The organism is Frigoribacterium sp. CFBP 13729, assembly GCF_014841875.1.
GTDB lineage: Bacteria > Actinomycetota > Actinomycetes > Actinomycetales > Microbacteriaceae > Frigoribacterium.
In genome coordinates this window covers 1-56,964 of the sequence record NZ_JACYUR010000008.1, presented here as the reverse complement: position 1 = coordinate 56,964, position 56,964 = coordinate 1, and the positions used below count along the sequence as shown (strand labels likewise).

Here is a 56,964-nt window from a genome sequence, read left to right as displayed (position 1 = left end):
GAAGGTGAACGACCACCAGGTGAGTGAGAACGGGAGCCCCTGGCGGATGGTGCGGCGGGTGATGGCCGATGCCAGTGCCGCCCACATCAGGGCGAATCCCAGAGTGGGCACACCGTAGACGAGCCCGAAGACGAACAGGGCGTGCGAGGTTCCCTGGTCGACGGCGAGGTGGGCGTTGCCACCGAGCAGGTTGGCCGCGGTGATCGACTGCCCCAGGGGACCGAGGACGATCCAGAGGGTCGGGACCATGCCGGCCGGGCCGATCTTGTGCTGGGCCAGGCGTGACCAGATCAGCGTGATGATCACGATCGACGCCAGCAACGACAACCCGAACATCGCGTAGCACCCCCAGAGCATGTTCTGCCTGGCCTGCCCCGCGGGCAGGAAGGGCAGCAGCAGCGCACCGGTCGAGGCAGACACCATCGGGGGAACCACGGGCATGAGCCAGCCGCCGAACGCACTGTCGGGGGCCGTGTCGTGCCGGGTGAACGTCAGGTACGGGACCGCGATCGCGCTGACGAGGCCGAGCACCGTACCGATGGTCCACAACACCCAGTCGATGCCGACCGCCAGGGGCGTACCGAGGACGTCTCTGCCCAAGAGCAGGGTGCCCGCGCCGACGGTCAGCAGCGCCATGGGCGGTGCCCCGTAGAAGTGCGCCATCACCGGATTGAGTCGATGCCCCCGCGCGGTGGCTCGGTAACGCACCCAGTGCATGACGGTCGCCGTGCTGAGAGCGACCAACAACACGCTGGCCAGTGCCCAGACGATGGTCGCGGCAGGGCGCAGCCCCGGGAACTGCAACGGCAGGGTCGCCGCGGCGTTGGCGACGATGCCGGTCCCCATGATCGACGCGAACCAGTTCGGGGTCAGGTTCGACACGATCTGCCCGCGGTGCTCGAGCTGGCGGAACAGACCGTGCGTGCGGGGAGGGGCGACAGTCGGTGTGATCGCGGCAGGCATGCCTCGATCTTCGTACGTGCGTCCGGCTGCCGATACGGGCGGATGCTTGTGGTGTCACAATCGATCCTTGTGACCGGACTCCCTGTTGATCTCGAGACGCTCCGACTGCTGGAGGCGATCTCGAGATCGGGCAGTCTGGGCCGGGCCGCGACATCGGTGGGCATCAGCCAGCAGGCGGCGTCGTCTCGCATCACGGGCGCCGAGCGGCGGCTGGGTCGTACGTTGCTCGTCCGCTCTCGGGCGGGCTCGGCGCTGACCGAGCACGGACTCCTGGTGTGCGAGTGGGGCCGACCCCTGCTCGAGGCGGCGACCACCTTCGAACGATCGCTGCACACCCTGATGACCGGCGCCTCCGACGCTCTCCTCGTCGCGGCGAGTCAGACGGTGTCAGAGGCGCTGATGCCACGCTGGATGACAGCGGCAGCGGATCGTGTCCGGGTACGCCTGGAATCGGGCAACAGCGACTGGGTCGTCGACGAGGTCCGTTCGGGGCGCGCGCACCTCGGGTTCACGGAGACCCCTGATGAGGCCGACGGGCTCGCCACGACCGTCCTGGGTGTCGACGAACTGCTCGTCGTCGTCTCGCCGAGGCACGCATGGGCATCGAAGTCCGAACCCGTGACGGCAGCGGATCTCGCATCCACACCGCTCGTGTCTCGGGAGTCGGGCTCGGGCACCCGCCGGACCCTCGAGCTCGCCCTGGGGATCGACCCTGCCCTGATGGCAGAACCCGCTGCGCAGTTGTCGTCGACGGGCGCCATCCGGGCGGCCATCGCCGGCGGTGTGGGTCCGGGAGTCATCAGCTCGTTGCTGGTCGAGGACGACCTCCGTGCCGGGCGCCTCGTCACCGTCCCGGCAGCCGTCGACCTGAGGCGCCCGTTCCGCGCCGTGTGGTCGGCCGGTCTGAGCGCCGGGGCGCAGGATCTCCTGGCCGTGATCGCCGCGTCGCAGCACAGCCCCGACTCCTCGCCGAGATGATCAGAGAAGCGAAGCGTGCCGTAGGGCCGTGACGGCCCGCAGGTGCTTCTCGCCGGCGCGGGTGGCGTTCGCCGGCGACAGATGGGGTGCCGCGAGCACGGGCACGACCCTCGCACGCGGTTCCAGGGTGAAGTACCTCATCACGCCCGTCAGGGCCGGAGTGCCGAAGGTCACGATCGCCCGCAGCTGCGGCAGAGAAACGAGCAGCTGAGCCAGGGCAGGGCGTGCCTCGTCGAGATCGGTGACGGTCGGCGCCCGACCAAGGGCCCACGGGACGATGTTCCATCGCAGGTAGACGTTCCTGCCCAGACCCGACTCGATCCGTGCTCGCCTGAACGCAGACGCCGTCGGCCCCGGGTTGTCCTCACTGCTGATCGCGTCCTCGCCCTGCTTGATCGTGGCAGGACCGGGTGATTCCATCAGCACGAGAACTGTCGCCGCTGCTCCTCCACCTGATGGGTCGAAGCCCGGCACGAAGCGCGCACGTCCTGGTCCGGAGCTCCGCCATTCCGATACGAGCTGATCGAGGCCCCTGGGCTGCTGCATCCCTAGACGCTACGACGTTAGGGACCGTTTCCGCCCACGCTCACCGACGACACGGAACGACCACGACGGCGTCCTCTCCGAGTGCGCTCGCCCCACAGCAAGTGATCCAGTGGGGGATCCCCTACTGAGACGATGCGTACAGCATCTCTGCGTGCTCTCGCGGCATGAACTCCTGGGCGAAGTCGCGTTCATTCGGAGCCCAGACGTCGGTCCACAACGCCTCGTGGCGTCGGCCTAGTTCCCTGTCGCGGGCCATGCCGCGGCTGACGGCGACGTCGAGCTCGACATCGCACCAGACCGTGACGTCGAGGGAAGGCAGGGCCTCAGGGTGGAAAAGGCCGATGAGATCGACGACGAGGATCTCGGCGCGAGGAACCGGCTCCGGAGCGCCGAGGGCCCCTACCGCCCAGTCATACCGTCGGAACTCGCCCTGCAGCTCGCCGCGGAAGGGCTCCAAGACACTCGAAACAAGACGTTGCCGATCCACTCCGTCCCAGTCTGCAGAGCGAAGGTGAGAGCGTGCGGGATCGAGAAAGTCGTCACCGCGCATCCTCACTGCGCCAGGCAGAGCCTCGACCATCCGGCGCGCAAGCGTGGACTTCCCCGACCCGCAGAAGCCCGAGATACCGACCACAACCGGGCGGCCTGCCGACCGGGCCCTAAGCGCGACATGCTCGACAACTTCGCCCTGATCCATGCAACGACCCTACGAGGTCGCCCCCGGTGGCCGATGGGCTAATGGACCAGTGTTGGGTCCTACAGGCCGTCGAACACGAAGCGTAGGAAGCGTTCAAAGAACCGCAGGACGGGCCGGACAAACCACCTCCACAGCCACAATGACGATCGAGGCCACCAGGCAGGAGCTCCACTGTTGGCGCGAGCCCGTCGCCACTCGTCTCGTTCAGCGCGTGTCCGCGGTGGCGCTGGACGGCGGCGGCCGTTCCTCAGCCGCTCTCGGCGGGGCGGTTCCGTTCTTCCGGGTGCCATCTAGGCCTGCTCTGCTCTTTGGATCGCTCGATAGACCGTCGACCGGGCAACGCCGAACAACTCGGCAATGTCGCTCGTGGTGTGCGCACCGGTGCGGTGCAGCTGCACGAGGTGCTTCTCCTGCGAGGCGGTGAGCTTGGGCTTGCGACCACGGAGCTTGCCGGCGGCCTTGGCGATCGCCATGCCCTCGCGGGTGCGGGCGCGGATGAGGTCGGCTTCGAACTCGGCCACCATGCCGAGGACGTTGAACAGGAGCCGACCGACGGGGTCGGTGGGGTCATAGACCGCTCCCCCGAGGTTCAGGGCGACGCCTTTTTTCGTCAGCTCGTCCGCAATGTCCGTCGCGTCGCGCAGCGACCGGGCAAGTCGATCAAGCTTGGTGACGACCAAGACGTCGCCGGCACGGCATGCCGCCAGCGCTTCCCGGAGGCCCGGGCGGGCTCGAGTTGTTCCCGACAGCCCGTGGTCCACATGCACGTGTTGATCGTCAACACCCAGTGCTGCAAGACCGTCACGTTGTGCTGCGAGATCTTGTCCCGAGGTCGACACACGCGCGTATCCGATGAGCATTCAAGGACTGTAGCGTTTGTACCCCCTTCACCGGGCATTTTTGCGGGACAGGCATACGCGAATCCGCAGGCCAGGCACCACTTGGCCTCAGCCGGCCGAACATGGTCGCGCAAAGTGTCCCGATGAACGACCGGCTGCCGGGCACTCCGGGCAGCGTCATGCCCCGGCAGGCCAGCGCACCGGGACGGGGAGGCGACGCTGTGCGCGCTCCGTGCCCGCGCCTCCTCGGCCGTCGACCAGGTCGAGCAGCAGGCCCGTCGCGACGCGGCCCAGCTCGTCGCCGTCGACGTCGATCGCCGGGACCCCGACGAGGCCGAGCGAGTCGACGACCATGCGCTCCGAGCTGACGACGACCCGGGAGGAGGCGGGCCGGTCTCCCAGCGCGAACATCAGCCCCAGCCCGATCGCGGTCGCGTAGGGCACGACGGCCGTCGCTCGCGCCTCGAGCACCGCGGGCAGCACCGAGACCCCCGCCGCGAACGTGGAGGGGAACGGCCCGAGCCGCACGAGCGACGCGCGTCCGTGCGCGGCACGGGTGACGGCCTCGGTGCGCTGGGCGTCCTGCCACGAGCCCTCCGGTCCGCCGACGTAGACGATGCGATCGTGGCCGTCGTCGATCAGGCGCGTGACGAGCGAGCCGAACGCCGCGGCGGTGTCGGCCACGACCGACGAGAGCCCGGCGACCTCGCGGTCGACGAGCACGGTCGGCTTCGAGGAGGCGGCGGCCGCGACGACCTCGTCGGGCCCGCGGGGCGCCACCACGATGAACCCGTCGACCTGGGCCGAGAGCCGCTCGAACGCGACGAGCTCGTCCGGGTGCGCCAGCGGGTGCACGGCGACGGTCAGCTGCACGTCGTGCTCGCCGGCCAGCGCCTGCGCGCCCGCGATCACGGGCGTGAAGTACGAGTTCTCGAGCGTCGGCACGACCAGGGCGATCAGCCCGCTGCGACCCCGGGCGAGCTGGCGCGCAGCGCGGTTCGCGACGAAGCCGAGCTGCTCGGCGGCGGCGAGCACACGGCCCGCGGTCTCGGGCAGCACCAGCTCGGGACGGCTGAGGGCGCGGGAGGCGGTCGCCTTGGAGACCCCCGCGAGCGCGGCGACGTCGGCCAGTGTCGACATGCGCGTCCCCTCCGTCTTCGTGCCTGCAGCGAGCCTAGGGGCACGGCCAGACCACGTTTCACATGATCGTTACACGCGGTGGTCGTGCTGCCCCCAGGGGGACCCTATGGTTGATGAGACCGGTTGCACAACCGGTTGCACCGCCTCCTCGACTCCCCTGTCGCCGCCCCCCTCGGCGACCTGGGCGCCGACGAGGCGGCCCCGTACGAACGTCGTACCCCGACCGCCACGAAAGGCTCGTCGTGACCACTCGCAAGACCGCCCTGCTGCTGTTGCTGCCCGGGCTCGCCTTCCTGCTCGTCGGATTCCTCGTCCCGTCGCTGGCGATGCTCGTCGCCCCTCCCGGCGTGGGCACGGGCGAGGTGCTGGGCCGCGTCGGCCAGATGCTCACCGACCCGTACGACCTGAGGATCATCGGCCGCACCGTCGGCCTCGGGCTGATCGTCACCGTGGTCTGCGTCGTGCTCGGGTTCCCGATCGCGTACCTGCTGGCCCGCTCCACGTCGCGCTGGTCGAGCGTGCTGCTCGCCCTCGCGATCTTCCCGCTGCTGCTCAGCAACGTCGTCCGCACCTTCGGGTGGCTCGTCGTGCTCGGCTCCCAGGGCGCGATCGGCCAGCTGCTCGTCGGGCTCGGCCTCGTCGACCGCGCCCCTCAGCTGCTCTACACCGAGCTCGCGATCGTCCTCGGCCTCACGCAGCTGTTCCTGCCGCTCGCGATCATCTCGTGCTACTCGGCCGTCGCCCAGGTCGACGCCGGCCTCGACGACGCCGCCCGCGGCCTCGGCGCCAGCCGGTCGCGGACCTTCTGGGGCATCGTCGTCCCGCTCTCGAGCCCGGGCATCGTCGTCGCGGCGACGCTCGTCTTCGCCGGCTCGGTCACCGCGTACACGACCCCCTACCTGCTCGGCGGGTCGAGCCAGCGCATGCTCAGCACCCAGCTCTTCTCGTACTCGAGCGTCACGATCGACTGGGCAGGCGCCTCCGCCACAGCCCTGATCATGACCGTGCTCGTCTTCGTCGTCTCGGGCCTCTCGTCGCTCGTCGCTCGCAAGGGAGCCACCCAGTGACCCGCACCAGCACGCCCCGCACCAGCACGACCGCCGACAGCAGCGCGACCGTCGGCGCCGATGCCGTCCGCGACAGCAAGCCGGCCCGCAGCAGCAAGACCCCGGGCACCGGCCGTCCCGTCGCCGGCACCCTCGCCGTCGCGGGCTACGTCGTCATGATCGTGCCCATCCTGTTCGTCGTCGCGACGGCCTTCACGGGCGGCCGGACCCTGACGTTCCCGCCGCAGGGCTTCTCGCTGCAGTGGTTCGAGAAGGCCGTCACGTACGCGCCCTTCACCGGCGCCCTCGTCTCGAGCCTGCAGCTCGCCGTGCTCGCCACGGTCATCGCGCTGGCGGTCGGCGTGCCGGTCACCCTCGCGATCCACCGCGGACGCCTGCCCGGCAAGGGCCTGATCGAGGGCATGTTCCTCTCGCCGCTGATCGTGCCCGAGCTCGTGGTCGGCCTCGCGCTCTACCAGCAGCTGATGATCGGCTTCGGGCTCGCGAACTTCCCCACGCTGCTGATCGGCCACACCGCGCTGATGATGCCGTACGCGGTCCGGGTGACGGGCGCCTCCCTCGCCCTCGCCGACCCGTCGCTCGAGGAGGCGGCCCGCGGACTCGGCGCCAGCCCGGTCCGCGCCTTCTTCACCGTGACGCTGCCGCTGCTGCGGCCCGGCATCTTCTCGGCGGCGCTGCTCAGCTTCGTCACCTCGTTCAACAACGTCCCCCTGTCGCTGCTGCTGCAGAGCCGCGACTTCCGCACCCTGCCGGTCACGATGCTCGACTACGTGCAGCAGAGCTACGACCCCATGGTCGCGGCGATGGCCACGCTGATCCTCGCGGCCACCGTCGTCGTCGCCGTGGTCGCCGAGCGCACCGTCGGCTTCGCCAAGATCTTCGGAGGCATCAACAAGTGAGCACCCCAGACCCCGCCGGCACCCGCCCCGTCACCGAGCACGCCAGCGCCGAGCACGCCGCCGCCGAGCGCCCCGCCGCCGAGCTGCGCGGCGTCAGCCAGGTCTTCGGCGACTTCACCGCCGTCGACGGCATCGACCTCTCGATCCGCCGCGGAGCCCTGACGACCCTGCTCGGCCCCTCGGGCTGCGGCAAGACGACGACGCTGCGCATGCTCGCGGGCTACTCGGCCCCGACGAACGGCACGATCCTGATCGACGGCGACGACATGACCCGCACGCCGCCCGAGAAGCGCGGGCTCGGCATGGTGTTCCAGTCGTACGCGCTGTTCCCGCACCTCTCGGTCGCCGAGAACGTCGGCTACGGCCTGAAGCTGCGCCGGGTGCCCGCCGACGAGCGCACCCGTCGGGTCGCCGAGACCCTCGACCTCGTCGGCCTCGGGCACCTCGCGGCGAGCAAGCCGAAGAAGCTCTCCGGCGGCCAGCAGCAGCGCGTCGCCCTGGCCCGGGCCATCGCGATCCGGCCGAAGCTGCTGCTGCTCGACGAGCCGCTCTCGAACCTCGACGCCCGCCTCCGGGTCCAGATGCGCGCCGAGATCCGCCGCATCCAGGGCGAGACCGGGCTCACCGTCGTCCTCGTCACGCACGACCAGGACGAGGCCCTCGAGATGAGCGACGACATGGTCCTCATGCGCGCCGGACGCATCATGCAGCAGGGCGCCCCGCAGAGCGTGTTCCCTGCCCCCGCGAACCGCTTCGTCGCCGACTTCCTCGGCTACGAGAACTTCGTCGCCGCCGCCGACGGCACCTCGCTGACGGTGCGGCCCGAGCACCTGGTGGTCGAGCCGACCGCAGGAGGCGCGGGTCGGGCGGCGGCACCGGCCGCGGCCGGCCTGCACCTCCCCGGCACCGTCACCGACGTCGCGTACCGCGGCGTCGACCTGCTCGTCACCGTCGCCGCGATCGACGCCTCGGGCGCTCGCGTGCGGCTCGTCTCCGACGTCCGGGCCACAGGAACGTCGTCGCTCGCGCCCGGCGACGACGTCGTCGTGACCGCGCCGGTGTCCCGGCTCGTCGCGCTGGCCGACTGAGCCGGCCCGCGCCTCCTTCACCTGGCCCCTCCGCTCCGCCCCTCTCCCCTGGACCGCTCCCGCGCCTCCGGCCCTCCGCGCCTCCCGCACCTCCTCTGCCCTTCCTCGAAAGGACCACCATGACCCGCACCTCCCGCACACGGCCCCTGGCCCTCGCCGCCGGCCTCGCCGTCTCCGCCGTCGTGCTCGCCGGCTGCTCGTCGGGCGACGCCTCGTCGTCGGACGCCGAGAGCATCGTCGTCAGCACGTTCCCGTTCGGCGTCGAGGAGTTCCAGGAGGCGGTGGTCGACCCGTTCACCGAGGCCACCGGCATCGAGGTCGAGATCGAGACCGGCTCGAACGCCGACCGGCTGTCGAAGCTGCAGCTCGCCGACGGCGACCCCGGCATCGACGTCATGCTGATCAGCGACTACTACGCGGCCCTCGGCCAGGAGGACGACCTGTTCCAGCAGGTCGAGGCGGCCGACGTGCCGAACCTGGAGGCCATCGCCGACTTCGCCACCGAGGACGCCTACGTCGGCCCCGCCTACAGCTACCAGCTCAACGGCACCCTCTACTCGACCGACGAGCTCGACGCCGACGAGGCCGCCGACTGGTCGCTGTACGGCGACTCCGACCTCGAGGGCCGCGTGGCCCTGCCCGACATCTCGGTGACCGCCGGCCAGCTGATGGTCTCGGGCGTCGCCTCCGAGTTCGGCGACGGCCCCTACGACATCGACGCCGCGCTCGAGCAGCTCGGCGAGTGGTCGCCCAACGTGCTGCAGTTCTACAGCTCGTCGACCGAGGTCACGAACCTGCTGACGCAGGGCGAGATCGTCGCCGCCGACGCGCTGAGCGGCTTCGCCACCGACCTGGTCGCCTCGGGCGAGCCCGTCGCCTGGACGCCGCCCGCGACCGGCAAGTACATGGCCACCAACCGCGCCATGATCCCGACGGGCGCCGAGAACGTCGACGGCGCCTCGCAGTTCATCGACTACCTGCTGTCGGCCGAGGCGCAGTCGTCGTCCGCCGAGATCGTCGGCGACCTGCCCGTGAACCCCGACGCGACCGTCCCCTCGACCATCCAGGACGTCGTGGGCGACATCGCCGCCGACCCGATCGCCGCCGGCTACGCCACGCTCGACCCGACCGAGCTCGTCCCGACGCGCGCCGAGTGGGTCGACCGCTTCGCTCGTGAGGTGACGTCGCGCTGATGGGTGCCGACGCACGCCTCCTGACCTCCGACCCGGTGCCCTCCGGCTCGCGGACCGCTGGTTCGCCTGCCGCCGGCTCGCCGACCGCTGGCTCCTCGACCGCCTCCTCGCTGCCGGGGTGGTACCTCGACCGGATGCCGAAGACCGACCTGCACTGCCACCTGATCGGCACCGTGCGGGCGTCCACCTTCGCCGAGCTCGCCCGGCGGGAGGGCCTCGCGCTGCCCGCCGAGCCCGAGCGGATCTTCGCCGACATCAACTCCCTGCCGCCCGACCCGGCGCTCTACCGCGACACGCGGATCCCCGTGCCGCAGGGCCGCAGCGAGGGCGAGCCCGACGTGTCGTACTCGCTGTTCCAGGCGTCGGAGTGGGTCGTCGAGGTGCTCCGCGACGCGGACGACCTGACGCGCATCACGTACGAGGCCTTCGAGGAGGCGCACCGCAGCAGCGGGACCCGTCACCTCGAGCTGTTCTTCGACGCCGTGCCGCCGCACCTCGAGTCGCTCGGCTACGCCGGCTCCGTCGAGGCGTACGCGGAGGGCATCCGCATGGCGGAGCGCGACTTCGGGATGACGGGCCGGATGATCCAGGGCATCGACCGCAGCCAGTCGGGCGAGCACGCGCTCGCCCTCGTGCAGCAGGTGGTGGACCACCCGCACGAGTACGTCGCCGGCATCGGGCTCGACAACCTCGAGACCGCAGGCCCGCCCGAGCGCTTCGTCGACGCCTACCGACTCGCCGGGGAGGCCGGCCTCGGCCGCACCGCGCACTCGTCGGAGCACTCGCCGACCGCGGTGAACACGATCACCTGCCTCGACCAGCTCGGCTGCGACCGCATCGACCACGGGTACTACGTGCTCGAGGACGACGACGTCGTGGCGCGGATGCGCGACGAGCAGGTCGCCTTCACGGTCGTGTCGACGACGTCGCGTCGCTCGTGGCGGCCGTGGCGCCGCGCGTCGATCGCCGCGATGCTCGACGCCGGGCTGAACGTCGTCCCGGCGTCGGACGACCCGGGCATGTTCCCTACCTCGCTCGCCCAGGAGTACCGCATCGTCGCGGAGCAGATCGGCGCGAGCGCCGACCAGGTGCGCGGCATGGCCCTCGCCGGCGTCGACGCGTCGTGGCTGCCCGCGGCGGAGAAGGCGGCGCTGCGCGAGCGGTTCGTCGCCGAGCTCGCGGCGCTCGACTCGCAGCTGGGGTCGGAGCTCGGCGCCAGCGCTCGCTGAACGTCGGCGGCCGGGGCCTCGGTAGCGTCGGGGGATGTTCCTGCTCTTCGGCACCTCCGTCCGCCAGGCCCTGCTGACCGTCGTCGTCTTCGCCTGCCGGTTCTGCGGACGCACCGTCGACCAGCAGGTCGCCCGCCGCTCGACGCGCTTCACGCTGTTCTTCGTGCCGCTGTTCACGGTGTCGAAGCGGTACCACGTGCAGTGCACGAACTGCGGCGGCGTCGCCGACCTCACGCGGGAGCAGGCCGAGCACTCGCAGGAGTGGGCGGCGCGGCAGGGCTGACGGGCACCTCCTCGGGGGCTCGCGCCGCGCCTCCCCGGGGCCCGCGTCGCGCCTCTTCCTGGCCTGGCCGGCGCATTCCGTGCCGTCTGCGGGACCGCCGCGTGGCACCCGGGTTGGGGGCGCGGAGGGGGTGGTCGGGACCGGCTGCCTGCTCCAAGCTGGGGACACGGACGACAGGCGGGGACTCACCCACCCGCCGCGGCCGCCAGCCACCGAGGAGACCGCGTGAGCACCATCACCGCGCACCACGAACCGAGCGCGTTCGAGACGAGCGTCGCGGACCGCAAGCGCATCGTCGCCGCCACCGTCGAGACGCTCGACGCCGTCGGCTGGGACGCGACCGACGTCTCCGCCGTGGCCCGGACCGCGGGCATGTCGCCTGCCTGCGTCGAGCGGCACTTCCCGTCGTGGGAGGGGCTCGTGCTCGCCGCCGTCGACCGGTGGAACCTCGACCGCTTCGAGCAGGTCGCCCGCGAGACGGCGGGCGCGGCGACGCTCGGCTTCGTGCGCGGACTCGTCGCGCACAGCAACGTGCACCGCGGGCTGTCGCGCTCGCTCATGACGCTCTCGATCGGCTCGGCCGACGCGGGCGACCTCTCGGGACGGTTCGTCCGCGACAGCTACCGCGACTTCCACGCGATGGTGTTCCAGGGGCTCGCGTTCGACCTCAGCCAGGGCGAGGTGCCCGCGGGCACCGACGTCGCCGCGCTGTCGACGAGCGTCGTCGCGCTGTACATGGGGCTGCAGCTGCAGATGCTGCTCCAGCCCGACCACGACGTCGTCGTCGCGTTCGACCTCGGGCTCGAGGGGCTCACCCGCGGCTGGTGACCGCCGGCTGCCCCACGGTTCTCTCCTCATTCAGGAAGATCTGTCCTGCGTTGCGCGGCGGGGGGAGCGTGGGTCCTGAGTCGTGCACGGATCAGGAGTCCGCGATGCCCGCCTCCTGAGTTGCGCTGCGGCGCGGCCGACGCGGCGTGCGCGACCGACGTGTCGAGGACTCAGGCGTGCCTGTCGTCGAGACGCCGCCGGCCCGGCAGCGAGCACGCGTCACGACGCCGACACCTGATCCTCGACACGAGGAGGCGCGGGCGAGCGCCGAGACCTGCGGACGTGACAGGCTCGGTGCATGCGCATCGACGAATGGTGGTCCGAGCTCGTCCCCTCGACCCGACAGTGGCTGATCGACAACGCGGGCGAGGTCGTCCCCGCCTGGGTGCTCGAGCAGATCACCGCCGTCACGGGCGAGCCGACGGCCGACGACGACTGGGCCTCCGACGTGGACGCCGACGAGTTCTACCTCTCGGACGACGCGACCGACTGGGTCGAAGCGGCCGGCAACGACGAGCTCGACGACACGGACGAGAGCGAGCTCGTCACGGACGACGAGGAGGCGGCGGGCACGTCCGCAAGCTGACTCGCGACCGCGACCGCGTCGGCGACCGCGTCGGCGACCGCGTCGCCGAGAGCTCAGAGGGCGGGGACCTGCGCGTCGTCGTCCGCCGAGTCGAGCAGCACGCGCGGGGCGGCGCTGACGCCGAGCGCCTCGCCGAGGTGGTCCGCCGTGCGGCGGGCGAACGAGCGACGGGCCGAGGCGGCCAGGGCGCGCCGCTCGGCAGCTGCCTCCCACACGCCGGGGTCGGTCACGTCGTCGACGAACAGCGGTCGGCGTGGTCGCTGCTCGGTCATCGTGGCCTCCTCGGGGTCGCATCGGGTCTGCACGATGTTCGCAGCCCGAGGCCCCGGAGAGGGAATCGAGGACGCCCCCAGTTCTGGTGGTTCGTTCGACGGCCAGGCAGCCGTTCGGAGTCGAGGCACGGCTAGGTGCGGCGCGAGCCAGGCAGCCGGAGGAGGCGCGGCGCGAGCCGAGCGGGACGCGACCGGTCAGGGGGTCGTGCGCGCCGCCTCCTGCGCGACCACCTCGTCGAGGTCGTCGAGCCGGCGGAGACCCTGGAGCGGACGCATCATGCGGGGGTTGCCCTGCAGCGCCGGCTCGACCCGGTCGAGGAACGCCCAGTAGCCCGCCGTGAACGGACACGCCTTCGGCCCGACCCGGACGGTCGGCGAGAACGGGCACGAGCCGCAGTGGTCGCTCATCGAGTGGATGTAGCGGCCCCCGGCGGCGTAGGGCTTGGTCGCCACCACTCCCCCGTCGGCGTGCTGGGACATGCCGACGATGTTCGCCGGCATCACCCACTCGGTACCGTCGACGAAGACGTCCGTGAACCAGTCGGTGAGCTCGGCCGGCCGGTAGCCGCGCTGCAGCGCCCAGTTGCCGAGGATCATCAGCCGCTGGATGTGGTGCGTCCAGCCGTGCTGGTGCACCGTCTCGAGGGTGCTGCGCAGGCACTCGGCCTGGACCTCGGTCGCGTCGACCTCCCGCCACCACCGGGGCAGCGGCTCGGTCGCGCCGAGGGCGTTGTTGTCGGTCGTGTACGACTCGCCCAGGTGCCAGTACAGGTGCCAGACGTAGTCGCGCCAGCCGGCGATCTGCCGGACGAAGCCCTCGACGCTCGCCAGGGGCGCGCCTCCTGAGGCATGGGCCTCGAGCACGCGCTCGATCACGTTGCGGGGGTCGAGCACGCCGAGGTTCATCGGCACGCTGAGCAGGGAGTGCGACATCGTCCAGTCGTTCGAGAGCATCGCGTCCTCGAAGGGGCCGAAGTCGCCGAGGCGGGTCTCGACGAAGTCGTCGAGGGCGGCCTCGGCCTCGGCCGGCGTGACCGCGAACCGGCGCCGGTCGTCGGCCCCGACGAACACGACGCTGCCGTCGGCTGCCCACGCGTCGAGGTCGGCGCGGACCGCGTCGTCGATCTCGTCCTCGTCGGGCCAGACCGGGTCGGGCAGGCCGAGCGTCGTCGCGCCCTTCGGCGGCGGGTTGCGGTTCTGCGCGTCGAGGCTGAACTTGCCGCCTGCCGGCCCGTCGCCCTCGATCAGCCAGTCCTCTCGACGACGGACGGTCTCGTAGTGGTTCTCCATCAGGAGGCGCCCCTTGCGGGAGGCCGCCCAGGTCGCGAACTCCTCCTCGCTCGTCACGAACCCGCGGCTCGGCAGCACGCGGACGTCGCGGCCCTCTCGGCGGACGGCCGCGCGGAGCTGGCGGTCGGGCGGGTCGACGACCTCGAACGGGCCGAGCCCGGCAGCGTCGTCGAGCACCTCGTCGAGGGTCTCGACCTGCACGTGGGTCGCCCGGTCGCCGAGCGCGGCGACCCGGTGCCGCAGCGCGGAGAGCCAGAGGTGCGCCTTCGCGCGGTGCATCGGCCGACGGGTGAAGGCGTCGCGCGCCTCGACCACGACGACGGGGCCGCCGTCGTCGAACTCGTCGCCGTACTGCCCGGGCAGGATCAGCCGTGCGCGGGCGGGGACGTCGGCAGCAGGCGTCTCGGACATGCTCGGAACCTACGCCCCGCCTCCGACAACGCCCCCGGCTGTGCGTCGTCTGACGCCGCCGCCTCGCCGGGTGGTCAGGAACTGTCGTCCAGACGGCCGACAGGGCCCGATGCGGACCACTCGCCAGCCGCCGCCGGGCGTCTCGACGCCCAGCCCGGCCGAGTGGTCAGGAATGGTCGTCCAGACCACCAGCAGGGCCGAATTCGGACCACTCGGTGGTGACAGGGGCGGGAGGAGCGACGGGAGGGGGAAGAGGAGGCCTGGTGGCAGGAGGCGCGGCGGCAGGAGGGAGGGCACGGCGGCGGCAGGAGGGACAGGGGCTAGCGCTGGCGGGCGGCGCGGCCGCGCCAGAGGAGCCAGACGAAGTACGGCGTCCCGATCAGCGCCGTGAGCAGCCCCGCGCCGAGCTGGGCCGGGGCGATGACGGTGCGGCCGAGGACGTCCGCGAGGCCGACGAGCGCCGCGCCGAGCACGACGGCGACGGGCAGCACGCGGGCGTGTCGGGCTCCCACGAGCGAGCGGGCGGCGTGCGGGGCGACGAGCCCGACGAACCCGACCACCCCGACGGCGGCGACCGCGGCGGCGGTCAGCAGCACCGCGAGCGACAGGAAGAGCAGGCGTGACCTCGACAGCGAGACGCCGAGCAGCCGGGGGGTGTCGTCGTCGAGGGCGACGAGGTCGAGGGCCCGGTGGCTCGTCCCCGCGACGACGAGGCCGACGACCAGCGCGAGGGCGACCGGCACCGAGTCGGTGAACGAGCGACCGTAGGTCGACCCCGACAGCCAGGTCAGGGCCTTCGCGCCGTTGAAGGGGTCGGTCAGGACGATCAGCAGGCTGATGGCGGCGGCGGTCGCGGCGGCCACCCCGACGCCGATCAGCACGAGCCTGTTCTGCGGGAACCCGCCGCGTGCGGCCAGGCCGAAGACGACCACCGCCGCGACGACGGCCCCGGCGAACGCGGCCCCGGCGACGCCCCAGCCCGAGATCGCGGGCACGCTCGTCACCGCGACGACGGCGCCGAGCCCGGCTCCCCCGGAGACGCCGAGGATGCTCGGCTCCGCCAGCGGGTTCCGCGTCACCGACTGCACGAGCCCCCCGGCGAGGGCCAGCGCCGCGCCGGCCAGCAGGGCGGCGACGACCCGCGGCACCCGGGTGTCCAGCACGTAGCCGACGACCGGCCCGGCGCGCCCGGTCGCCCAGTTGGCGACGTCGCCGAGCAGCAGCACGGCGTCGCCGAGCAGCACGCCCGCGACGGCCACGCCGACCAGCACGACCACGAGCGCGGCGAGCACGAGCGCGAAGCGGCGCCGCGAGACAACACGGTGCTGCTCGGTCGGGGTCGACCCGCCGTGGTCCGCCGCCCGGAAGGCCAGCACGACGAGCACGAGCGCGCCGACGATCGACGTGACGATGCCGGTCGGCACCTGGACCGACGCCTCCGCCCCCACCACGGCGCGCAGCAGCACGTCCGAGGCGAGCACCACGACGGCGCCGGCGAGCCCGGCGAGCGACACGAAGACCCAGGTGCGGCGGACGCTCGGCACGAGCCGCCGCAGCGGCCGCACGAACGCAGGGGCGCAGAGCCCGACGAAGCCGATCGGCCCGGCGACGGTGACCGCCCCGGCCGAGAGCAGCACCGACGCGACGACGGTGACGACGCGGGTGGTGCGCACGTCGACCCCGACGCTGCGGGCCGCGTCGTCGCCGAGGCCGAGAGCGTCCAGCCGGCGCGTCATGAGCAGCACGACGACGAGGCCGACGAGCACGACCGGGGCCATCTGGGCGACCGACGAGAAGCCGTTCTGCCCGACGCTGCCCTGTCCCCACTGGTAGAGCCCCGCGGTCTCGCGCGGGAAGAGCAGCAGCAGCGCGCTCGTCACGCTGGCGAGCCCCAGCGCGAGGGCGCTGCCCGCGAGCACGAGCCGGACCGACCCCGAGCCGAGGCCCGACAGGGCGAGGACGACGCCCGCGGCGAGCAGCCCGCCGACGAACGCGATGCCCGAGGAGGCGACCAGCGGCAGCGAGAGACCGGTCACCGACGCGACCGCGAGGGCCGCGTACGCGCCGGCGTTCACCGCGAGCGTGTCCGGCGACGCCAGGACGTTGCGGCTGACGGTCTGCAACGCCGCACCCGCGGCGCCGAGGGCCACGCCGACGAGGATCGCCGCCGCCATCCGCGGCAGGCGCGACGCCACGACGACGGAGGCGTCGCCCGCGGTCGCGGAGCCGGTCAGGGCCCGCCACACCTCGCGCGACCCGACCGCCGCGGTGCCCTGCGTGACGTCGACGAGGGCGAGGAGCACGACGACCGCCGCCAGCACGACGACGACCGCCACGGCGCCGAGGCCGGCACGGGGCGGGGTCGTGACCCGCACCTCCTGCCGGTCCGCAGCGACGGGTGCCGCGTCGGCGACGGGCGCCGGCTCCGTGACGGTCACCGGATCAGGCCGTCAGCGTCTCGACGAGCGCGTTCACGTAGGCCGTCATCGAGGCAGGTCCGCCGAAGACCCAGACGCCGTCGGGAAGGCGGTGCACGTCGCCCGACTGCACGAACGGCAGCGACTGCCATACGGCGTTCGACGAGAGCGTGTCGGCGAACGGGTCGCCGTCCACGGCGTTCGAGAAGTAGAGGAACTGCGTGTCGGCGGGCAGCTGCGTCAGCCCCTCGACGTCGGTCGAGGCGAGGCCGTAGGCCGGGTCGCCCTCGAGCGTCCAGGCGTTGAGCAGCCCGAGAGTGGTCGTGACCTCGCTGATGAGCGAGCCCGGCGCGTAGGGACGGATGCTCACCTGGCCGGCGTCGACGTAGCCGTCCGCGAACGCGAAGCTCGTCCCCGCGAAGCCGGCGTCGGCCAGGGCCCGCTCGCCGTCGAGCACCGCCTTCGTGTAGGCGTCGAGCACCTGGTCGGCCCGTTCTCCGGTGCCGGTCGCCGTGGCGATCATCCCGAAGTTCGTCTCCATCTGGCCGATCTGGTCGGAGGCGTCGGCCGAGACGACCTGCAGCACCGGCGCGATGTCGCGCAGCTGCTCGACGGCGTCCGCGGGCAGGTCGGTGGTCGCGACGATCAGGTCGGGAGCCAGGGAGGCGACGGTCTCGACGCTGGGCTCGCCGCGGGTCCCGATGTCGGTCGGGTCCCCGGTGAGCGGCACGGCCGACGACCACGCCTCGTAGCCCTCGACGTCGGCGACGCCCACGGGCTCGACGCCGAGCGAGACGAGGTCGCCGACGACGTTCCACTCGGTGCCGACGACCTTCGTCGCCGGGCCGTCGAGCGTGATCTCGGTGCCGGTGCCGTCGGTGAGCGTGATCTGCTCGCCCGAGCCCGAGCCGGTGGTCGAGCCGTCGGCCGCCTCCTCGGTGGTGCCGCAGCCGGCGAGCGCGAGGGCGGCCGAGGCGGCGAGGGCGGTGACGGCGAGGACGCGTCGTCTGCTGGTCATGGGTGGAGCCTCTCGGTTCTGGTGTGGTGACGGGCGACCGCACGGGTGCGGAGCCGGCCGGTGGAGGGATCGGTGTCGACCTCGATGTCGATGCCCCAGACCTCGGAGAGGAGGTCGGGGGTCAGCACATCGGCGGGCGTGCCCGTGGCTCGGACGCGGCCCTCGTGCAGCAGCACGACCGTGTCGGCGAGCGCCGCGGCCTGGTCGAGGTCGTGCAGCACGACGCCGACGGCGATCTGCGACTCGTCGGCGAGGTCGCGCACCAGGTCGAGCAGCTCGACCTGGTAGCGCAGGTCGAGGTAGGTGGTGGGCTCGTCGAGCAGCAGCACCCCGGTCTGCTGCGCGAGGCAGCTGGCGAGCCAGACCCGCTGCAGCTGCCCGCCGGAGAGCTGGTCGACGCCGCGCTCGGCCAGGTCGGCCACGCCGGTGAGCTGCAGGGCACGGTCGACGGCCGCCGCGCCTCCCGGGTCGGCCCTGCCCCAGCGCCCGCGGTGCGGGTAGCGGCCGAACTGGACGACGTCGCGCACGCTGAGGCCGCTCGGCACCGGGCGTCCCTGCGTGAGGAGGGCCACGTGCCGGGCGAAGTCGCGGACCGAGAGCGCCAAGCCATCGGTGGACGCGGCGGCGTCGGGCTGAGTCGTCTCGAGCGACAGCGTCACCGCCCGCGCCCGCTGCAGCCGGGCGGCGGTGCGGAGCAGCGTGGACTTGCCGCTGCCGTTGGGACCGACGAGCGCGGTGACCCGGCCGGGACGCAGCTCGAGCCGGGCGTCGTGCACCACGTCGGAGGCGCCGTACGAGACCGAGACGCCGTCGGCNGACGGGGCCGAGGAGGCGGGCGGCACGAGGGCCGTGTCGGGTGAGGTCACGAAGACTGAGGTTAGCCTACCCTTAGCAACGCACCGCAACCCGGTGCCTCGACGCCGAGACAGCCGGTCGTCAGCCAGGGTCGGCCTGCAGCGCGACCACCATGCTGCGCAGCAGGCGGCGAGCCTCGGGCCGGTCGGCCTCGCTCATCCCCGAGAGCATCCGCAGCTCGACGCCGCGCACCGCCGCGGTCGCCGCCGCGAGGCGTCGCCGCCCCGCGGCAGTCAGGCGGGCGGGCAGCGCCTTGCCGACCGGCGCCTCCGACGGCCGGGTCACCGACCCGTCGCGCTCGAGCGCCTGGAGCAGCACGTTCATCGACTGCCGCGTGACGAAGGCCCCGCGGGCGAGGTCGGAGTTCGACAGTCCTGGACGCTGCGCCAGCAGCTCCAGGCACGAGTAGTGCGTGACCGTCATCCCGAGCGGCCGCAGCACCTCCTCCATCGCCGCCCGCAGTGCGCTCGACGCCTCCTTGAGGAGGTAGCCCAGCGACGTCTCGAGGTCGATCCCTTGCCTCATGTCAGCATTCTGACATAGATTGATCCGTGTCAGCAGACTGACACGCACTCGACACTGCACCTCGACCTCGCCACACGACACCATCAGGAGCGCCCATGCCCGTCACCGGCCCCGACTTCGTCTCCCTCCAGGTCCGCGACCTCGACGCCTCCCGGGCGTTCTACGAGACCCACCTCGGACTCGTCCGCTCGCCCGCCGGCCCGCCGCACGCCGTCGTCTTCACGACGACGCCGATCGCCTTCGCCCTGCGGGGCCTCCTGCCCGGCACCGACCTCGACGCCGTCGCCCAGCCCGGCCTCGGCGTCGCGCTCTGGCTGCACGCCACCGACGTGCAGGCGATCCACGACGCCCTCGTCGAGGCCGGCGTGACCGTCGTCGCCGAGCCGATCGACGGCCCGTTCGGCCGCACCTTCACCTTCGCCGACCCCGACGGCTACCACGTGACCCTGCACGACCGGGCCTGACGCGCCCCTCGCGGTCAACGCACGACCCGGCACCAGGCCGAGCCGAGGAGGCGCGCCCCGCGACGTGCAGAGCGTGCACCTCGCGCACGTTCGAGGTGATCTCCCGGCCTGCGTCGCCAGACTTCCCGCATGGACACGGACACCCTGCTCAACATCGGCCTCGTCGTTCTCTTCGTGCTGATCGGCGGGGTGTTCGCGGGCACCGAGATGGCGATCGTCACCCTGCGCGACAGCCAGGTCAGGGCGATCGAGGCCAGCGGCGACCGCGGCCGCAAGATCGGCCAGCTCGTCCGCAACCCGAACACGTTCCTCTCGGCCGTGCAGATCGGCGTCACGCTCGCCGGCTTCTTCTCGTCGGCCTACGGCGCCTCGACGATCGCGCCCGACCTCGTGCCGGGGCTGACGGCCCTCGGGCTGACCGAGAGCGTGGCGTCGACCGTCGCGCTGATCGGCATGACGCTCGTGGTCGCGTACCTCTCCCTCGTGTTCGGCGAGCTGGTGCCGAAACGGCTCGCGATGCAGAAGTCCGTCGCGTTCACGAAGGCGCTCGCACCGCCGCTCAACGCCCTCGCCCGGCTGATGCGGCCGGTCATCTGGCTGCTGTCGGTGTCCACCAACGCCGTGGGGCGCCTCCTCGGGCTCGACCCCGACCAGAAGGAGGACGAGGTCTCGGCCGACGAGGTCCGCGACATCATCTCGAACACGAGCGAGATCGACCGCGACAGCCGCAGCATCCTCGCCGACGTCCTCGACGCCGACGACCGCCGGGTGGCCGAGGTGATGAGGCCGCGCCCGGACGTGTCGTTCCTCGGCGGCGACTCGTCCGTCAGCGACGGCTACCGCGCCGTGCTGGCTCTGCCGCACTCGCGCTACCCCGTGGTCGGTGTCAGCCGCGACGACGTTCTCGGCTTCGTGCACGTGCGAGACCTGATGGCGTCGGTGCCCGCGGCGGGCGGCGACCAGGCGACGACCGTCGCCGACATCACCCGGCCGATCCTCGCCCTGCCCGGCACGACCAAGGTGCTGGCGGCGCTGAGCACGATGCGCGACGACGGCCACCAGATCGCGGTGGTCATCGACGAGTACGGCGGCACCGACGGCATCGTCACCCTGGAGGACCTGCTCGAGGAGCTCGTCGGCGAGATCTACGACGAGTACGACACCGGCGACCGCGGCGAGGGCACGCTGGAGGCAGGCGAGAGCCGCGAGGTCGAGGGCGGCCTGATCGTCGAGGAGCTCGAGGAGCAGACCGGCGTCTCGCTGCCCGACGGCCCGTACGAGACGGTCGGCGGCTGGGTCTTCGACGCTCTCGGACGACTGGCGGTCGTCGGCGACACCCTCGCCGTCGACGGCGCCACGCTGGAGGTGGTCCGCATGGAGGGCTACCGGATCGCGACGGTGCGCGTGACGCCCCTGGAGCACCACGCCGAGCCGCCTGCCGAGCCGGCCACGACGGCGGGGCCGGCCGCCCCGACGGGCCCGTAGGCCGGCCGCCCCGACGGGCCCGTAGGCGCCGCGTCGAGGTCTCTCGTCGTCGAGCCATGTCCGTTCTGCGAACTCTCTCGCCCATCTAGTTAGATCGACTAGCGAGTCTGTGTAACCATTCGTACGTACCGATTCACGGCGGTACAAGGCCGAGGAACAGGGCCTCACGAACACATGCACCTCGAGGTCAGCGCAGGGCTGGCAGGAACGAGCAGGACATGACCACCACGCACCACTCCCCCTTCTCCGAGATCCGGGACGCCGACCGGCAGCTGACGCTCTTCGTCGTCGCGACCTCGGCCCTCGCCGCCTGCGGCACGCTGATCGCCGGCATGCTGTTCGCGATGGGCGCTGGCGCATGAGCGCGTCGACCTCCGCGACCGCAGCCGTGACGGACGCCGGCCACCACCTCCTGGCCGAGACCCAGCCGCTCGACCTCGCCGAGCTCTTCGACTCGGAGGCGCTCCGATGAGCGTCGACCTCCGTCGCCTCACGCACGAGGGCCTCGTCGCCGCCGTCAGCGGTCGAGTGGGCGCTGCCGTGCGCCCCACGGCGACCGAACTCGACAGCTTCTACGTGCGCGAGCGGTCGGTCCCCGCGGCCCGCATCGAGACCTACCCGCGTCGCCGCCGCGTCCGCGACGTCGTGGCCTCGATGGCCGAGTCGGTCGAGACCGGCGCCCGCTCCCTCGACGCCGTTCGGCCCCTCGAAGTCAGCTACGCCAGCTTCTTCGTCGACCCCGAGGCCGTGTCGGCCCGCGACGACCGCGAGATGGCTGTCGCCTCGTGACCTTCGCCGACCGCATCCTCGGCTCCGCGCCGGACGACCACGTCGCCTACTTCGACACCTCGATCGACGACGACGACCTCGACTGACCGCGACGACAGCCTCTTCCTGCCCCTCCTGACCCCGACGACCTGACCACTCAGAGGACACGACCCCCGCATGCCGCACAAGATCCAGGCAGCCCGCCTGCACGCCGCCCTCGAGGCCTGGCGCATCACCGAGCAGCGACTCGACCGCCGTGGCTCGGCGGGTGCGCTGCCACGGACCGAGCGTGACGCACTGGCCCTGGTGCTGGCAGCGGAGCAGACCGACGAGCCGATGACGCCCAGCACGCTGGCCGCGACCCTGGGGTTCTCGACGCCTGCGGTCTCGAACCTGCTGCACCGCCTCCAGGACGCCGAGCTGATCACCTGCACCCCCGACCCTGCCGACGGCCGCCGCAAGATCGTGACGACCACCGAGACCGGGCGCGACGCCTGCGACACGGTGACGAGTGCGCCCCACGTGCGGAAATTCCTGATGGGCGTGCCCGCCGAGCAGGCGGAGGCGGTCAGCGCGTTCCTGGACGAGCTCAGCTCGGTCATCGCCCAGCAGCAGACCACGGCTCCCGTCTCGGCCCGCTAGGCGCCGCTCGCCGGTCTGGCTGCGGCCCGGCCCCGTCGTCGACGTCGGGCACCTGTCCCGTCCCGCCGGGTAGCCTCGGGGTCATGGACGACCGGGACGACGACGCGACCGCGGACGACCGGGACGCACCGCGCCTCCTCGCCGGCCGCTACCTCCTCGGCGACGTCCTCGGGCGAGGCGGCATGTCGACGGTGCACCGCGCCGACGACCAGCTGCTCGGGCGGACCATCGCCGTCAAGCTGCTCAGCGCGCAGGGCTCCGACCCGGCCGACGCCCAGCGGGCCCAGAACGAGGTCGCCGTGCTCGCCTCGCTCAGCCACCACGCCCTCGTCACCTTGTACGACGCCGACGTCGCGCCGACGAGCGGCCCGGGCTGGCTCGCGATGGAGCTCGTCGACGGCCCGTCGCTCTCGTCGCGCCTGGCCGAGGGCCCGCTCGACACCACCGACGCGGCGCAGCTGCTGGTCGACCTCGCGGGCGCGCTGCACGTCGCGCAGACGGCCGGCATCGTGCACCGGGACGTCAAGCCGAGCAACGTGCTGCTCGCGCCCTCCCCCGTGCCCGGTCGCCGCTGGTCGCCCAAGCTCGCCGACTTCGGCATCGCCTCGCTCGTCGACTCGACGCGCGTGACCGCGACCGGCGCCGTGCTGGGGACGGCCGCGTACCTCAGCCCCGAGCAGGCCCTGGGAACGCGGGTCGGGCCGGCCTCCGACGTCTACTCGCTCGGACTCGTGGTGCTCGAGGCGCTGACCGGGGAGCGGGCGTTCCCCGGCTCGATGATGGAGTCGCTGACCGGGCGCCTGCACCGTGACCCCGTCGTCCCCGACGCGCTCGGCCCGGAGTGGGCCTCGCTGCTGCGCGCGATGACCGCGCGCGAGGCGGAGGCACGGCCGACCGCCCTCGAGGTGCACGCCCGGGCGGACGCACTGGTCGCGGGAGGGTCACGCGCCGACGACGCCCGGACCGGCGCCGCCACGGCACTGATGCCGAGCGCGGACGGGGACGCCGCGACGAGGCGCCTGCCGGCGGGTGCGGCAGCCGGGCTCGGAGCCGCCGGCCTCGGAGCCGGTGCCGCGGGCGCCCTCGCAGGGTCGGGCGCCGCCGACGCCGCCACCGAGCGCTTCGGCGCCGTGGACGGCGGCACGGGACGCCCCGCGGGGTCCGGTGCCGGCGCCGCCGCTGGTGCCGGCACGGGAACGAGCCCCGACGGCTCCGCGGCCGCGCCCGAGCGACGCAGCCGTCGCGGTGCGGTGATCGCCGGCCTCGTCGCGCTCGCCCTCGGCGCCGCCGCCCTGATCGGCTTCGCCGTCACCCAGGGCGACGACGAGCCCGTCGCCCCGGCGACCAGCGACTCGCCTGCTCCGTCCGAGACGACTCCGGCCGAGACCGAGACCGAGCCTGCCGACACGCCCTCGCCCTCCACCGAGGACGAGGAGCCGGCACCCGAGCCGTCGACGGCCGAGCCGACCGACGAGACGAGCTCGGAGGCCCCCGCGCCCGAGCCCAGCACCCCGGTCGAGGAGCCTGCACCCAGCCAGCCGAGCCAGCCGACCGCGCCGGGCAACAGCGGGAACAACGGCAACGGCAACGGCAACGGCAACGGCAACAGTGGACCGGGGGCGAACAACGGCACCGGCAACGGCGCCGGGGTCGGGACCGGCAACGGCAGAGGCCTCGGCGGCACGGCCGTCGACCTGGGCGGCGTCGGAGGACCCGCCGCCCCCTGACCACCCGGGGCGGCTCGCCGGACGGTCTCCGGCCGTCCGTCGACCGCCCGTCCTCCCGACCGTCCGCTGGCCGCTGAGCGAAGCGCCCCGGACGGGGTGGGTGCGCGGACGCCACGACAGGTCCATGCTGGGCGCGCCCGGGACGATCCGGGCCTGACCGGAGGGAGCCCCCGTGACGTACCCCGAACCGCACCGCTCCTCCTCCGTCCGGCCCGTCGGCGACCGTGAGCGGCGGGTGACGCTGCTCGTCATCGTCGGCTCGGCCCTCGCGGCGGGCGCGACGGCCACGGCGGGCCTGCTCACGGTGCTCGGCCTCCTCTAGCCGCCCGAGACCCGATTGCCGCCGGAGGCCCACGGCACCGGCACGCGATCGTGAGACGAGGACGGCCGCCCCGAACTGGGGAGTCCTCATTTCTGTGGACATCGATAGCGTTGCATCGACCGGTGGGGGATCAGTCGTCACCGTCGTGCGGCGCCGCTGGGAATCGGCTCGTCACGACCGCGCCGGTCGCGACCGTGACCGACCGACCCGACCGAAAGACCGATCACATGGCCTCCTCGTCCCACCGCGCCCGCGCGCGCCTCCGCACCACACCCCTCGCCGTCGTCACCGGCCTCGTCGCCGCCGTGCTGATGGCCCTGACGATGTCGGGGACGCTCTCCGCGTTCACCGCGAGCATCGCGAACGCGAACAACACCGCCACCACGGGCACGCTCCTCATGCGGGAGGTCGGCACGCCCGGCGCCACCTGCTACAGCAACGGCGCCGACAAGGCCTCGGCGTCGACCGGCGGCAACTCCGCCACCTGCACGTCGAACAACAAGTTCGGCGGCGGCACGCTCAGGCCGGGCACGGCGCGCAACGTGAACGTCAGCGTCTTCAACGACGGCACCCTGGAGGCGAGCACCTTCACCCTCGCGAGCACCGGCGCCTGCGTGGCGGGCAAGACCGGGGACACGAGCGGCACGGCCACCGACATCTGCAGCAAGGTCTCGCTCGTGCTCACCCAGGGCACCACGACGGTGTTCACGGGCACGCTCGCGGATCTCGGCGCCCGTACGACGCCCTTCACGCTGCCCGTGGTCCCCGCCGGTCAGAAGGCGGACTTCGTCTTCGCCGTCACGCTCGACGGTGCCGCCGGCAACGACTACCAGGGCCTCACGGCCACGGTGCCGCTCAAGTGGACCTTCACCGCCTGAGCCGGTCGACGACCGCGTCCGAGCCGACCACGGCCGCGACGCCGTCGTCGGCCCGGCGCCCGGCCCGCCGACGTGACGTGCTGCTCGCCGTCGGCGTCGCCCTGGCCCTCGGCCTGCTCGTCGCGCTGGCCGTGCTGCACCTGGCCGGCGCCCGCACGTTCGTCGTGCGCACCGCCTCGATGGGCACGGCCGCGCCCGTCGGCACGCTCGTGGTGACGACGCCCGTCACGGTCGACGAGCTCCGGGCGGGCGACGTCGTCACCTTCACCCCGCCCGGACGCACCGGCACGACGTTCACCCACCGGGTCGTCGACGTCAGCTCGACAGGCGTCGCGACCCGCGGCGACGCGAGCCAGGCCGACGACCCGTGGCGGCTGACCGACGCCGACCTCGTGGGCCGCGCCTCGGTGCTGCTGCCCGGCGTCGGCTGGCTCGCCCGGGCCCTGCCGTGGCTCGTCGCCGGCGGCGTCGCCCTGCGGGCGGTCACCCTCCTCGTGCCCTCGCGGACGCACCGCTCCGCCCTGCGGGTCGTCGGGTCGACCGTCGTCGTCGCGGCGGTCTCGGCCGTCCTCCGCCCCTTCACCGCCGCGACGGTGCTCTGGACCACCGCCTCCGACGACGGGCTCGGCGGCACGGCGACCGTCGCCTCGACGGGCATGCTGCCGTCGCGGCTCGCGACCGAGCACGGCTCGGCGGTCGTGCTCGCGTCGGGCGAGCTGGGCACCCTCGACCTGCCCGCGCTCTCGGCCGACGCCCCCGCCGGCGGCGGGGTCCTCGTCTCGATCGCGCCGCACCTGCCGCCCCTCGGCTGGCTCGTGTTCGGGCTTGTCTGCTGCCTCCCGCTGCTCTGGTGCCTCGTCGTCGGGCTCGCCCCGCAGACCGTCGGCCGACGATCGGGCGCCTCGTGAGGGGCCGGGTCGTGCGCGGTCCGGTCACGGGCCGGCGCCTCCTCGTCGTCGTCCTGCTGCTCGCCGCCCTCGTGGCCGGGCTCTGCACCGCCAGCCCCACCTCCGGCGCCTGGACGGCCGCGGTGCGCGACACGGGGAACACCGCGACGACGGCCTCGTCGTTCGCGCGCACCACGAACGCCCTGCCGTACCGGTCGAGCTTCGCGGGCGGCGCCTCGGACTGGACCACCTACGGCGGCTGCTGGCAGACGATGACGCCGAACGACTTCGGCATGTACTACGAGACCTGCGGGAACGACCAGGCAGGCGCCGCCCCCAAGGCCGTCACCGGCAGCGCCGACTGGACGAACTACACCGTGCAGGCCGACGTCAAGCTCGACAGCGGCAAGCAGGTCGGCCTGCTGGCGCGGGTGAGCTCGCCGTCGGCGGGGCTCGACGAGCACAACGGGTACTGGGCCTACGTCAGCTCGACGGGCAAGCTCGAGCTCGGGCGCATGACGAAGGGGTCGTACGAGTTCCTCCGCACCGTCGACGTGCCGGGCGGCATCGCGTACAACACCTGGTACCACCTCGTCGTGCAGGTGCGAGGGTGCAACGTCACGGTCTCGCAGAGCACCGTCGGGGCGACCGGTCCCGGCGCCGTCACCGCGTTCCGCCACTTCGACTCGGGCTGCGGCACGGTGCACCAGAAGGGCATGGTCGGGCTGCGCACGTTCGAGGCGACGGGGGCCTGGCGCTTCGTGACGGTGACCGAGGGATCGCTCGCCGTGTCGCCTCCTCCCGCCACATGGAACGCCCCGTGGAAGACCGGCAGCGCGCCCTCGTTCACGACCTACGGAGGCAGCTGGGCCGCCGACGCGACGACGGAGACCTACTCGAACAGGCAGTCGGGCAAGGGCGACAAGTCGGTCGACACGTCGCAGAGCTGGGGGGACCTCTCGCTGACCGGCGAGGTGCGTTTCGACGCCCAGTCGGCGACCTACCTCGACGCGGGCTTCAACGTCCGGGTGCGGGACCCGGGCACGGGCACCGACCAGCTCGACGGCTACTACGGCGGCATCTCGAGCACGTCGCTGATCGTCGGCAAGCACGTCGGAGGCACCTGGCGGCAGTTCGCCCGCACCCCCCTCGCTGCCACGGTGCCGCAGGGCCAGTGGCAGCACCTCACCGTCGAGATGGTCGGCTGCACGATCACGGTGACGGCCCAGGCGTCGTCGGGCGGGCCGCAGACCACCGTGTCGCACACCGACACGGGCTGCGACACGACCCCGGGCAACGTCGGGGTCCGCACGCTCGCGATCCCGGCGTCGTTCCGCAGCACGGCGGTCACGCCGCGCTAGGCGGGCCCCGAGGAGGCGCGGGCCGGCCGGGCGAGTACGCTGCCGGCCCGCAGCGGGTGCCGGGGGACGCCACGTCACCCGGCACCTGACCATCGCCCCTGCACGTGGACGGGGCCGGCCCGCGCCTCCTACCGTTCACGTCGGCGGGCACGGCCTCGGACGAGGTCGCCCACCAGTGCCGGCCCCTCCGGGGTCGGCCCCCGGGGCTCGCCCGCCCCACGACATCACGACAAGAGGAGAACACCATGGCACAGGCCATCGAGACGATCGACGTCGAGGTCCCCGTCCGCACCGCGTACGACCAGTGGACCCAGTTCGAGGAGTTCCCGAAGTTCCTCGACGAGGTCGAGTCGATCACGCAGACGACCCCCACCCTCACGGTGTGGAAGGTCAAGGTCGGACCGGTCGAGAAGACCTTCGAGGCGGAGATCACCGAGCAGCACCCCGACGAGCGCGTCGCCTGGACGAGCACCGGCGGCGAGGTCGACCACGCCGGCGTCGTCACGTTCCACAAGCTGAGCGACACCGAGACGCGCGTCACCGTGCAGATCGACTGGACCACCGAGGGCATCCTCGAGAAGCTCGGCGCGGCCATCGGCTCCGACGGCCGGGCCATCAAGAAGGACCTCGCCAACTTCAAGCAGTACATCGAGTCGAAGGGCCAGGCCGACGGGTCCTGGCGCGGCGACGTGAAGGCGTAGTCCGCACGGCCGGGCCTCGGCCCGCAGACGACGACGGCCCCGTTCCTCCCTCGCGGAGGGGCGGGGCCGTCGCCGTGCGCGGCGGGGCGCTGCTGCTGTCGCCGCTACTTCTTCGCCTTCGTCGCCTTCTCCGGGTCGTTGCCCCAGTTCATCAGCGAGAAGCGCCACTTCGAGTCGTGCGCGTCGCCCTCCGGACCCTGCGCGGAGTGCCGGTGCACGTAGCCCGTGACCTTCTTCATGTGGGCGTAGTCGTCGTCGCCCAGGTCGGCCACCTTCGTACGGAGGATCGTCACGATCCGGCGTCCGCTGTCGTGCCCCACCGACTCGGCGCCGTCGGAGGACTTCTGTCCCACCTCCTTCGCCTCGTCGGTCTCGAGCCACTGCTCGAGCTCGTGCGGGGTCATGTTCACCGCGTCGTGGAAGTCGTCGCGGATGCCCTTCTTCTCGTCGTCGTCCATCGGCCCAGCATGCCCCCGGCCCTCGCGGCACGGCCTCCTCACCGACGGCTCTCGGCGAGCTCGGAGGCGCGGGGGTTGCGCGGTAAGGGTGACCTAAGTACGGTTCAAGGACGGGTGGTCGACCGACCGCCCGATCCGAGCATCGGAGTCACCCGTGGCCCACGACGTCGTCCCCTTCTCGGAGCTGCTGCGGGCCCGGACGACCAGCCGGCACGGCACCAGCAGCGGCGCCGACTTCATGACCGACCTGCTGCGCGGCACCTGCGACGTCGACGACTACGCCCAGCTCGTGGCGCAGTACTGGTTCGTGTACCGGGCGCTCGAGGGCGCCTCCGGGTCCATGTCCGGGCACCCGGTCGCGGCGCCGTTCGTGACGGCCGGCATGAGCCGGCTGCCCGCCCTCGAGTCCGACCTCGAGTTCCTGCTCGGCGACGCCTGGCGCGACCGCGTCACGGCGTTGCCCGCGACGCGCGAGTACGTCGAGCGGCTCGAGACCGTGGCCGCGACCTCGGCCGGGGCGTTCATCGCCCACCACTACACGCGCTACCTCGGCGACCTGTCGTGCGGGCGCTTCATCAGCACGCTGCTGCAGAAGCACTACGGCTTCGACGTCAACGGCGTGGGCTTCTACGTCTTCGCCGAGGTCGCCGACCCGGCGTGCTTCCGCGCCACCTACCGCGAGCAGCTCGACGCCGCCCCGTGGACCGACGCCGACAAGGAGGCGGTGGTCGCCGAGGTCGCGCTCGCCCACTCGCTGGACACCCGCCTCCTCGACGGCCTCGAGGCCGACCGCCGGGCGCGCCGCGCCGCCGCGTCCGCCGCCTGACGGCGCGCCGGGTCAGGGCAGGATCGAGTCCACGTACCCGCCGTCGACCCTGACGGCGCCCCCGGTCGTCGCCGACGCGAAGGTCGACGACAGGTAGACGACCATCGACGCGATCTCCTCGGGCTCGATCAGGCGCTGGAGGAGCGACTGCGGCCGGTGCTCCTTCATGAACTCGCGCTGCGCCTCCTCCCAGGGCAGGTCGCGCGAGACGAGCTCGTAGACGAAGTCCTCGACGCCGGCGGTGTGGGTCGGACCCGCGATGACGGAGTTGACGGTGACGCCGGTGCCCGCGGCGGCCTTGGCGAAGCCGCGCGACACCGCCAGCAGCGAGGTCTTCGACATGCCGTAGTGGATCATCTCCGCCGGGATGACGACGGCCGAGTCGCTGGCGATGTTCTGCACCCGGCCCCAGCCGCGCTCGGTCATGCCCGGCAGGTAGGAGCGGATCAGCCGGACCGCCGACAGCACGTTGACCTCGAAGTAGCGGCGCCACTCGTCGTCGTCGATCGAGAGCGGGTCGGCCGATCCGAAGATGCCGAGGTTGTTCGTCAGCACGTCGACCTGCGGCACGGCGGCGAGCACCTGCTGCGCGCCCTCGTCGGTCGAGACGTCGCCAGGGGCCGCGACGAAGGAGGCGCCGGGCGCGTCACCCAGGAGGCTCGCCATCGCCTCGTCCACGCGGGAGGCGGTGCGCCCGTTCACGGCGACCGTCGCGCCTGCCCTGGCCAGGCCGAGCGCGATCGCGCGGCCGATGCCCTGGGTCGAGCCGGTCACGAGGGCGGTCTTGCCGGTGAGGTCGATGTGCACGGGGAATCCTTCCGTCGGTGCGCGGAGAGCGACTCCCCGCGCTCGTTCAGCATGCCTCAGGCGGGCGCGCACCGACGAAGCGAGGCGGCGGGCGGAGGAGGCGGCGGCGGACCGCCACGGGACACGGTGTCAGCGGCCCGGCGTAGGGTCGCGGCATCGAGCGAGAGGGACCACGTGACGACACGCGACATCAGCACCTTCGGGGCGACGACGACGGCGGCCGAGACCCTCGAGGGCGTCGACCTGGGCGGGCGGACGGCCCTCGTGACGGGCGCCTCCTCGGGGATCGGGGTCGAGACGGCCCGCGCCCTGGCCGGGGCCGGCGCCCGGGTGACGCTGGCCGTGCGCGACGTGGCCGCGGGGCGTGCGGTGGCCGACGACATCGCGCGCACGACGGGCGGGCCCGCGCCCGACGTGGTCGAGCTGCACCTCGACCGGCCGGCCTCCGTCGGGGGCGTCGCCGCAGCGTGGACCGGGCCGCTCGACATCCTCGTCGCCAACGCCGGCGTCATGGACTCCCCCGAGACGTACACGGCCGCGGGGTGGGAGCTCCAGTTCGCGACGAACCACCTCGGCCACTTCGCGCTCGCGCTCGGCCTGCACGGCGCCCTGGCCGCGGCTGGCGGTGCCCGCGTCGTCTCCGTCTCGTCGAGCGGCAACGGCGGGTCGCCCGTCGTGTTCGACGACCTGTTCTTCCGGCGTCGGCGCTACGAGCCGGGCCTCGCCTACGCGCAGTCGAAGACGGCCAACGCGCTCTTCGCCGTCGGGGCGAGCGCCCGCTGGGCCGACGACGGCATCGTCGCGAACTCGTGCATGCCCGGCGGCATCTGGACGGGCCTGCAGAAGCACTGGGACCCGGACGTGCTCGCCGCCACCAAGGTCGCGGCGGCCGACGCGGTCAAGACGCCCGAGCAGGGCGCGGCCACCTCCGTGCTGCTCGCCACCGCGCCAGAGCTGGCGGAGGTGCGGGGCCGCTACTACGAGGACTGCCACGAGGCCGAGGTGGTCGACGAGATCGTCGACGGGCTGCACGGCGTCCGCGCCTGGGCGCTCGACCCTGCCCAGGCCGACCGCCTGTGGGACGTCTCGCTCGCCCTCGTCGACACGGAGGCGCGCTCGCGCGCCTCAGGCACGCCCGCACCACACGAAGGAGCACCCTCATGACCGACAGCCACGTCTGGTTCGTCACCGGAGCGAGCCGCGGGCTCGGCACCGACATCGTCCGCTCGGCCCTCGCCGCCGGCCACTCGGTGGTCGCGACCGGCCGCGACGTCGCGGCCGTCGAGTCGGCGGTGGGAGCCCACGACCGCCTCCTCGTCGTCGCCCTCGACGTCACCGACCCGGCCGCGTCCGACCGCGCGGTGGCCCAGGCCGTCGACCGGTTCGGACGCGTCGACGTGCTCGTCAACAACGCCGGGAACTTCTTCGCGGGGTACTTCGAGACGCTGAGCGCCGACCAGTTCCGCTCGCAGATGGAGACGAACTTCTTCGGCCCCCTCGCAGTGACCCGCGCCGTGCTGCCGGTGATGCGCGAGAAGCGTTCTGGCCAGGTGATCACCGTCACGTCGACCGCCGGCTTCGTCGGCGCCGAGTTCACCTCGGCCTACGCCGCGTCGAAGTTCGCGCTCGAGGGCTGGTCCGACTCGCTGGCCGCCGAGGTCGCCCGCTTCGGCATCTCGGTGATGGCCGTCGAGCCCGGCTTCTTCCGCACCGAGCTGCTCGTCGAGGGCTCGTCGACCACCTGGCCCGAGCTGCACGTCGAGGACTACGCCGAGGGCACGGCCAGCACGATCGAGGCCTGGAAGGGCATGAACGGCACGCAGGGAGGCGACCCCGCGAAGCTGGCGGAGGCGATGGTCCGGTTGTCGGACGGCCCCGAGCTGCCTGCCCGCTTCGTCGCCGGGGCCGACGCGATGCGCGCGATCGAGGCCAAGCAGGCGACCGTGCAGCGGCAGATCGACGCGCTGCGCGACGTGTCAGGGGCGCTCTCGCACGACGACTGATCCGCCCTCAGGTCGGATGTCGGCGGCGTGTGGCACGATGCAGCTCTTCCTGCCCAGACCCCTGCAGAGACGAGACGATCCCCGATGTCGGACGAGTCCGTGCGCCTCGACGTGCCGGCGTACAGCCGTGCCGTCGAGCAGGGCACCGACCTGCACGAGGTGCTGCGCAGCCGCGCCGACCACCACGGCGGGCGCCGGTTCGACGCACGCCCCTCCAGCGCGCCCTTCTCGTACCGCTACGTCACGGCGGGCGACGAGCGGGTCAGCCTGCAGACGTCGCACTTCAGCGGGCACATGGAGGGCGAGATCCCCTTCCCCGACACCCACTTCGTCATGTGGTTCCGCAGCGGGTCGGCGACGGTCCGTCGCGGGTCGGAGGCGTACCGCACCGAGGGGTCGACGCCGTTCCTCATCCCCGCCGAGGACTCGTTCCAGTTCGAGTTCCGGCCGCGGCAGAGCCACCTGGTCCGGCTCGGCACCGCGTTCCTCGAGCAGACCGCGACCGAGCTGCACGGCGGGCCGGCCCAGCGCGTCGCCTTCGACACGTCGAGCGCGCCCGGCGCGGAGGCGATCGCCGACTGGCGGACGACGATGGCGGGGGCCACCGAGGCCGTCGTCGGCGAGGTCGTCCCTCCCCTCCTCCGGCTCGAGGCGCAGCTGAGCACGGCGCGGGCCGTGCTCCGCACCTGGCGCTGGCAGGTCGTCGACGTCCCCCGCTCGCTCCGCACGCCCGGCACCGTCCGCGTGCGGCACGCCCTCGAGTACCTGCACGCGCACGCGGCCGAGGCGATCAGCCCCTCCGACGTCGCGGCTGCCGTCGGCCTGCACACCCGCAGCCTGCAGCTCGCGATGAGCGAACACCTCGGCACGTCGCCGTCGGCCTACCTGCGCCAGGTCCGACTCGATCGCGTGCGGGCCGACCTGCTCGCCGCCTCGCCGCACGAGACGACGGTCGCCGCCGTGGCACGCCGCTGGGGCTTCGGCAACCTCGGCCGCTTCTCCGCCAGCTACGCCGACCACGTCGGCGAGTACCCGCGCGACACGCTCGCGCGCTGAGGGCGCGTGGCCGGCGGGCGGCACCCGCGGCGCGAGCCCGGCGGCCGGCCGCCAGCCGCCAGCCCCTGGTGCCGCGTCCTCCTGCGTCGACACCCGCCGATCCCGCGCACACCCCCGTGCGCGCCGCAGGGCGCGCGCGGGTTCGAGGGGTGTGCGCGGTTCGACGGGCGCGCGCGGCTCGACGGCTGCGCGGGTTCGAAAGGCGCCCAGCTCGACGTGGCGGCGCGCAGCAGCAACGGCGCGGCTAACGTGGCGGCATGCCCACGACTGCGAGCTCGGCGTGACCAACGGCCCCGGACGCGCCGTCCCGATCAGCCGCGTGTTCCCGCGGTGGTACGTCGCCGGGGCAGTGGCCTCGATCGTCGTGATCGCCGTGTCGCAGGTGGGCCAGCCCGCGGTCGTCTGCTTCTGGGGCCCCGTCATCGGCCTCACGATCCGCGACCGGCTGGACGACGCCCGGAGCCGTGCCGTCGAGGGACGCGACATCTCACGAGCCGCACTGCTCGGCCCGGCGTGGCTCGAGCCGGTCCTCTCGCTGCTGCTCACCTCCTTCGCGATCGGCCTGTCGTTCCTGTTCGGGGCAGTCTTCGACGGCCTCGCGGCGCACGTCGTCTGGACCGGAGTCACCCTCTGCCTCGCCAGCACCCTCGCGTACCCGCTCATCCTGCTACGGGGCCGTCGCCGGACGCGTCGCCGCGAAACCGCAGCCGACGACGTTTCCGCCTCCGAGGTCGCGTCGAACTAGCGGCGCCCCTGCATCGGGTCGTCCGCACCCGCATCACCCGCGGGCGCCCATCGCGCGCGCCCCGGGGGCGTACGCGGATCCCGAGGGTGCGGGCGGGTGCTGAGGGCCGGGCGCAGCCCCCGCTCTGGGGCGTGACGGCACGCTGCGGAGCAGGCAAGCTCGAGTGACCCCCTCGGAAGGCCCCCATGCTCTCGATCGTGTACACCAGTGCCGCCCGCACCCCCTTCGACGACGGCGACCTCGCCACCCTGCTCATGAACAGCCGTGCGAACAACCGCCGGCTGGGGCTCTCGGGGTTCCTCATGCACAAGCAGGGGCGCTTCGTCCAGGTGCTCGAGGGTCCCGACGCCGCGGTGCAGGCCCGCTACGACGTGATCGCCGCCGACCCGAGGCACACCGACCTGGCCGTGCTGCTGAGCGAGCCGATCGAGGAGCGGCGCTTCGCGGACTGGTCGATGGGCTACCGGCCGGCGACCGACGAACTCGCCGAGGCGATCCCGGGCTACGCCGACGTCACCGGTGCGGCACTCGACGACCAACGCAGTCGGGTCGACCTCGACCCCGCCGTGCGTGCCCTGCTCGACTGGTTCCGCGCGCCGGTGCCCGCCGGCGCCTGAGCACGCCCGCGCCCGCCGCAGCCGACGACGAGCTACACCCCCGAACCGGCGCTACACCCCCTGAACGCGAGGTGTCGTGCGGGATCGGGGGTGTAGCTCGGGGTGACGTGCCCGCGGCCGCGGCCACGGCCGAGCGACCTCGCGGGCTAGACGTCCGACTGCGCGTCGTGCTGGGCGGCGCGCTCGCGCACGTCGCCCTCGCGGCTGCCGGTGCCGCCTCCGTCGCGGTGGTCGGCGTCGGCCTGCTCGGACAGGCCGTCCGTCTTCTCCTCGGCCGTCGCCTCCTCGGCGCCGTCCATCATCGGGCTGGTCATGGTCTCGTCGGACTTGTCGTCGGTGCTCATGTCGCGGACCGTACGCCCGGCCCCCGCGAGAGCACCCCGAGCTCGCTGTGAACCACCGCACCCAGGAGGCGCGGGCCGGGCACCGCAGGAGGCGCGAGCACGGTCCGGCAGGCGCGGGCCGGGCACCGCAGGAGGCGCGGGCCGGGCACCGAGGGCGCGTCCGAGACCGCCCCGGTCAGCGCGCTCAGCGCGCGAGCGTGTCGCGCGGGTACTCGCCGAACCGCGCGGAGTACGACGCCGAGAAGCGGCCGAGGTTGCCGAAGCCCCACTTGCGGGCGACGTCGGACACGAGCACCGAGCCGGGCTCGGACGAGAGCAGGTCCTGCCGGGCCCGGTCCAGGCGCACGTGCCGCACGTAGTTGGTGGGGCTCGAGCCGAGGTGCTCGCTCATCAGCAGCTGCAGGGTGCGGGTGTGCATGCCCGCCGCGGTCGCGATGTCGGCCGAGGTGATGGCCTGGTCGGCGTAGGCGTGCACGTACTCCGCGGCCTGGCGGAGGCGGCGGGTGCGCTCGGTCCGCAGGGCGTCGGGCACGTCGATCGCCCGCCAGGGGAACAGGTCGAGCATGCCCCGGACGAGCGCCTGCTGGGCGGCGTGCCGGGCCAGCGCGGGCGTCTCCTCGCCGACGATCAGCGGGGTGACCTCGCCGAGGGTCGTCCGCCACGCGGCGAGCGCCTCGTCGGTCGGCACGGCGGCGTAGTCGAAGACGATCCGCTGCGGCGGCCCTGCGTGCCGCTCGCTGGCGACCGCCTCGAGGAACGCCGCGTCGACGTGCACGATCCCGTGTCGGTGCGGCGTCATCGAGAACGCGAACGAGGTCTCGCTCGGCGTGAGGAACGGCCGCGAGCCCTCGCTCGTCAGCTGCCCGACGGGGTAGTCGACGGTCACCGAGCCCGAGCGGAACCACGACATCACGTAGTCGCGCGACCAGGGGATGACGCCCTGGAGGTGCGCGGTGAAGGTGCCGGTCTGCAGGCTGACGCGCGAGTCCCCCGCGGAGGCGAAGCGCGAGACGAACGGCTCCCCCGCGAGACGTGCCCGGAACTGGCGGCCGTCGAGCACGCTCTCGAGGCTGCTGCGCGCCTCCTCGAGGTCGTCGGTCGCGAACTGGACCTTCTCGAAGCGCGGCTCCGCCTCGGGCTCGACGGCGGCGGAGTCCTCCATGTGCCCGGGGAGACGGGCCTCCAGGTCGCTGGCGTCGGCGGCGCTGGTGCTGGCGGTGCCGGTCGTCCCGGTGGATCCGACGGTCTCGGTGCTGGTCATGAGTGGTTCTCCTGGTCCGTTCCCGGCCTGCGCCCATCGCTGGTGAGACGGGCCCGCCTCTGTCAGGACGTCCCGGCGAGCCGGTTCGTCACAGATGCGCGGGCACGGAGGTGCAGGCACGGATGAAGCGGCTCCATCCTCTCGCACCGACGACCCCGCGTCACCACCCCCGAGCACGGGCCTGATCAGCCGCACCCGTGTCCCGTCTCGTCCCGAGCATCCCGTCTCGTCGTGGTGCGACGGGATGCTCGGAACGAGACGGGACGGCCAGAGGCCCCGCGAGGGAGGCGCGCGCGGCGACCGCGGGACGGCCCGGCCGGCCCGGTCAGCTCGCGGGCAGCAGCACGTCGGGCGCGGCGCCGTCGTCGTAGCCCGACGTGATCCCGGCCAGCAGGACGACCAGTCGGCGCGACTCGACGTCGCCGAGGCCGGCGACCTCCGCGAGGGCCCCGAGCCTGTCGCCGCCTGCGGCCGCGAGCACGGCGGCGTGCACCGCGGGCGTCAGCGCGAGCCGGATCCCCCGGCCGTCGGCCGGGTCGGGCCGGCGGACCAGGTAGCCCCGTCCCTCGAGCCGCACGACGACGGGCGACATCGCGCTCGTCGAGATGCCGAGGTGGGCGGCGACGTCGACGGGGCGGGCGTCGGCACCGCGCAGCTCGAGCCGCGCGAGGAACTGGACGGCGGCGAGCTCGCTCGCCCCGATCCCCAGCTTCTTGCGGAGGCGCGCCCGGAAGAGGGCCTCGGCGTCCTGCATCGCGTGGATGGCGGCGAGGACGCCGTTGTCGCCTTCGGTCGTCTCGTCGGTCATGGGGACTTCTCGATCGGGCCGCGAGCGTCCGTGTCGTGCGGAGGACGAGCGCAGGCGCCCATGCAAGCACACCTGCGGCTCCGCCCCGGCCGAAGCAGGTCAGCCAGGTCGCCTCAGCGAGCGACGTGCGCGCCGCGGCGGCGACGCGTGGCGGCCGTCACGACGAGCGCGACGCCCGACACCAGCGCGAGCCCGGCGAGCAGTGCGGGCACCGTGCTCTCGGCGCCGGTGTTCGCGAGGCGCCCGGCGGAGAGCTGGCCGCGGGTGCGGTCGGCGACGGGCGTGACCGGGACGACGGGCGTCACGGGCGGCGTGGTGACGGGCGGCGTCGTGACGGGCGGCACGACGATCGGCGGCACGACCGCCGCTGCGTCGACGGTGATCACGTACGTCTCGCTGTCGTCGGGCGCGTCGCCGTTCGACGCGGTGATCGTCACGGTCGTCGAGCCGGGCGTCGTGGGCGTGCCCGAGATGACGCCGGTGCCGGAGTCGAGGCTCAGCCCGGCAGGCAGGGTGCCCGCCGTCACCGTGAAGGTCGGCGAGGGCGCGCCGCTGGCCGTCACGGGGAACGTGTAGGGCCTGCCCGCCGTGGCCGTGGTGGGCGCTCCGGAGGTGATGGTCGGGTTGCTCGTCACGTCGCCGGCCGCGCAGTCCTCCGGCACGGTGATCGCGTCGTTGATCAAGGTCACGGCGCCGGTGCGGGCGAGGAGACGGCCGATCACGGTCGTGCCGTCGTTCACGCTGACGGAGGTCTGCGCGAGGACGGTGCCCCGGAACTGCGATCCCGTACCGATGGTGGCCGAGCTGCCGACCTGCCAGAAGACGTTGCAGGCGCTCGCGCCCGGGGGCAGGATCATCGTCGTCGCCGAGCCGATGGTGAGGGAGCTCGACGCCTGGATGACCCAGACCGACTCGGCCGTGCCGGCGAAGGTCAGGGCGCCGTTGGCCGACAGCGCGACCTCGCCGCCCGAGTAGACGCCGGGGGTCAGCGACCGACCGGCCAGCTCGGTGATGCCGGACTCCTGGGGGGTCAGGGACCGCGCGACGTCGTAGGCGGTCGTGAGGTCCGCCTGCGCCTGGGCCGAGGCGGCGTCGTTGACGTGCACGACGCCTCCCGCGGCGATCACGCCTGGGCCCGTCGCGGGGTCGAACCCGGTGATCGCGCCCTCGGCGCTCACGCCGATGTCGCCGTCGACGACGCTGGCGCCGGTGTTGGTGATCGCCGAGCTCGCGAGCACGCCGTAGGTCGCAGCGGTGCCGAGCCCCACCGGGCCCGGGATCACCGTGTCGGCCTGGGCCGGCAGCGCGGCCGTGAACGTGAGGGCGGCGGCGACGCCGAGCACGACGGCCGTCCGCGAGAGAGGGAGGGTGGACGTCGTGCGGGCCATCGCGGCACCTGACTGCGGAGAGGAGGCACCAGAGCACACGTGTCGGACGTGCTGATGTTCCCCGTTGCTCGAGATATACGCCTGATCCACGACAAGCACAATGATCGTGCTGGTTCTCTCGGCTGGCGTCCGACCGGCCGTACCCCGACCGGTGGCGTCGCCCCGTACCCGGACTGGCCCCCGGTCGAGGGCCAGCCCGGGCCGGCAGTCGGGACGGCGGCCTAGGAGGCGCGCACCACCAGAGCAGGCAGGGTCGCGCCCTCGGGCCCGGTCACCTCCGCCGCGCCTCCTCGCCTCTCGACGCGGAAGACGGTCGGCTCGGCCGTCGCCTGGTCCGTGACGGTGACCTCTCGTACCCCGTCGGGACCGGGGAACACGTGCAGCGTGAGCCCGTCGAGGTAGTCGTAGTCGGGCCGGTCGTCGCGGGCGCCGACCGGGACGACCGCGCCCTCGCGCACGTACAACGGCAGGGTGTCGAAGCCGTGCCGCTCGGTGCGCCACGACCCGCCCTCGACGACCTCGCCGGTGAACCAGTTCGTCCAGCGGCCGTGCGGCAGGTACACCTCGACGGTGCCGTCGACCGAGAACACCGGCGCGACGAGCAGGTCGGGGCCCAGCATGTACTGCGTGTCGACGTGCACGACGGCGCGGTCGCGGTCGAACTCGAGCACCATCGGACGCATCACGGGCACTCCCCGCTCGTGCGCCTCGACGCCCGCCTGGAACAGGTACGGCATCAGCGACAGCTTGAGCTTCGTGAACGACCGCGTGACGTCGACGGCCTCGTCGTCGAACAGCCACGGCACCCGGTACGAGCTCGACCCGTGCAGCCGCGAGTGCGACGAGAGCAGGCCGAAGGCGAGCCAGCGCTTGAAGACGCCCGCGTCGGGCAGCCCCTCGAAGCCGCCCATGTCGTGCGCCCAGAAGCCGAAGCCGCCCATCGACAGCGACAGGCCGCCGCGCAGCGTCTCGGCCATCGAGACGTGGCTCGACGAGTTGTCGCCGCCCCAGTGCACGGGCATCGTCTGGCCGCCGACGGTCGCCGAGCGGGCGAAGACGACGGCGTCGCGCTCGCCGCGCTCGTCGACGAGCACCTCGTGCACGGCACGGTTGTAGAGCTGCGCGTAGAGGTTGTGCATCGCCTCGGGGTGGCTGCCGTCGTGCCAGACGACGTCGGTCGGGATCCGCTCGCCGAAGTCGGTCTTGAACGAGTCGACGCCCTGCGCCGTGAGCTGCCGCAGGTAGCCCTGGTACCAGGCCACCGCCTCCGGGTTCGTGAAGTCGACCAGCGCCATGCCGGCCTGCCACATGTCCCACTGCCAGACGTCGCCGTTCGCTTTCGTCACCAGGTAGCCCGCCGCGGCGCCCTCGGCGAAGAGCGGCGAGCGCTGGGCGATGTAGGGGTTGATCCAGACGCAGACGTGCAGGCCCTTGTCGTGCAGGCGGGCGAGCATCGCGTCGGGGTCGGGGAACGCGCGCGGGTCCCAGACGAAGTCGGTCCAGCTGAACTCGCGCATCCAGAAGCAGTCGAAGTGGAACGCCGACAGCGGCAGGTCGCGCTCGGCGAACCCGTCGATGAACGACGTGACCGTCGCCTCGTCGTAGTCGGTCGTGAAGCTCGTGGTCAGCCAGAGGCCGTAGCTCCAGGCCGGCACGAGGGCGGGCCGGCCGGCGAGCGCGGTGTAGCGCTCGAGCACGTCCTTGCCCGTCGGCCCGGCGATCACGAGGTACTCGAGCGACTCGCCCTCGACCGAGAACTGCACGCGCTCGACCGACTCGGTGCCGACCTCGAACGAGACCGCGCCGGGGTCGTCGACGAGTACGCCGTAGCCCTTGTTCGTCAGGTAGAACGGCACGTTCTTGTAGGCCTGCTCGCTCGAGGTGCCGCCGTCGGCGTTCCAGATCTCGACGGTCTGGCCGTTCTTGACGAGCGGCCCGAAGCGCTCCCCCAGCCCGTAGACGTGCTCGCCGACGCCGAGGTCGAGCTGCTCGTGCACGAACGACCGGCCGGAGGCGTCGGTCACGTACCCGACGGAGCGGTGCCCCGACCCCGTCAGCCGTTCGCCGCCCGAGCTGAACTCGAGCGACCAGGGGGCGCCCTCGCCCACGGTCGCGGTGAGCGCCCCCGAGGTGAGCGTGCCGACGCCGTCGACGACGCTGACTTCGCCGACCCGCGAGCCGTCGTCGCCGGGCAGGTCGAACCCGCCGCGGCCGCGCGCGCCCTGGTGGTGGTCGATGCGGACGCGGATGACGCCCTCGGCCGGCGACGACAGCGACACGGTGAGCATCGGCCGGTTGAGGGTGTCGCCGCGCCCGGCGATGCGCTTGGTCGGGGCGTAGGCGACGAGGCCGCCGTCCTGCTCCCAGACGTCGTGCGCCTCCTGGGCGTACAGCGCGGTGACGCCGGGCAGGATCTCCCAGTAGCCGTCGGTGAACTTCATGCGGTGCTGCCTTCCGGGTGCGCGGGGTGCGGGGAGGAGGTGGCCGGCGAGGCGACGGCCGAGGAGGTGCGGATCGGCTCGGTCATCAGCCCTTCAGCCCTCCCGAGATCAAGTCGAGCCGCCAGAAGCGCTGCAGGAACAGCACGAGCAGCGTGAGCGGGATGATCGACACGGCCGCCCCGGTGATGGCGAGCGAGTACAGCGCCGGGGCGCCGGACCCCTTCGACAGCAGCGTGTAGAGGCCGACGGTGAGCGGGTAGTCGGCCTGGTCGCTGAGCATCACGAACGGCAGCAGGAAGTTGTTCCAGATGCCGACGAACTGCAGCAGGAACACGGTCACCATGCCGGGCACCATGATCGGCAGCACGATGTGCCGGAAGATCCGCCACTCGCCCGCGCCGTCGATCCGCGACGCCTCGAGGATCTCCTGCGGCACCGCCGACTGGGCGAACACCCGCGAGAGGTAGATGCCGAACGGGCTGATGATGATCGGCAGCAGCACCGAGATCGGCCCGCCCGCCAGCCCGATCTCGCTGAGCAGGATGTACTGCGGGATCGCCAGGGTGATGCCCGGGATGAGCACGCCCGCCAGGATCATGAAGAAGATCAGGTCGCGCCCGCGGAACGCGAACTTCGCCAGCGCGTAGCCCGCCATCGTCGAGACGAGCGTCGACAGCACGCCGCCGACCCCCGCGTAGAGCAGCGAGTTCGCGGCCCACAGCCCGTACTGGCCGCCCTCGTAGGCGAACAGGTCGCCGAGGTTGCCGAGCAGGCCGGTGCCGGGGGCGAACGAGAACGAGGTGAAGAGCTCGCCCGGCGACTTCGACGAGGCGACGAACACCCACGCCACCGGCACGAGGCAGTAGAACGCGCCGATCAGCAGCACGATCGTGGGCAGCAGCTTGCCCCGGCGGCTCGCTCGGGGCGAGGGGCCGCCCGAGCGGGTGGTCCTGCCGGCCGTGCCCGCGCCTCCTCGGCCGGTGTCGGCCTCGGCACGGGCGCCGCGGCGCGTGTCGAGGGCGGTCACGAGACGCCCTCCTTCCGGCGGCGGTTCGCGACGCCGAGCACGATCGCCGACAGGGCGACCGTCCCGAGCGCGAGGATGGTCGAGGAGGCGGCGGCCGACGGGAGGTCGTCGGTCAGGAACGCGTCGCGGTAGATGGTCATCAGCGGTGCCCAGCTCTGGGTGATCTCGGTGGTCAGGGGACGGAGGGTGTTCGGCTCGCCGTACAGCTGCAGCGTGCCGATCAGCGCGAAGACGCCGGTGAGGACGAGCGCGGGCACGACGAGCGGCACCTTGATGCGCAGGGCCACCTGCAGCTCGCTGGCGCCGTCGAGGCGGGCCGACTCGTAGATCTCGGCGGGGATGCCGCGGAGCGAGGTGTAGATGATGATCATGTTGAAGCCGACGCCGCCCCAGATGGCGATGTTGGCGAGCGACCCGAAGAGGCCATCGGCCTCGAGGAACGGGATCGGCCCCCAGCCGAGTGCGTTCGTCACGTACGAGAACGGGCTCGTGCTCGGCAGGTACATGAAGCCCCAGAGCAGCGCCGCGGTGATGCCGGGCACGGCGTAGGGGATGAAGATCGCCGTGCGCGCGAACCGCTTGGCGCGGACGGCGGGCACGTCGAGCAGCAGCGCGAAGAGCAGCGCGAGCCCGAGCGTCAGCGGCACCGCGATGACCCCGTAGATGCCGAGCCGGCCGAAGCTGGCGAGCAGCTCGGCGTCCTGCAGCACGGCGACGTAGTTGTCGAGGCCGACGAAGCGGTCGACGCGGACGCCGAGCACCGACGCCCCCTCCTCGATCCGGTAGGCCCGGAGGCTCGACCAGATCGTGTAGCCGAGCGGGATCAGCATGAACACCACGAACAGCACGACGGCCGGCGCGACGAACAGGTAGGGAGCCAGCGGGCTCCGGCGTCGGCCGCGTGCCGGGCGCGGGGCCGGGCTCGCGGTCACGGGGTGCGTCATCTCGGGGCGCAGCGCGGTGTCAGCCATTCGTGGTCACCTGGTATCCCACTTCCTCCATGTCGGCCACGACGACGGCCTGGGTCGCGACGAAGGCGTCGCGCCACGGGGTGCCTGCCCTGATCGCGGCGTTGAGCTCGTCGGTGAGCGTGGTCGTCGCGAGCGCGACGTTGGGTCCCCACGTGGTGGGGAGGACGTCCTCCGAGACCTCGGCGGCCACGTCGTAGAACTCGGTCTGCTGCGGCATCAGCGAGGGCGGCGCGTTGCCGATCGCGAGCTCCTGGCCCTCGATCGACGCGGGGTAGACGCCGCGCACGTCGAGCAGCGACTGGTTGCCCTCGGTGCTCGTGTTCATCCACTTGGCGAACGCCGCCGCCTCCTCGGGGTGCTCGCTGTTCTTCGTGACGATCAGCGCCGAGCCGCCCTGGAACGGCACCGCGGCGTCGCCGGGCGTCCACTCGGGCAGCGGCGTGATCTCCCACGATCCGGAGGTGTCAGGGGCGACGCCGCCGAGCACGCTCGGCGCCCAGATGCCCGCGGCCCAGCCGCCGATCGTGCCGTCGTTGACGCGCTTGTTGTACTCGGGCGAGAGCACGGGGTCGGTGTCGATCGAGCCGTCGGCGGCGAGCTGCTCGAAGAAGTCGGCGACCTCGAGCATCCGCTCGTCGGCGATGCCGACCGTCCAGCCGTCCTCGTCGACCGACCACCAGTCGGCGCCGGCCTGCGCCGAGACGCCGGCCCAGAAGCCGAGCTCCCCGGCCGGGACGGCCGCGAGCACGGTGTCGGGCCGCTGCTCGTGCACGGCACGGGCGACGGCGCCGAACTCCTGCCACGTCGTCGGCACGGCCTGGCCCGTCTCGGCGAGCAGGTCGGCGCGGTAGGTGAGCACCATCGGCCCGGCGTCCTGCGGCAGCGCGTACACCTGGCCGCCGAAGGTCGTCTGGGCCCAGGTGCCCTCGGTGAACGCGTCGTCCACGTCGGCCACGAGGTCGGTGATGTCGCGGGGCACGTCGGCGATCACCAGCGACGGGATCGTCGTGTACTCGGCGAGCGCCACGTCGGGGGCGTTGCCGGCCCGGCTCGAGGTCAGGAGCTTCGCGGCCGAGTCCGTGCCGCCTCCTGCGTCGGTGTGCCGCACCTGGACGTCCGGGTTGGCGGCGTTCCAGAGGGCGACCTGCTCGGTCTGTCCGACCCCCCAGCCCCAGTACTCGAGGCGGACGACGTCGTCGCCGCCCACGGCGGAGCAGCCGCTCAGCGCGGCTCCCCCGATCAGGACGGTCGCGAGGGCTGCGGCCCTCACGGTCTTCGGGTGTCTCATCTGCATCTCCTTCGACGCGGGCGGTGCGGTGCGGTACGGGTGCGGTGCGGGTGCGGGTGCCGCCCTGGTGACGGGTCGGCGGAGGGTTCTCGGGTGGGGTGTCGGGGTCAGCGGGCCGGGGACTCCTCGATCACGGCGGCCGCGCCGGCGGGCACGGTGAACGAGCCGTCGGCGGGCTGGCCCGACACGAGGTCGATGCCGGTCGCCTCGACCTGCTGGTCGACGTCGCCGTGGTTGATCGCGAAGAGCCACGACCCGGTCGAGGAGGTGCGGCGCACCCTCTCGAGGCCGTCGTCGCCGGCCGCGGTGGGCGCGATCCCCTGCTCGGCGACGAGGTGGTAGACGAGGGCCGCGAGCGAGGCGTCGTCGAGGTGCGTGGTGAGGTAGAGCGCCGCTCCGCCGCTCGGGGCGTCGCGGCGGAAGGTCGCGGGGTGCCCCGCGAGCTGGCCGGTGACGTAGGTGCTCGTGACCGTGGCGGCCGCGCCGGCAGCGGCGTCGCCCCAGGCGCGGGGCTCGGCGAGCTCGCTCCAGACGCGGCCGCGGCGGCCGTCGGACAGCTCGACCTCGGCGCCCTGCAGCAGCGGGTAGAACTCCTCGGAGCGCACCCCGAGCAGCTCGCGGAGCACGCCGGGGTAGCCGCCCTCGACGACGCGGTTGTGCCGGTCGACGATGCCGGAGAACGGGGTGACGACGACGGTGCCGCCGCGGGCGACGACCTGCTCGAGGCCGGCCACCGCCTCCTCGGGGCACAGGTAGAGGGTCGCCACGACGACGAGGTCGTAGCCGGAGAGGTCGCTCGTCGGGGCGACCACGTCGACGGCCACGCCCTTGCGCGTGAGGGCGCGGTGGAAGGCGAGCGGCTGGTCGAGCGCCGTGACGTCGACGCTGGGGTTGTTCCCCGAGCGGAGCGCGTTCGGGCTGATCTCGTCGAAGAGGATCGCGACGCGGGCCTGCTCGACGGTCGACCCGCGCACGGCGCCGATGCGGCGCAGGGTCGCGCCGAGCGCCTCCACCTCGCGGTAGACGCGGCTGTCGGCGCCGGCGTGCGGCACGACGGACGAGTGGTGCTGCTCGCTGCCGGCGGTCGACTGGCGCCACTGGAAGAACAGGGCGCCGTCGGCACCACGGGCGACGTGCGCCAGGCTGTTGCGGGCCAGCTCGCCGGGCGACTTGGCGCGGTTGCGCGGCTGCCAGTTGACGGCCGAGGTCGAGTGCTCGATCAGCAGCCACGGCTCGCCCTGCGACATCCCGCGCGTGCGGTCGGCGCTGAAGGCCAGCTCGCCCCAGCGCTCCGGGTCGACGCCGATCGTGTAGTGGTCGTTGGCGACGAGGTCGACCTCGCGCGCCCAGCCGGCGTAGTCGTGCACGCCCGGGTGGTTCTGGATCATGAAGTTCGTCGTGATCGGCACGTCGGGCGTGACGCGGCGCAGCACCTCGCGCTCGGCGAGGTAGTGGCCGAGCAGGGCGTCGCTGCTGAAGCGCTCGAAGTCGAGCAGCAGGCCGGGGTTGTGGCTCGTGCCGGTGAAGCGGGGTGCCTCGACCTGGTCGAACGACGTGTAGCGGTGGCCCCAGAAGGCCGAGCCCCAGTGCGCATTCAGCGCCTCGACCGTGCCGTGCCGTGCCTCCAGCCAGGTCGCGAAGGCGGCCGAGGTCTCGTCGCTGAAGCAGTGCGAGTTCTCGTTGCCGAGCTCGTTGCTCACGTGCCAGAGGCGGAGGGCCGGGTGGTCGGCGTAGCGGGCCGCCATGGTCTCGACGAGCCGCAGCGCGTAGCGGCGGAACACCGGGGAGCTCGGCGACCAGCCGAGCCGGCCGCCCTGCGAGACGCGCACGCCGCGGTCGGTGACGAGGCCGATCTCGGGGTGAGCCCGGAACAGCCAGATCGGCGGCGCCGCGGTCGGCGTCGCGAGGTTGACGCCGATGCCGGCGTCGGCGAGGAGGTCCATCGCGCGGTCGAGCCAGCCGAAGTCGAACTCGCCGTCGGCGACCTCGAGCAGGCCCCACGAGAAGACGGCGAGGTTGATGCTGTTCACCCCGGCGCGGCGCATGAGGGCGACGTCGTCGGCCCAGAGCTCCTCGGGCCACTGCTCGGGCGACCAGTCGCCGCCGAGGGCGAGGCCGTCGGTGATCCAGGGGAAGGTGCGGGGCTCGGGCAGGTCGCGGGAGCGGGACGTCAGCGTCGACATCGGGGGCCTCTCGGTGGGGGTCGGTGTGGTGGGTGGCGGGTCGGGGGCGGTGCGGGCGGGTCGTCGTGGTCGCGGGCGGCCATGCGGCGTCGAAGCGCTTCGACGACGGGCCGTCGAGCGTCAGGTGCGTCGAGGAGTCAGGAGACGGTGACCTCCGCCGTCGAGCGGCCCGCGATCCAGGTCGGCGCGATCAGCTGCACCTGATCCGTCGACCGGCCGTCGAGCTGGGCCATGGTCAGCTCGACCGCGCGGCGGCCCGACTCCTCGGCGGGCAGCGGCACGACGTCGAGCGCCGGGACGAACTCGGCCGTGTCGAAGCTCGAGCAGGCCGAGACGACGGACACGTCGTCGGGCACGCGCAGGCCGCGTGCGGCGAGCGACCGGAGCACGGCGCGGTGGGCGCCCTCGTTGCAGTTCAGGACGAGCGCGGTCAGGTCGGGCAGCGCCTCCTGCAGCACCTCGACCGCGTCGCGCGGGTCGCCGGGCGCTGGCGCGTGGGCGACGGCGCCGCGCAGCCCGCGGGGGTCATCCTCGATCGCCGCGACGAAGGCGTCGCGGAACCGCGGCGCGAAGTTCGAGCCGTGCTCGTAGAGCGCCGCGGCGTGGCCGACCATGCCGATCGACCGGTGGCCCTGGTCGGCGAGGTGGCGGACCGACGTGCGCGCCGCCTCCTCGAAGTCGAAGTCGACGCAGACGAGGCCGGTCGTGTCGCGGGGCACGCCGACGACCGTCGCGGGCAGGTCGAGCTCGCGCAGCAGCGGGAGGCGGGCGTCGTCGGTGTCGACGTCCATCAGGACGACGCCGTCGACCAGCTGGCTCGACGCCACCCGGCGGAGGCCCTCGAGCGGGTCGGCCTCGGTCAGCAGCAGGATGTCGTAGTCGTGGCGCCGGGCCGCGGTCGCGATCGCGACGACGAACGACATGAACGCGGGCGGGTGCGTCTCGGCGTGCATCGGGGCGCTGAGGGCGAGGATGTTCGTCCGCGTGCCGGCCAGCATCCGGGCTCCGGCGTTGGCGCGGTAGCCGAGGTCGCGGACGGCGGCGTCGATCCGGAGGCGGGTGTCGGCCCGGATGGACCGCTTGCCGCTGAGCGCGTACGAGACGGTGCTGATCGAGACGCCGGCGGCCTTCGCCACGTCGTGGATCGTGGTCATCTCGGCCTCCTCGTCGAGTCGTCGTGCGTCTGGTCACGGCATCGTGGTGAAGCGCTTCGACTGCCCTGTCGGACCTGAGACTAAGTCACCGTGAACGTTCACGCAAGGGCCGCGCAGCCGCGCGGAGCGCCAGTGGGGCTAGAGGGGGACCGGGCCCTTGCCCCTGCGCCGCCTGTGTGAATACGATGAGCCGATCCGCCCCTGGCCCCCGTTCGCGGGGCCGGCGAGGGCGGTCCTGCCTCGAGACAGCACGCGGCCACGACGACGTGGCGGCGTGGACTGTCCCGCGTCAGTTCGTGATTACAAGGGAGTAATCGTGGCCGTCGGTCCTGTCCGCACTCGTTCACCTCGCACCGCCGGCTCGTCCTCGGGGCGCTCACCCGGCTCCCGGCACCACGCCCGCGGCCTGCTCGGCCCCGCCGCGCTGACCGCCGTCTCGGCCCTGCTGCTGAGCGGCCTGCCCGCCGTCGCCGCCGCGGCCGCGCCGATCGACCTCGCACGGTACGGCACGGTCGTCGCCTCGGCGTCGCAGTCCGACAAGGACGGCACCTTCCCGGCCGACGCCCTGATCGACGGCGACGCGACCACGCGCTGGGCGAGCGGCAACGGCCCCGACGAGGACGTCCCCTTCACCGCCTCCGTCACGGTCGACCTCGGCGGCGTCGCCCGCGTCGACTCGATCGGCATCGACTGGGAGGACTCGTACGCGTCGAGCTACCGGATCGAGACCACGCAGGGCGACCCTGCCCTCGAGGCGAGCTGGACCGTCGCGAAGACGGTCACGAGCGACGGCGAGCGGGACGAGGAGGCGGTCGGCACGCCCGACGCGCCCGTCGAGGCCCGCTACGTGCGGCTGAGCATGCTGCAGCGCGCGTCCGCGACCTGGGACCTGCCGCGCCAGCACTGGTACGGCTACTCGGCCTTCGGCCTGCAGGTCTTCGGAGAGTCGCAGACGCGCGCGGTCACCCTCGACCGGTCGACCGCGACGGTCGCCGCCGGGCAGCCGCTCGCCGTCGGGCTCAGCCTGACGGGCGCGAGCACCGAGCCGGTCACCGCGCGCGTCCGGTCGACCGACGGCACCGCCGTCGCCGGCACGGACTTCGAGGCGGTCGACCAGGAGGTGACCTTCGCACCCGGCGAGACCACCGCCTCCGTCGTGGTCACGACCCTGTCGACGGGCGGCCTCAGCCCGCGTCGCGCCTTCACGCTGACGCTGTCCGAGCCGAGCGACCCCGTGACGCTCGGGGCGCGGTCGACGCTGGCCGTCACCGTCACGCCGACCGGAGCGCTGCCGAACGTCGGCGCCACGACCGTGATCGACGACTTCGAGGGCGACGTGCCCGCCGGGTACTTCCCGTGGGGCGCCAACGCACCGGTGACGCCGACGCTCAGCACCGTCGCGGCCGATCGTGCGGGATCGTCGGGCGCAGGCGCGAAGGTCCTCAGCGCGGCCGTCGCGGGGCCCACCACGCAGGCGGACTGGTTCGGCTTCGCGCACGACACCGCGGCCACCGACTGGAGCGACCACGACGGCTTCTCGTTCTGGTTCAAGGGGAACGCCACCGGCCTGCCGCTGCGGTACGAGCTGAAGAACGGCAACGACGCCCTCTTCGAGCAGACCGTCATCGACGACAGCGCCGACTGGAAGGAGGTCAGCGTGCTGTTCGCCGACCTCCGCTCGAAGACGGCCCCGACCAGCGACGCCCGCTTCGACCCCTCCGCCTCGACCGGCTTCGCCGTGACGCTCACGGCCCTCGGCGCCGGCACCTGGCTGTTCGACGACGTCGCCGTGTTCGACCGCGCGACGATGATCGAGGACTTCGAGGGCGACGTGGACCTCACCACCGGGGCCGACCCCGTCGGCTTCTTCACGTGGGGCTCCCCCGCGCCGCTCGAGCCGACCATCAGCCGCGAGGTGACGACCCAGGAGCGCGGCGGCGTCGCCGACAACCACGTGCTGAGCGGCACGTACTCGATCCCCGAGGGCGGCTACGGCGGGCTCAGCCACGACCTGGCCGACGCGCAGGACTGGTCGAGCTACCAGGGCCTGCGGTTCTGGTGGTACGCCTCCCAGGCGAACAACCCCGCCTCGCCCACCGCCGGCGCCGACCTCAAGGTCGAGATCAAGGACGGCGACCCCGCGGGCGGCGGCGACACCGCCGAGACCAGCGAGCTCTGGGCCGCCACCTTCAAGGACAACTGGGGCAGCAGCACCAGCCGCTGGAAGCTCGTCGAGCTGCCCTTCTCGTCGTTCACGCCGTCGGGCTACCAGCCGGGTGACGACGCGACGAAGAACGGCACCCTCGACCTGACGAGCGCCTTCGGCTACTCGATCACCTTCGCCCCCGGCACCCCGGCGCCGGTCGGCTGGGCGATCGACGACACGCAGGTCTACGGGACGCCCGCGACCGCCGCCTCCGTGACCGTCGACTCGACGCAGGACGTGTGGCTCGTCGACGCGGGCGACACCGCGGAGGTGCCGCTCACCCTGTCGACCGCGGGCGACGAGCCCCTCGCCTCCGACGTCGTCGTCGACTGGGCGACCGCCGACGGCACCGCCGTCGAGGGCGTCGACTACGACGCGGCCTCGGGCACGGCGACGTTCCCGGCCGGCTCGCCCTCGGGGACCGTGCAGACGATCAGCGTGACGACCCGCGCCTCCTCGGGGCCGGCCGAGTCGAAGGAGCTGCAGCTCACGCTCGCGTCGACCACGGCCAAGGTCGGCGAGGGCCCGCGCATCGTGATCGGCGCGCACGACCTGCCCTACCTCGACGCGTCGCTGCCGACCGCCGAGCGCGTCGCCGACTTGCTCGGCCGGATGACCCTCGAGGAGAAGGTCGGCCAGATGGCCCAGGCCGAGCGCCTCGGGCTGTCGTCCCCGAGCGACATCAGCGGACGCGCCCTCGGCTCGCTGCTCAGCGGCGGAGGCTCGGTGCCCCAAGGCAACACTGCGGTCGCCTGGGCCGACATGGTCGACGGCTACCAGCGCGAGGCCCTCTCGACCCGCCTGCAGATCCCCATGATCTACGGCGTCGACGCCGTGCACGGCCACAGCAACGTGGTCGGGGCGACGATCTTCCCGCACAACACCGGCCTCGGCGCGACCCGCGACCCGGCGCTCGTCGAGCAGATCGCCCGCGTCACGGCGCAGGAGGTGCGCGCGACCGGCGTGCCGTGGACCTTCGCCCCCTGCCTCTGCGTCTCGCGCGACGAGCGCTGGGGCCGCAGCTACGAGTCGTTCGGCGAGGACCCGGACCTGGTCCGCACCTTCGCCGCCCCCTCGGTGATCGGCCTGCAGGGCGACGACCCGACCGACATCGGCGGCGCCGACGAGGTGCTGGCCACCGCCAAGCACTGGGCCGGCGACGGCGGCACCACGTACGACGAGTCCGTCGTCGGCACCGGCGCGTACCCGATCGACCAGGGCGTCACCGAGGCCGAGTCGCTCGAGGACTTCACCCGGCTGCACGTCGACCCGTACCTGCCTGCCCTCGAGGCCGGCGTCGGCACGATCATGCCGTCGTACTCGGCGGTCGACCTCGGCGACGGGCCCGTGCGGATGCACGAGAACGCCGCGCTCAACACCGATCTGCTCAAGGGCGACCTCGGGTTCCAGGGGTTCCTCATCAGCGACTGGGAGGGCATCGACAAGCTGCCGGGCGGCAGCTACGCCGACAAGGCCGTCCGCTCGGTGAACGCCGGGCTCGACATGGCGATGGCGCCCTACAACTACGGCGCCTTCATCGACAGCATCGTCGCGGCCGTCGGCACGGGCGCCGTGTCGCAGTCGCGGGTGGACGACGCCGTGCGGCGCATCCTCACGCAGAAGTTCGACCTGAACCTGTTCGAGCAGCCCTTCGCCGACCGCACCAACGTCGACGGCGTCGGCAGCGCCGCCAACCGCGCGGTGGCCCGCCAGGCCGCGGCCGAGTCGCAGGTGCTGCTGAAGAACGCAGGAGGCGCCCTGCCGCTGGCAGCGGACGCCGACCTCTACGTGGCCGGCTCCAGCGCCGACGACCTCGGTCGTCAGATGGGCGGCTGGACGATCAGCTGGCAGGGCGGGTCGGGCGACACGACGACCGGCACGAGCATCGCCGAGGGCATCCGCGAGGTCGCGCCCGGCGCGGCCGTCACGGTGAGCCCCGGCGCCACCGAGCCGATCCGCGCCGACCAGACCGGCGTCGTGGTCGTCGGCGAACGGCCCTACGCGGAGGGGCAGGGCGACGTCGGCAACAACGGCTCGAGCCTGTCGCTCACGCCGGCCGACCAGGCCGTCGTCGAGAAGGTCTGCGCCGCCACCTCGTCGTGCGTCGTGCTCGTCGTGTCGGGCCGCCCGCAGCTGCTCGGCGACGTCGTCGGGCTCGCCGACGCGGTGGTCGCGTCGTCGCTGCCGGGCTCCGAGGGCGCCGGCGTGGCCGACGTGCTCTTCGGCCGCCTGCCCTTCGCCGGGCGCCTGCCCGTCACCTGGGCCGCGAGCGCCGACCAGGTGCCGATCAACGTGGGCGACGCCGACTACTCGCCGCTGTACCCGTACGGCTGGGGCCTGCGCACCGACGGCGCGCGCGACCGGCTGGAGGCGCTCGTCGCGTCGCTGCCGGCGGGCGCGGCTCGCGACGGCGTGCAGGACGTGCTCGACGGCGACGTGTGGGGCGCGGACGGGACGGCGGCAGGCGGTGACGCCGACGCCGTCGCGCGCCTCCTGCGCTCGTTGCTCGCCGCGGTGGGCCCGTTCTCGGGGACCGACCTCGACGCGATGAGCGCGGCCGACGACCTCGTGTCGGTCGCCCGGGACCTCGCGCAGGACGCGATGGTCGACGGCACGGCCGCCGCCGGGCCGGCGGGTGTCGGCGCGGCGGCGCTGACCGCCGACGCGGAGAACGCGCTGCAGCGCGGGCTGCCCGACGTGGCGCTCGCACGCCTCGCGACCGTGCTGGGCGTCGACCTCGGCGTCGTCGAACCGGCCAAGACGGTCGTGCCGGGCACGCTCTCGCCGGCCACCGCACGTCCGGGCGACACGGTGTCGATCACCGCGACCGGGTTCGTCGCGGGCGAGGAGCTCGCCGGGACGGTGTTCTCGGAGCCGCAGTCGATCGGCGACACGACCGCGACCGTCGCCGGGGTGGGCGTGCTGCGGTTCGTCGTGCCGGCCGACCTCGAGCCGGGGGCGCACGTCGTCGAGCTCGAGGGTGCGGGGCAGCTCGCTCGGGCGACGCTGACGGTGCTCGCCGCGGCAGGGCCGGGCGACCCCGGCGACCCGGGCACGCCGGGCGGCGGCACGCCGGGTGCGGGCACGCCGGGCGGCGGCACGCCGGGTGCGGGCACGCCGGGCGGCGGCGCTCCGGGCTCAGGCACGCCGGGCGCGGGCGCAGGCGTCGGCGGCGGGTCGGGCGGCGCGGTGGCCGTGGCCGGCCGCGACGGCCTCGCGTTCACCGGCTCGGACGCCTGGGTCGGCATCGCCGGCGCGGCGCTCCTGCTGATCGCGGTCGGTGCGTGGCTCACGCTGCGCCGCCGCCGCCTCGGCGCCCTCGGCGACGAGTAGCCGGACGGGACGGCTCGGCTCGCTGCGTCTCCTCGAACCGCGTTCCGAACCATGAACCGCGTTTTGTCGCGGTTCATGGTTCGGTTCGCGGTTCATCGCCCACGGGACGACTGAGGGGGCGCGAGGGGCACGGGACCCGCGGGGCGCGGCGGGGCGGCGCGGAGCGCGCTACGCGGACTCTCGCAGCAGCAGCGTGCGCGAGACGCGGCGCCGGGGCGGCTCCGCGCCGGCGAGCATGTCGGCGACGACCTCGACCGCGACGCGCGCCAGCTCGGCCTTGTCGATCGAGAGCGTGGTCAGCTCCGGGGTGACGAGCGAGCCGAGGTCGAGCCCGTCCATGCCGACGACGGCGACGTCGTCCGGGACGACGACACCGAGCCGCGCGAGGCCCTTCAGCGCCCCGATCGCGAGCACGTCGTTGAAGGCGAGCAGGGCGTCGGCGTCCGGGTACGCCCGGAGCAGCTCCGCGACCGCCCGCACCCCGTCGGCGTGCGTCTGCTCGACCCGCACCTCGGAGGCGGGGCTCCACGCCAGGCCGTGCTCGGCGAGGTACTCGCGGTAGGCGAGGGCCCGCCCCGAGCCCTCGACGCCGGAGTCGATCATCGCGACCCGGCTGCGGCCCGCCGCCCTGAGGTGGTCGAGGGCGCTGCGCACGGCCGTCCGCGTCTCGATCTCGATGACGCCCTGCGCGCCTCCGTCGGGATCGGTGTCGACCTCGACCGTCGGGACTCCCGCGACCTGCTCGCGCAGGTCGCCGAGCGGCATGAGCGAGACGAGCACGTCGACGCGCGGCACCAGGGACGCGAGGCTCTCCCGAGCCACGGAGGCGTCGTGCCCGAGGTCGCACAGCAGCACTCCCCAGCCGCGTGCGGTCGCGGCCCGGCTGAACTCCGACGCGACCTCCGGGTAGTAGGGGTTGCGGAGGTCGTCGAGCACGAGCCCGACCGTCATCTGCCGGCCCCTCACCAGGCCCTGGGCCGCTCGGTTCGGCCGGTAGTTCAGGTCGCGGGCCGCCTGCACCACGCGCTCGCGCGTCGCCGCGCTGACGTCGGGCAGGCCGTTGAGCGAACGGGTCACGGTCTGGCGCGAGACACCGGCGACCCGGGCCACGTCGAGGATCGTGGCAGGGCGAGGGAGGCGGGGGTCGGCAGTCGTCACCCCCTGAGGTTACTGGTAGCGTCGTCGATGGCCGTGAACGTTCACGGTCGCTCGCTCGACTGCACGGCCCCGCGACCGCCCGCTCGCTCGCCGGGTGCTCGCCGACCCTGTGAAGGACACCGATGTCTCCCCTCCGCACTCCCGCCGACGCGACCGCCGCCTCCTCGGCCCGTGCCGCCTCCTCGGCCCCTGCCGCCTCCTCGACCGCTGCGTCCTCGGCCTCCGACCGCCTGGCCGAGCCGGGCGCCGCCGCCCGCTGGGCCGTGCTCGGCGCCGGCTCGATCGCCCGGAAGTTCGTCTCGCAGCTGCCCTCGTCGGGCGGGGTGCTCGCCGCGGTCGGCAGCACCGACGCGGGGCGCGCCGCCGAGCTCGCGGCCTTCGCTGTCGATCAGGGCGCGGCGCCCGCCGGCGAGGCGCCCCACGCGGACGGCGCCGCGGGCGCCCCCACCGCGCTCGTGCGCACCGGGACGTACGCCGAGGTCCTCGCCGACCCGACGATCGACGCCGTCTACGTGGCGACGGTGCACACCGCCCACGCCCGCCTCGTGCTCGACGCCGTCGCGGCCGGCAAGGCCGTCCTCTGCGAGAAGCCGCTGACGCCGAACGCGGGCACGACGATGGCCGTCGCCGACGAGGCCCGCCAGGCCGGGGCGACCCTCGTCGAGGCCGTCATGTACCGGTTCCACCCGCAGACGCGGGCGCTGCTCGAGCTCGTCCGCGAGGGGGCGATCGGCGAGCTCGTGCACGTCGACGCCGCGTTCTCGTTCGCCGCCTCCGAGCGCGCCGGCCGCCTCTTCGACGTCGACACGGCCGGCGGCGGGATCCTCGACGTCGGCGGCTACCCCGTCTCGCTGGCGCGCGCCGTCGTCGGGGCCGCTCGCGGGCGCGCGTTCGCCGAGCCCCTCGCCGTCACCGCCAAGGGCACGCTCGGCCCCACCGGCGTCGACGAGTGGACGCTGGCCCAGCTCGACTTCGGCGACGGCGTGACCGCCGCCGTCCGCTGCGGCGTGCGCGTTCACGACGCCAGCATCGCCACCGTCACGGGCTCGCTGGGCAGCATCGTGCTCACCGACCCGTGGTTCGGCGACGACGCGCAGCTGACCGTCCGCACCGTCGACGGCGAGACCCGCACCCTGTCGTTCCCCGGGGCACAGCCCTACGGCCTCGAGGCCGCCGCGACGATCGCCGCCCTGCGCGACGGCACCGGCGAGGCCGCCGAGATCAGCCTCGACGACAGCGTCGGCACCGCCCGCGTGCTCGACCAGTGGCGTGCCGCCATCGGCCTGCGCTACCCGTTCGAGCGCGAGGACGTCGACATCCCCACCGTCGCCGGTCGGCCGCTCGCCGTCTCCCCCGACGCACCGATGGTCTACGGCGAGATCGCCGGGGTGGGCAAGAAGGTGTCGCGGCTGGTCATGGGAGTCGACAACCAGCAGGACCTGGCGCACGCCTCCTCGATCTTCGACCACTTCGTCAGCCAGGGCGGCAACACGTTCGACACCGGCTGGCTCTACGGAGACGGCGAGATGGAGGCGCGGCTCGGCCGCTGGATCGCGAACCGCGGCATCCGCGACGACGTCGTCGTCATCACCAAGGGCGCGCACACCCCCTACTGCGACCCTGAGTCGCTGACCCGCCAGCTGCTCGAGAGCCTCGACCGCCAGGGCACCGACCACGCGGACATCTACATGATGCACAGGGACAACACCGACGTCCCCGTGGGCGAGTTCGTCGACGTGCTCGACGAGCACCGCCGGGCCGGGCGCATCCGCGTCTATGGCGGCTCGAACTGGACCCCCGCCCGCGTCGACGAAGCGAACGAGTGGGCCCGCGCCCACGGCCGCGCCGAGTTCTCGGTGCTGTCGAACCACTTCGGCCTGGCCGAGGCCTACGACGTGCCGTGGGCCGGGTGCGAGCACGTCACCGACCCGGAGTCGAAGCGGTGGCTCGAGCAGCGCCAGATCCCGCTGCTGCCGTGGTCGTCGCAGGCGCGGGGCTTCTTCACGGGCCGGGCCCGCCCCGACGACCTCACCGACGCTGAGCTCGTCCGCTGCTACTACAGCGACGACAACTTCGAGCGCCTGCGCCGTGCGGAACAGCTCGGAGCCGAGCACGGCGTCGCGGCGACGGCGATCGCCCTGGCGTACGTGCTGCACCAGCCGTTCCCGACGTTCCCGCTGTTCGGGCCCCGCACGATCTCGGAGGCCCGGTCGTCGATGCGCGGCCTCAGCGTCTCGCTCTCGGACGAGCAGGTCGCCTGGCTCGACCTGCGCTGACCCGGCTGCGTCTTTCCTCATTCAGGAACATGGGTCCTGAGTCGCGCAACTCAGGACCTATTCGTCCTGATCCGTGCACGACTCAGGACCCGTGCACGCTCGGTTCCTGAACGCTGATGCCGAGACCGTGAGCCGAGGAGGCGCCAGCCCGGTCGCGCAGATCTGCCCACCGCCCCCTCGAGGTCACGGTCAGGTAACGCACCAAACTCTTCCAGCGAGGGTGGCGAACCCCTGTCAACTCCCCACCGGGAACCA

General features: G+C 73.2%; 51 protein-coding genes and 1 pseudogene (1 of these 52 only partly in view). 28 read left to right on the top strand and 24 right to left on the bottom strand.

The features are described from left to right. Positions 1 to 963: the 5' portion of a TDT family transporter gene (locus IFT77_RS15735; RefSeq protein WP_043594582.1), read on the bottom strand. It extends 186 nt beyond the left edge of the window; only the first 963 of its 1,149 coding nucleotides appear in the window; the start codon lies at positions 961 to 963; its stop codon lies beyond the left edge, outside the window. Between IFT77_RS15735 and IFT77_RS15730 the strand changes: the two genes are divergently transcribed. Further along, positions 895 to 1,941 carry a LysR family transcriptional regulator gene (locus tag IFT77_RS15730; protein WP_192043261.1) on the top strand — a complete coding sequence of 349 codons (1,047 nt, stop codon included), beginning with the start codon at positions 895 to 897 and terminating at the stop codon, positions 1,939 to 1,941. The two genes, IFT77_RS15735 and IFT77_RS15730, sit on opposite strands and share 69 nt — an antisense overlap. Here the strand turns inward: IFT77_RS15730 and IFT77_RS15725 are convergent, their stop codons facing one another. The 4 genes from IFT77_RS15725 to IFT77_RS15710 all read right to left on the bottom strand — a co-directional run bounded on the left by IFT77_RS15725 (position 1,942) and on the right by IFT77_RS15710 (position 5,163). Beyond that, on the bottom strand, positions 1,942 to 2,487 hold the full coding sequence (locus tag IFT77_RS15725; RefSeq protein WP_043594580.1) for a uracil-DNA glycosylase: 546 nt from the start codon (positions 2,485 to 2,487) through the stop codon (positions 1,942 to 1,944). 121 nt (positions 2,488 to 2,608) lie between these two features. Then, on the bottom strand, positions 2,609 to 3,184 hold the full coding sequence (locus IFT77_RS15720) for a uridine kinase (RefSeq protein ID WP_185233098.1): 576 nt from the start codon (positions 3,182 to 3,184) through the stop codon (positions 2,609 to 2,611). A 290-nt stretch (positions 3,185 to 3,474) separates the two neighbouring features. Beyond that, on the bottom strand, positions 3,475 to 4,044 hold the full coding sequence (locus IFT77_RS15715) for a recombinase family protein (protein WP_185233100.1): 570 nt from the start codon (positions 4,042 to 4,044) through the stop codon (positions 3,475 to 3,477). Positions 4,045 to 4,200: 156 nt separating this feature from the next. Next, positions 4,201 to 5,163, bottom strand: coding sequence for a LacI family DNA-binding transcriptional regulator (locus IFT77_RS15710; RefSeq protein WP_192043260.1), 963 nt, complete (start codon positions 5,161 to 5,163; stop codon positions 4,201 to 4,203). Positions 5,164 to 5,405: 242 nt separating this feature from the next. Here IFT77_RS15710 and IFT77_RS15705 point away from each other — a divergent pair, with 242 nt between their 5' ends. From IFT77_RS15705 to IFT77_RS15670, 8 genes are all read left to right on the top strand, one after another. After that, positions 5,406 to 6,230, top strand: a complete 825-nt coding sequence (locus IFT77_RS15705; RefSeq protein WP_233569004.1) for an ABC transporter permease — start codon at positions 5,406 to 5,408, stop codon at positions 6,228 to 6,230. After that, complete coding sequence (locus IFT77_RS15700) at positions 6,227 to 7,129, top strand: ABC transporter permease (protein WP_371741086.1); 903 nt, start codon at positions 6,227 to 6,229, stop codon at positions 7,127 to 7,129. The genes IFT77_RS15705 and IFT77_RS15700 overlap by 4 nt, the downstream gene beginning before the upstream one ends. After that, positions 7,126 to 8,217 (top strand): ABC transporter ATP-binding protein, encoded by a 1,092-nt coding sequence (locus tag IFT77_RS15695; protein ID WP_371741085.1) that lies wholly within the window; start codon positions 7,126 to 7,128, stop codon positions 8,215 to 8,217. The genes IFT77_RS15700 and IFT77_RS15695 overlap by 4 nt, the downstream gene beginning before the upstream one ends. A 119-nt stretch (positions 8,218 to 8,336) precedes the next feature. Then, the gene (locus tag IFT77_RS15690) at positions 8,337 to 9,410 is read left to right on the top strand and encodes an extracellular solute-binding protein (RefSeq protein ID WP_192043258.1); all 1,074 of its coding nucleotides are present in this window, start codon (positions 8,337 to 8,339) and stop codon (positions 9,408 to 9,410) included. After that, positions 9,410 to 10,639 (top strand): hypothetical protein, encoded by a 1,230-nt coding sequence (locus IFT77_RS15685; RefSeq protein ID WP_244638884.1) that lies wholly within the window; start codon positions 9,410 to 9,412, stop codon positions 10,637 to 10,639. Before IFT77_RS15690 ends, IFT77_RS15685 begins: the two co-directional genes overlap by 1 nt. A gap of 34 nt (positions 10,640 to 10,673) precedes the next feature. Continuing rightward, positions 10,674 to 10,922 carry a zinc-ribbon domain-containing protein gene (locus IFT77_RS15680; RefSeq protein ID WP_192170561.1) on the top strand — a complete coding sequence of 83 codons (249 nt, stop codon included), beginning with the start codon at positions 10,674 to 10,676 and terminating at the stop codon, positions 10,920 to 10,922. Between the two features lie 225 nt (positions 10,923 to 11,147). Then, complete coding sequence (locus IFT77_RS15675; protein WP_192043257.1) at positions 11,148 to 11,750, top strand: TetR/AcrR family transcriptional regulator; 603 nt, start codon at positions 11,148 to 11,150, stop codon at positions 11,748 to 11,750. 298 nt (positions 11,751 to 12,048) lie between these two features. Further along, positions 12,049 to 12,336 (top strand): hypothetical protein, encoded by a 288-nt coding sequence (locus tag IFT77_RS15670; RefSeq protein ID WP_192170560.1) that lies wholly within the window; start codon positions 12,049 to 12,051, stop codon positions 12,334 to 12,336. Positions 12,337 to 12,389: 53 nt separating this feature from the next. Here the strand turns inward: IFT77_RS15670 and IFT77_RS15665 are convergent, their stop codons facing one another. The 6 genes and pseudogenes from IFT77_RS15665 to IFT77_RS15640 all read right to left on the bottom strand — a co-directional run bounded on the left by IFT77_RS15665 (position 12,390) and on the right by IFT77_RS15640 (position 19,124). Further along, complete coding sequence (locus tag IFT77_RS15665) at positions 12,390 to 12,608, bottom strand: hypothetical protein (RefSeq protein ID WP_192170559.1); 219 nt, start codon at positions 12,606 to 12,608, stop codon at positions 12,390 to 12,392. Positions 12,609 to 12,803: 195 nt separating this feature from the next. Beyond that, positions 12,804 to 14,309 (bottom strand): cryptochrome/photolyase family protein, encoded by a 1,506-nt coding sequence (locus IFT77_RS15660; protein WP_192170558.1) that lies wholly within the window; start codon positions 14,307 to 14,309, stop codon positions 12,804 to 12,806. 320 nt (positions 14,310 to 14,629) lie between these two features. Further along, on the bottom strand, positions 14,630 to 16,747 hold the full coding sequence (locus IFT77_RS15655; RefSeq protein ID WP_192170557.1) for a Fe(3+)-hydroxamate ABC transporter permease FhuB: 2,118 nt from the start codon (positions 16,745 to 16,747) through the stop codon (positions 14,630 to 14,632). Between the two features lie 4 nt (positions 16,748 to 16,751). Then, on the bottom strand, positions 16,752 to 17,744 hold the full coding sequence (locus IFT77_RS15650) for an iron-siderophore ABC transporter substrate-binding protein (RefSeq protein WP_192170556.1): 993 nt from the start codon (positions 17,742 to 17,744) through the stop codon (positions 16,752 to 16,754). Next, positions 17,741 to 18,559 (bottom strand): annotated as a pseudogene (locus IFT77_RS15645) (ABC transporter ATP-binding protein); the annotation flags it as partial. The gene IFT77_RS15650 and the pseudogene IFT77_RS15645, both read right to left, overlap by 4 nt. Positions 18,560 to 18,680: 121 nt before the next feature. Further along, positions 18,681 to 19,124: a MarR family winged helix-turn-helix transcriptional regulator gene (locus IFT77_RS15640; RefSeq protein WP_192170555.1), complete on the bottom strand. Its 444-nt coding sequence runs from the start codon at positions 19,122 to 19,124 to the stop codon at positions 18,681 to 18,683. A gap of 95 nt (positions 19,125 to 19,219) precedes the next feature. Here IFT77_RS15640 and IFT77_RS15635 point away from each other — a divergent pair, with 95 nt between their 5' ends. The 11 genes from IFT77_RS15635 (at position 19,220) to IFT77_RS15585 (ending at position 28,359) form a co-directional block, all read left to right on the top strand. Then, on the top strand, positions 19,220 to 19,588 hold the full coding sequence (locus IFT77_RS15635) for a VOC family protein (RefSeq protein WP_192043249.1): 369 nt from the start codon (positions 19,220 to 19,222) through the stop codon (positions 19,586 to 19,588). 129 nt (positions 19,589 to 19,717) lie between these two features. Beyond that, the gene (locus IFT77_RS15630; protein ID WP_192170554.1) at positions 19,718 to 21,073 is read left to right on the top strand and encodes a hemolysin family protein; all 1,356 of its coding nucleotides are present in this window, start codon (positions 19,718 to 19,720) and stop codon (positions 21,071 to 21,073) included. A gap of 218 nt (positions 21,074 to 21,291) precedes the next feature. Then, complete coding sequence (locus IFT77_RS15625; RefSeq protein WP_158614632.1) at positions 21,292 to 21,435, top strand: hypothetical protein; 144 nt, start codon at positions 21,292 to 21,294, stop codon at positions 21,433 to 21,435. A 106-nt stretch (positions 21,436 to 21,541) separates the two neighbouring features. Continuing rightward, entirely contained in the window at positions 21,542 to 21,862 is a 321-nt protein-coding gene (locus IFT77_RS15620; protein ID WP_192043247.1) for a hypothetical protein, read from the top strand. Positions 21,863 to 22,018: 156 nt separating this feature from the next. Continuing rightward, positions 22,019 to 22,483 carry a MarR family winged helix-turn-helix transcriptional regulator gene (locus tag IFT77_RS15615; RefSeq protein ID WP_192043246.1) on the top strand — a complete coding sequence of 155 codons (465 nt, stop codon included), beginning with the start codon at positions 22,019 to 22,021 and terminating at the stop codon, positions 22,481 to 22,483. Positions 22,484 to 22,566: 83 nt separating this feature from the next. Further along, complete coding sequence (locus tag IFT77_RS15610; protein WP_192170553.1) at positions 22,567 to 24,210, top strand: serine/threonine-protein kinase; 1,644 nt, start codon at positions 22,567 to 22,569, stop codon at positions 24,208 to 24,210. A 172-nt stretch (positions 24,211 to 24,382) separates the two neighbouring features. Then, positions 24,383 to 24,532, top strand: a complete 150-nt coding sequence (locus tag IFT77_RS15605) for a hypothetical protein (RefSeq protein ID WP_192043244.1) — start codon at positions 24,383 to 24,385, stop codon at positions 24,530 to 24,532. 227 nt (positions 24,533 to 24,759) lie between these two features. Then, complete coding sequence (locus IFT77_RS15600) at positions 24,760 to 25,410, top strand: hypothetical protein (protein WP_192043243.1); 651 nt, start codon at positions 24,760 to 24,762, stop codon at positions 25,408 to 25,410. Then, positions 25,392 to 26,318, top strand: coding sequence for a signal peptidase I (locus IFT77_RS15595; protein WP_192043242.1), 927 nt, complete (start codon positions 25,392 to 25,394; stop codon positions 26,316 to 26,318). Before IFT77_RS15600 ends, IFT77_RS15595 begins: the two co-directional genes overlap by 19 nt. Positions 26,319 to 26,329: 11 nt before the next feature. Further along, the gene (locus IFT77_RS15590) at positions 26,330 to 27,658 is read left to right on the top strand and encodes a family 16 glycoside hydrolase (RefSeq protein ID WP_192043241.1); all 1,329 of its coding nucleotides are present in this window, start codon (positions 26,330 to 26,332) and stop codon (positions 27,656 to 27,658) included. Positions 27,659 to 27,903: 245 nt separating this feature from the next. Further along, complete coding sequence (locus IFT77_RS15585; protein ID WP_192043240.1) at positions 27,904 to 28,359, top strand: SRPBCC family protein; 456 nt, start codon at positions 27,904 to 27,906, stop codon at positions 28,357 to 28,359. Positions 28,360 to 28,463: 104 nt separating this feature from the next. Here the strand turns inward: IFT77_RS15585 and IFT77_RS15580 are convergent, their stop codons facing one another. Further along, positions 28,464 to 28,817, bottom strand: a complete 354-nt coding sequence (locus IFT77_RS15580) for a DUF3140 domain-containing protein (RefSeq protein WP_192043239.1) — start codon at positions 28,815 to 28,817, stop codon at positions 28,464 to 28,466. 154 nt (positions 28,818 to 28,971) lie between these two features. Here IFT77_RS15580 and IFT77_RS15575 point away from each other — a divergent pair, with 154 nt between their 5' ends. Then, positions 28,972 to 29,643, top strand: a complete 672-nt coding sequence (locus IFT77_RS15575) for a biliverdin-producing heme oxygenase (RefSeq protein ID WP_192043238.1) — start codon at positions 28,972 to 28,974, stop codon at positions 29,641 to 29,643. A gap of 12 nt (positions 29,644 to 29,655) precedes the next feature. Here IFT77_RS15575 and IFT77_RS15570 read toward each other — a convergent pair whose 3' ends face one another. Further along, positions 29,656 to 30,450, bottom strand: coding sequence for an SDR family oxidoreductase (locus IFT77_RS15570; RefSeq protein WP_192043237.1), 795 nt, complete (start codon positions 30,448 to 30,450; stop codon positions 29,656 to 29,658). 174 nt (positions 30,451 to 30,624) lie between these two features. Here IFT77_RS15570 and IFT77_RS15565 point away from each other — a divergent pair, with 174 nt between their 5' ends. The 5 genes from IFT77_RS15565 to IFT77_RS15545 all read left to right on the top strand — a co-directional run bounded on the left by IFT77_RS15565 (position 30,625) and on the right by IFT77_RS15545 (position 34,871). Further along, entirely contained in the window at positions 30,625 to 31,614 is a 990-nt protein-coding gene (locus IFT77_RS15565; protein ID WP_192043236.1) for an SDR family NAD(P)-dependent oxidoreductase, read from the top strand. Further along, positions 31,611 to 32,453 carry an SDR family oxidoreductase gene (locus IFT77_RS15560; RefSeq protein WP_192170552.1) on the top strand — a complete coding sequence of 281 codons (843 nt, stop codon included), beginning with the start codon at positions 31,611 to 31,613 and terminating at the stop codon, positions 32,451 to 32,453. The genes IFT77_RS15565 and IFT77_RS15560 overlap by 4 nt, the downstream gene beginning before the upstream one ends. A gap of 84 nt (positions 32,454 to 32,537) precedes the next feature. Further along, positions 32,538 to 33,509: a helix-turn-helix domain-containing protein gene (locus tag IFT77_RS15555; RefSeq protein WP_192043234.1), complete on the top strand. Its 972-nt coding sequence runs from the start codon at positions 32,538 to 32,540 to the stop codon at positions 33,507 to 33,509. 280 nt (positions 33,510 to 33,789) lie between these two features. After that, positions 33,790 to 34,254, top strand: coding sequence for a hypothetical protein (locus IFT77_RS15550; RefSeq protein ID WP_192170551.1), 465 nt, complete (start codon positions 33,790 to 33,792; stop codon positions 34,252 to 34,254). A 197-nt stretch (positions 34,255 to 34,451) separates the two neighbouring features. Beyond that, positions 34,452 to 34,871, top strand: a complete 420-nt coding sequence (locus IFT77_RS15545; RefSeq protein WP_192170550.1) for a BLUF domain-containing protein — start codon at positions 34,452 to 34,454, stop codon at positions 34,869 to 34,871. A 146-nt stretch (positions 34,872 to 35,017) separates the two neighbouring features. Here the strand turns inward: IFT77_RS15545 and IFT77_RS15540 are convergent, their stop codons facing one another. The 10 genes from IFT77_RS15540 to IFT77_RS15495 all read right to left on the bottom strand — a co-directional run bounded on the left by IFT77_RS15540 (position 35,018) and on the right by IFT77_RS15495 (position 47,736). Then, positions 35,018 to 35,215, bottom strand: coding sequence for a hypothetical protein (locus IFT77_RS15540; protein WP_123546943.1), 198 nt, complete (start codon positions 35,213 to 35,215; stop codon positions 35,018 to 35,020). A gap of 184 nt (positions 35,216 to 35,399) precedes the next feature. Continuing rightward, the gene (locus tag IFT77_RS15535) at positions 35,400 to 36,476 is read right to left on the bottom strand and encodes a helix-turn-helix domain-containing protein (RefSeq protein ID WP_192170549.1); all 1,077 of its coding nucleotides are present in this window, start codon (positions 36,474 to 36,476) and stop codon (positions 35,400 to 35,402) included. Between the two features lie 325 nt (positions 36,477 to 36,801). Continuing rightward, entirely contained in the window at positions 36,802 to 37,284 is a 483-nt protein-coding gene (locus IFT77_RS15530; RefSeq protein WP_192043230.1) for a MarR family winged helix-turn-helix transcriptional regulator, read from the bottom strand. Positions 37,285 to 37,397: 113 nt separating this feature from the next. Then, positions 37,398 to 38,672, bottom strand: a complete 1,275-nt coding sequence (locus IFT77_RS15525) for an ice-binding family protein (RefSeq protein ID WP_192170548.1) — start codon at positions 38,670 to 38,672, stop codon at positions 37,398 to 37,400. Positions 38,673 to 38,893: 221 nt separating this feature from the next. Further along, on the bottom strand, positions 38,894 to 41,113 hold the full coding sequence (yicI, locus tag IFT77_RS15520; protein WP_192170547.1) for an alpha-xylosidase: 2,220 nt from the start codon (positions 41,111 to 41,113) through the stop codon (positions 38,894 to 38,896). Between the two features lie 85 nt (positions 41,114 to 41,198). After that, the gene (locus IFT77_RS17595) at positions 41,199 to 42,140 is read right to left on the bottom strand and encodes an ABC transporter permease subunit (RefSeq protein WP_192043227.1); all 942 of its coding nucleotides are present in this window, start codon (positions 42,138 to 42,140) and stop codon (positions 41,199 to 41,201) included. Continuing rightward, positions 42,137 to 43,111, bottom strand: coding sequence for a carbohydrate ABC transporter permease (locus IFT77_RS15510; RefSeq protein WP_244638883.1), 975 nt, complete (start codon positions 43,109 to 43,111; stop codon positions 42,137 to 42,139). Before IFT77_RS15510 ends, IFT77_RS17595 begins: the two co-directional genes overlap by 4 nt. After that, the gene (locus IFT77_RS15505; protein ID WP_192170546.1) at positions 43,104 to 44,399 is read right to left on the bottom strand and encodes an ABC transporter substrate-binding protein; all 1,296 of its coding nucleotides are present in this window, start codon (positions 44,397 to 44,399) and stop codon (positions 43,104 to 43,106) included. Before IFT77_RS15505 ends, IFT77_RS15510 begins: the two co-directional genes overlap by 8 nt. A 107-nt stretch (positions 44,400 to 44,506) precedes the next feature. Then, on the bottom strand, positions 44,507 to 46,582 hold the full coding sequence (locus tag IFT77_RS15500) for a beta-galactosidase (RefSeq protein ID WP_192170545.1): 2,076 nt from the start codon (positions 46,580 to 46,582) through the stop codon (positions 44,507 to 44,509). Positions 46,583 to 46,719: 137 nt separating this feature from the next. After that, the gene (locus IFT77_RS15495) at positions 46,720 to 47,736 is read right to left on the bottom strand and encodes a LacI family DNA-binding transcriptional regulator (RefSeq protein ID WP_192170544.1); all 1,017 of its coding nucleotides are present in this window, start codon (positions 47,734 to 47,736) and stop codon (positions 46,720 to 46,722) included. Positions 47,737 to 48,052: 316 nt separating this feature from the next. On the opposite strand from IFT77_RS15495, the gene IFT77_RS15490 reads away from it, so the two are divergent. Continuing rightward, entirely contained in the window at positions 48,053 to 53,275 is a 5,223-nt protein-coding gene (locus IFT77_RS15490) for a glycoside hydrolase family 3 N-terminal domain-containing protein (RefSeq protein ID WP_192170543.1), read from the top strand. Positions 53,276 to 53,443: 168 nt separating this feature from the next. Here the strand turns inward: IFT77_RS15490 and IFT77_RS15485 are convergent, their stop codons facing one another. After that, positions 53,444 to 54,433, bottom strand: coding sequence for a LacI family DNA-binding transcriptional regulator (locus IFT77_RS15485; protein WP_192043221.1), 990 nt, complete (start codon positions 54,431 to 54,433; stop codon positions 53,444 to 53,446). Between the two features lie 122 nt (positions 54,434 to 54,555). On the opposite strand from IFT77_RS15485, the gene IFT77_RS15480 reads away from it, so the two are divergent. Next, on the top strand, positions 54,556 to 56,709 hold the full coding sequence (locus IFT77_RS15480; protein ID WP_192170542.1) for an aldo/keto reductase: 2,154 nt from the start codon (positions 54,556 to 54,558) through the stop codon (positions 56,707 to 56,709). Positions 56,710 to 56,964 lie beyond the last annotated feature (255 nt).

What these genes read in the sequence shown, in the direction of transcription:
- IFT77_RS15610 (WP_192170553.1), top strand. Translation starts at nt 22,567, where the DNA reads ATGGACGACCGGGACGACGACGCGACCGCGGACGACCGGGACGCACCG.
- IFT77_RS15500 (WP_192170545.1), bottom strand. Translation starts at nt 46,582, where the DNA reads ATGTCGACGCTGACGTCCCGCTCCCGCGACCTGCCCGAGCCCCGCACC.
- yicI (WP_192170547.1), bottom strand. Translation starts at nt 41,113, where the DNA reads ATGAAGTTCACCGACGGCTACTGGGAGATCCTGCCCGGCGTCACCGCG.
- IFT77_RS15715 (WP_185233100.1), bottom strand. Translation starts at nt 4,044, where the DNA reads ATGCTCATCGGATACGCGCGTGTGTCGACCTCGGGACAAGATCTCGCA.
- IFT77_RS15580 (WP_192043239.1), bottom strand. Translation starts at nt 28,817, where the DNA reads ATGGACGACGACGAGAAGAAGGGCATCCGCGACGACTTCCACGACGCG.
- IFT77_RS15495 (WP_192170544.1), bottom strand. Translation starts at nt 47,736, where the DNA reads ATGACCACGATCCACGACGTGGCGAAGGCCGCCGGCGTCTCGATCAGC.
- IFT77_RS15690 (WP_192043258.1), top strand. Translation starts at nt 8,337, where the DNA reads ATGACCCGCACCTCCCGCACACGGCCCCTGGCCCTCGCCGCCGGCCTC.
- IFT77_RS15510 (WP_244638883.1), bottom strand. Translation starts at nt 43,111, where the DNA reads ATGGCTGACACCGCGCTGCGCCCCGAGATGACGCACCCCGTGACCGCG.
- IFT77_RS15710 (WP_192043260.1), bottom strand. Translation starts at nt 5,163, where the DNA reads ATGTCGACACTGGCCGACGTCGCCGCGCTCGCGGGGGTCTCCAAGGCG.
- IFT77_RS15630 (WP_192170554.1), top strand. Translation starts at nt 19,718, where the DNA reads ATGGACACGGACACCCTGCTCAACATCGGCCTCGTCGTTCTCTTCGTG.
- IFT77_RS15555 (WP_192043234.1), top strand. Translation starts at nt 32,538, where the DNA reads ATGTCGGACGAGTCCGTGCGCCTCGACGTGCCGGCGTACAGCCGTGCC.
- IFT77_RS15585 (WP_192043240.1), top strand. Translation starts at nt 27,904, where the DNA reads ATGGCACAGGCCATCGAGACGATCGACGTCGAGGTCCCCGTCCGCACC.
- IFT77_RS15560 (WP_192170552.1), top strand. Translation starts at nt 31,611, where the DNA reads ATGACCGACAGCCACGTCTGGTTCGTCACCGGAGCGAGCCGCGGGCTC.
- IFT77_RS15530 (WP_192043230.1), bottom strand. Translation starts at nt 37,284, where the DNA reads ATGACCGACGAGACGACCGAAGGCGACAACGGCGTCCTCGCCGCCATC.
- IFT77_RS15665 (WP_192170559.1), bottom strand. Translation starts at nt 12,608, where the DNA reads ATGACCGAGCAGCGACCACGCCGACCGCTGTTCGTCGACGACGTGACC.
- IFT77_RS15615 (WP_192043246.1), top strand. Translation starts at nt 22,019, where the DNA reads ATGCCGCACAAGATCCAGGCAGCCCGCCTGCACGCCGCCCTCGAGGCC.
- IFT77_RS15685 (WP_244638884.1), top strand. Translation starts at nt 9,410, where the DNA reads ATGGGTGCCGACGCACGCCTCCTGACCTCCGACCCGGTGCCCTCCGGC.
- IFT77_RS15525 (WP_192170548.1), bottom strand. Translation starts at nt 38,672, where the DNA reads ATGGCCCGCACGACGTCCACCCTCCCTCTCTCGCGGACGGCCGTCGTG.
- IFT77_RS15670 (WP_192170560.1), top strand. Translation starts at nt 12,049, where the DNA reads ATGCGCATCGACGAATGGTGGTCCGAGCTCGTCCCCTCGACCCGACAG.
- IFT77_RS15540 (WP_123546943.1), bottom strand. Translation starts at nt 35,215, where the DNA reads ATGAGCACCGACGACAAGTCCGACGAGACCATGACCAGCCCGATGATG.
- IFT77_RS15650 (WP_192170556.1), bottom strand. Translation starts at nt 17,744, where the DNA reads ATGACCAGCAGACGACGCGTCCTCGCCGTCACCGCCCTCGCCGCCTCG.
- IFT77_RS15535 (WP_192170549.1), bottom strand. Translation starts at nt 36,476, where the DNA reads ATGACCAGCACCGAGACCGTCGGATCCACCGGGACGACCGGCACCGCC.
- IFT77_RS15660 (WP_192170558.1), bottom strand. Translation starts at nt 14,309, where the DNA reads ATGTCCGAGACGCCTGCTGCCGACGTCCCCGCCCGCGCACGGCTGATC.
- IFT77_RS15625 (WP_158614632.1), top strand. Translation starts at nt 21,292, where the DNA reads ATGACCACCACGCACCACTCCCCCTTCTCCGAGATCCGGGACGCCGAC.
- IFT77_RS15635 (WP_192043249.1), top strand. Translation starts at nt 19,220, where the DNA reads ATGCCCGTCACCGGCCCCGACTTCGTCTCCCTCCAGGTCCGCGACCTC.
- IFT77_RS15725 (WP_043594580.1), bottom strand. Translation starts at nt 2,487, where the DNA reads ATGCAGCAGCCCAGGGGCCTCGATCAGCTCGTATCGGAATGGCGGAGC.
- IFT77_RS15600 (WP_192043243.1), top strand. Translation starts at nt 24,760, where the DNA reads ATGGCCTCCTCGTCCCACCGCGCCCGCGCGCGCCTCCGCACCACACCC.
- IFT77_RS15480 (WP_192170542.1), top strand. Translation starts at nt 54,556, where the DNA reads ATGTCTCCCCTCCGCACTCCCGCCGACGCGACCGCCGCCTCCTCGGCC.
- IFT77_RS15505 (WP_192170546.1), bottom strand. Translation starts at nt 44,399, where the DNA reads ATGAGACACCCGAAGACCGTGAGGGCCGCAGCCCTCGCGACCGTCCTG.
- IFT77_RS15720 (WP_185233098.1), bottom strand. Translation starts at nt 3,184, where the DNA reads ATGGATCAGGGCGAAGTTGTCGAGCATGTCGCGCTTAGGGCCCGGTCG.
- IFT77_RS15620 (WP_192043247.1), top strand. Translation starts at nt 21,542, where the DNA reads ATGAGCGTCGACCTCCGTCGCCTCACGCACGAGGGCCTCGTCGCCGCC.
- IFT77_RS15640 (WP_192170555.1), bottom strand. Translation starts at nt 19,124, where the DNA reads ATGAGGCAAGGGATCGACCTCGAGACGTCGCTGGGCTACCTCCTCAAG.
- IFT77_RS15680 (WP_192170561.1), top strand. Translation starts at nt 10,674, where the DNA reads ATGTTCCTGCTCTTCGGCACCTCCGTCCGCCAGGCCCTGCTGACCGTC.